37 protein-coding genes and 1 tRNA gene are annotated in these 42,573 nt (G+C 66.3%); 23 read left to right on the top strand and 15 right to left on the bottom strand.

Going from position 1 to position 42,573, the window contains the following annotated elements; translation table 11 throughout:
* The first annotated feature begins 68 nt into the window (after positions 1-68).
* From ABF821_RS05905 to ABF821_RS05880, 6 genes are all read left to right on the top strand, one after another.
* On the top strand, positions 69-761 hold the full coding sequence (locus ABF821_RS05905; RefSeq protein ID WP_415529369.1) for a YggS family pyridoxal phosphate-dependent enzyme: 693 nt from the start codon (positions 69-71) through the stop codon (positions 759-761).
* Between the two features lie 67 nt (positions 762-828).
* A complete protein-coding gene (locus ABF821_RS05900; protein ID WP_182972917.1) occupies positions 829-2,829 on the top strand; it encodes a potassium transporter Kup in 2,001 nt (666 codons plus the stop codon).
* Entirely contained in the window at positions 2,819-4,021 is a 1,203-nt protein-coding gene (gene hemW / locus ABF821_RS05895) for a radical SAM family heme chaperone HemW (RefSeq protein ID WP_183009997.1), read from the top strand. The genes ABF821_RS05900 and hemW overlap by 11 nt, the downstream gene beginning before the upstream one ends.
* Positions 4,022-4,206: 185 nt before the next feature.
* Positions 4,207-5,352, top strand: coding sequence for a nucleoside hydrolase (locus ABF821_RS05890; protein WP_183009996.1), 1,146 nt, complete (start codon positions 4,207-4,209; stop codon positions 5,350-5,352).
* Positions 5,353-5,355: 3 nt separating this feature from the next.
* Positions 5,356-5,802: a DUF1489 family protein gene (locus ABF821_RS05885; RefSeq protein ID WP_182972914.1), complete on the top strand. Its 447-nt coding sequence runs from the start codon at positions 5,356-5,358 to the stop codon at positions 5,800-5,802.
* The gene (locus tag ABF821_RS05880) at positions 5,790-7,010 is read left to right on the top strand and encodes a transglycosylase SLT domain-containing protein (protein ID WP_415529368.1); all 1,221 of its coding nucleotides are present in this window, start codon (positions 5,790-5,792) and stop codon (positions 7,008-7,010) included. Before ABF821_RS05885 ends, ABF821_RS05880 begins: the two co-directional genes overlap by 13 nt.
* 81 nt (positions 7,011-7,091) lie before the next feature.
* Here the strand turns inward: ABF821_RS05880 and ABF821_RS05875 are convergent, their stop codons facing one another.
* The 3 genes from ABF821_RS05875 to ABF821_RS05865 all read right to left on the bottom strand — a co-directional run bounded on the left by ABF821_RS05875 (position 7,092) and on the right by ABF821_RS05865 (position 9,224).
* On the bottom strand, positions 7,092-8,048 hold the full coding sequence (locus ABF821_RS05875; protein ID WP_182973081.1) for an acetyl-CoA carboxylase carboxyltransferase subunit alpha: 957 nt from the start codon (positions 8,046-8,048) through the stop codon (positions 7,092-7,094).
* 103 nt (positions 8,049-8,151) lie between these two features.
* Positions 8,152-9,084, bottom strand: coding sequence for a tyrosine recombinase (locus ABF821_RS05870; protein ID WP_182972913.1), 933 nt, complete (start codon positions 9,082-9,084; stop codon positions 8,152-8,154).
* Positions 9,081-9,224 (bottom strand): hypothetical protein, encoded by a 144-nt coding sequence (locus ABF821_RS05865; RefSeq protein ID WP_182972912.1) that lies wholly within the window; start codon positions 9,222-9,224, stop codon positions 9,081-9,083. Before ABF821_RS05865 ends, ABF821_RS05870 begins: the two co-directional genes overlap by 4 nt.
* Before the next feature lie 98 nt (positions 9,225-9,322).
* Between ABF821_RS05865 and aroB the strand changes: the two genes are divergently transcribed.
* The 3 genes from aroB to ABF821_RS05850 all read left to right on the top strand — a co-directional run bounded on the left by aroB (position 9,323) and on the right by ABF821_RS05850 (position 13,094).
* On the top strand, positions 9,323-11,083 hold the full coding sequence (gene aroB, locus ABF821_RS05860; RefSeq protein WP_415529367.1) for a 3-dehydroquinate synthase: 1,761 nt from the start codon (positions 9,323-9,325) through the stop codon (positions 11,081-11,083).
* A 301-nt stretch (positions 11,084-11,384) separates the two neighbouring features.
* On the top strand, positions 11,385-12,512 hold the full coding sequence (locus ABF821_RS05855; protein WP_182972911.1) for an OmpA family protein: 1,128 nt from the start codon (positions 11,385-11,387) through the stop codon (positions 12,510-12,512).
* A 117-nt stretch (positions 12,513-12,629) separates the two neighbouring features.
* Positions 12,630-13,094 carry a GtrA family protein gene (locus ABF821_RS05850; protein WP_415529366.1) on the top strand — a complete coding sequence of 155 codons (465 nt, stop codon included), beginning with the start codon at positions 12,630-12,632 and terminating at the stop codon, positions 13,092-13,094.
* Positions 13,095-13,104: 10 nt separating this feature from the next.
* Here the strand turns inward: ABF821_RS05850 and ABF821_RS05845 are convergent, their stop codons facing one another.
* Positions 13,105-13,809, bottom strand: coding sequence for a TenA family protein (locus tag ABF821_RS05845; RefSeq protein WP_415529365.1), 705 nt, complete (start codon positions 13,807-13,809; stop codon positions 13,105-13,107).
* 145 nt (positions 13,810-13,954) lie between these two features.
* Here ABF821_RS05845 and alaS point away from each other — a divergent pair, with 145 nt between their 5' ends.
* The 4 genes from alaS (at position 13,955) to ABF821_RS05825 (ending at position 19,420) form a co-directional block, all read left to right on the top strand.
* A complete protein-coding gene (gene alaS, locus ABF821_RS05840; protein WP_415529364.1) occupies positions 13,955-16,591 on the top strand; it encodes an alanine--tRNA ligase in 2,637 nt (878 codons plus the stop codon).
* 261 nt (positions 16,592-16,852) lie between these two features.
* On the top strand, positions 16,853-17,551 hold the full coding sequence (locus ABF821_RS05835; protein ID WP_415529363.1) for a carbonic anhydrase: 699 nt from the start codon (positions 16,853-16,855) through the stop codon (positions 17,549-17,551).
* The gene (locus ABF821_RS05830; protein ID WP_415529362.1) at positions 17,529-18,440 is read left to right on the top strand and encodes an endonuclease/exonuclease/phosphatase family protein; all 912 of its coding nucleotides are present in this window, start codon (positions 17,529-17,531) and stop codon (positions 18,438-18,440) included. Before ABF821_RS05835 ends, ABF821_RS05830 begins: the two co-directional genes overlap by 23 nt.
* A 20-nt stretch (positions 18,441-18,460) precedes the next feature.
* Positions 18,461-19,420, top strand: coding sequence for an aldo/keto reductase (locus tag ABF821_RS05825; RefSeq protein WP_415529361.1), 960 nt, complete (start codon positions 18,461-18,463; stop codon positions 19,418-19,420).
* A gap of 57 nt (positions 19,421-19,477) precedes the next feature.
* Here the strand turns inward: ABF821_RS05825 and ABF821_RS05820 are convergent, their stop codons facing one another.
* From ABF821_RS05820 to ABF821_RS05805, 4 genes are all read right to left on the bottom strand, one after another.
* The gene (locus ABF821_RS05820) at positions 19,478-19,615 is read right to left on the bottom strand and encodes a hypothetical protein (protein WP_182972905.1); all 138 of its coding nucleotides are present in this window, start codon (positions 19,613-19,615) and stop codon (positions 19,478-19,480) included.
* Positions 19,616-19,847: 232 nt separating this feature from the next.
* Positions 19,848-20,642, bottom strand: a complete 795-nt coding sequence (locus ABF821_RS05815) for an SDR family NAD(P)-dependent oxidoreductase (protein ID WP_415529360.1) — start codon at positions 20,640-20,642, stop codon at positions 19,848-19,850.
* Positions 20,643-20,689: 47 nt separating this feature from the next.
* Positions 20,690-24,172 (bottom strand): transcription-repair coupling factor, encoded by a 3,483-nt coding sequence (gene mfd / locus ABF821_RS05810; protein ID WP_415529359.1) that lies wholly within the window; start codon positions 24,170-24,172, stop codon positions 20,690-20,692.
* Positions 24,169-24,480, bottom strand: a complete 312-nt coding sequence (locus tag ABF821_RS05805; RefSeq protein WP_415529358.1) for a succinate dehydrogenase assembly factor 2 — start codon at positions 24,478-24,480, stop codon at positions 24,169-24,171. The genes mfd and ABF821_RS05805 overlap by 4 nt, the downstream gene beginning before the upstream one ends.
* Before the next feature lie 150 nt (positions 24,481-24,630).
* Here ABF821_RS05805 and recG point away from each other — a divergent pair, with 150 nt between their 5' ends.
* Positions 24,631-26,748 (top strand): ATP-dependent DNA helicase RecG, encoded by a 2,118-nt coding sequence (gene recG, locus ABF821_RS05800; protein ID WP_415529357.1) that lies wholly within the window; start codon positions 24,631-24,633, stop codon positions 26,746-26,748.
* Between the two features lie 186 nt (positions 26,749-26,934).
* On the opposite strand, the gene ABF821_RS05795 is transcribed toward recG, so the two are convergent.
* Entirely contained in the window at positions 26,935-27,936 is a 1,002-nt protein-coding gene (locus ABF821_RS05795; protein ID WP_415529356.1) for a lipid A deacylase LpxR family protein, read from the bottom strand.
* Between the two features lie 441 nt (positions 27,937-28,377).
* On the opposite strand from ABF821_RS05795, the gene ABF821_RS05790 reads away from it, so the two are divergent.
* Positions 28,378-29,073, top strand: coding sequence for a cold-shock protein (locus ABF821_RS05790; protein WP_114726870.1), 696 nt, complete (start codon positions 28,378-28,380; stop codon positions 29,071-29,073).
* 183 nt (positions 29,074-29,256) lie between these two features.
* Here the strand turns inward: ABF821_RS05790 and smpB are convergent, their stop codons facing one another.
* From smpB to ABF821_RS05770, 4 genes are all read right to left on the bottom strand, one after another.
* A complete protein-coding gene (smpB, locus tag ABF821_RS05785) occupies positions 29,257-29,745 on the bottom strand; it encodes an SsrA-binding protein SmpB (RefSeq protein ID WP_114726869.1) in 489 nt (162 codons plus the stop codon).
* Between the two features lie 2 nt (positions 29,746-29,747).
* Positions 29,748-30,629, bottom strand: a complete 882-nt coding sequence (dapA, locus tag ABF821_RS05780) for a 4-hydroxy-tetrahydrodipicolinate synthase (protein WP_415529355.1) — start codon at positions 30,627-30,629, stop codon at positions 29,748-29,750.
* A 127-nt stretch (positions 30,630-30,756) separates the two neighbouring features.
* Positions 30,757-31,653, bottom strand: coding sequence for a prephenate dehydratase (locus tag ABF821_RS05775; RefSeq protein WP_415529354.1), 897 nt, complete (start codon positions 31,651-31,653; stop codon positions 30,757-30,759).
* A complete protein-coding gene (locus tag ABF821_RS05770) occupies positions 31,650-32,393 on the bottom strand; it encodes a 3-deoxy-manno-octulosonate cytidylyltransferase (protein ID WP_182972899.1) in 744 nt (247 codons plus the stop codon). The genes ABF821_RS05775 and ABF821_RS05770 overlap by 4 nt, the downstream gene beginning before the upstream one ends.
* 147 nt (positions 32,394-32,540) lie before the next feature.
* Here ABF821_RS05770 and ABF821_RS05765 point away from each other — a divergent pair, with 147 nt between their 5' ends.
* The 7 genes from ABF821_RS05765 to ABF821_RS05735 all read left to right on the top strand — a co-directional run bounded on the left by ABF821_RS05765 (position 32,541) and on the right by ABF821_RS05735 (position 40,317).
* On the top strand, positions 32,541-33,089 hold the full coding sequence (locus tag ABF821_RS05765) for a c-type cytochrome (RefSeq protein WP_246401262.1): 549 nt from the start codon (positions 32,541-32,543) through the stop codon (positions 33,087-33,089).
* A complete protein-coding gene (locus ABF821_RS05760) occupies positions 33,086-33,916 on the top strand; it encodes an inositol monophosphatase family protein (RefSeq protein ID WP_415529353.1) in 831 nt (276 codons plus the stop codon). Before ABF821_RS05765 ends, ABF821_RS05760 begins: the two co-directional genes overlap by 4 nt.
* A gap of 112 nt (positions 33,917-34,028) precedes the next feature.
* Positions 34,029-35,294: a phosphoglycerate dehydrogenase gene (serA, locus tag ABF821_RS05755; protein WP_182972897.1), complete on the top strand. Its 1,266-nt coding sequence runs from the start codon at positions 34,029-34,031 to the stop codon at positions 35,292-35,294.
* Between the two features lie 145 nt (positions 35,295-35,439).
* Positions 35,440-35,514, top strand: a tRNA-Thr gene (locus tag ABF821_RS05750).
* A 203-nt stretch (positions 35,515-35,717) separates the two neighbouring features.
* A complete protein-coding gene (locus tag ABF821_RS05745; protein ID WP_415529352.1) occupies positions 35,718-37,601 on the top strand; it encodes a Hint domain-containing protein in 1,884 nt (627 codons plus the stop codon).
* A 117-nt stretch (positions 37,602-37,718) separates the two neighbouring features.
* A complete protein-coding gene (locus tag ABF821_RS05740) occupies positions 37,719-38,267 on the top strand; it encodes a helix-turn-helix transcriptional regulator (protein ID WP_415529351.1) in 549 nt (182 codons plus the stop codon).
* 241 nt (positions 38,268-38,508) lie between these two features.
* Positions 38,509-40,317, top strand: coding sequence for a diguanylate cyclase (locus ABF821_RS05735; RefSeq protein ID WP_415529350.1), 1,809 nt, complete (start codon positions 38,509-38,511; stop codon positions 40,315-40,317).
* A 28-nt stretch (positions 40,318-40,345) separates the two neighbouring features.
* On the opposite strand, the gene ABF821_RS05730 is transcribed toward ABF821_RS05735, so the two are convergent.
* Positions 40,346-40,975: a JAB domain-containing protein gene (locus ABF821_RS05730; RefSeq protein ID WP_415529349.1), complete on the bottom strand. Its 630-nt coding sequence runs from the start codon at positions 40,973-40,975 to the stop codon at positions 40,346-40,348.
* A gap of 104 nt (positions 40,976-41,079) precedes the next feature.
* Between ABF821_RS05730 and ABF821_RS05725 the strand changes: the two genes are divergently transcribed.
* Positions 41,080-41,787: an HAD hydrolase-like protein gene (locus ABF821_RS05725; protein ID WP_114726861.1), complete on the top strand. Its 708-nt coding sequence runs from the start codon at positions 41,080-41,082 to the stop codon at positions 41,785-41,787.
* Between the two features lie 62 nt (positions 41,788-41,849).
* On the opposite strand, the gene ABF821_RS05720 is transcribed toward ABF821_RS05725, so the two are convergent.
* Positions 41,850-42,573, bottom strand: a 724-nt coding sequence (locus ABF821_RS05720; RefSeq protein ID WP_415529348.1) for a JAB domain-containing protein, incomplete at its 5' end; no start/stop codon positions are given.

The following is a 42,573-nucleotide window of genomic DNA, read 5'->3' as shown; positions in this document are numbered from 1 at the left end:
CCCCCCCCCCCCCCCCCTCTCACATGACTTTTTTTACACAGGACTCGCCGATCGGGTTCTGACTTCGATTGGCGTGGGCGCGGATCGTGGCTTCAGCCCGCAGCGCGGGCCGCGCCCCCGATGCCGTCACACTGGTCGCGGTCTCGAAATTCCACCCGCAATCCAGCGTGGTGGAGGCCCTGCGCGCCGGCCAGACCGTATTCGGCGAAAACCGCGTGCAGGAAGCGGCCGAGAAGTTTCCCGCCCTGCGCCAGGACTGGCCCGCCATGCGCCTGCATATCATCGGCGGCCTGCAAACCAACAAGGCCCTGGAGGCGGTGCGGATCGCCGACATGATCGAAAGCCTCGACCGCCCCGCGCTGGCCGACGCGCTGGCCCGCGCCGCCGACCGCACGGGGCGGCTGCCGGATCTGCTGGTCCAGGTGAACACCGGCGACGAATCCCAGAAATCCGGCATCCCGCGCGCGCAGGCCGACAGTTTCATCACGACGTGTCGCCAGCGTTTCGGCCACGCCGTGCGCGGCCTGATGTGCATCCCCCCAGCCGACGAGGACCCGACGCCGCATTTCCGCTACCTGGCGGATCTGGCACAAACCCACGGCCTGGCCCTGCTGTCGATGGGCATGTCGGCGGATTTCGAAGCCGCGATCGCGGCTGGTGCCACCCATGTCCGCGTCGGCAGCGCGATCTTCGGTCATCGACCCGCCAGCGCACCGAATGGCGCTATCCCGCCAGCTCGCCTTGCTGCCCCCGAATCATGACGCTATGCCGGGTGATAACGCGGCCGGCGCGCCGTTGCCTGCCAACAGTCCTCGGAGCCGTCCCGACATGACGCCAGACCCGGTCGACCACACTGCCGGATCCATACCGCCCGCCCAGACAGCCGCAGCGGCTGCGGAAACGGGAGGCCATTCGGACACCTCGTCCAAGATTACTGAATTCGGTGCCGACCAGCACGAACACGCAGCCAATCCGGTCGGCTTCGCCGCCCTGCTGGCCGTCCTGGGCGTGGTCTTCGGCGACATCGGCACCAGCCCGCTCTACGCCCTGCGCTCCACCATCCTCGTCGTCTCGCAGCATCACCAGATCGATGCCTGGGAAGTCATGGGGGTCGAAAGCCTGATCCTCTGGTCGCTGATCCTGATCGTCACGGTCAAATATGTGATCCTGATCATGCGCGCCGACCATAATGGCGAAGGCGGCATCATCTCGCTGATGGCGCTGGCGCAGAAAGTATCCACCGACAGCCGACTGAAGCTGCTTCTGGGTATGGCCGGAATCGCGGGCGCCTGCCTGTTCTTCGGCGACGGACTGATCACGCCGGCGATTTCGGTCCTCTCGGCCGTCGAAGGGCTGGAGGTCAGCTTTCCCGCCGCGCGCGAACTGATCATACCGATCGCAATCGTGGTGCTGATCGGCCTGTTCAGCGTGCAGTCCTACGGCACGGGCAAGGTCGGCACCATCTTCGGTCCGGTCATGGTGGTCTGGTTCAGCATGCTCGGCGTCCTGGGCCTGCTGGCGATCATCCGCCATCCGCATATTCTCATGGCCATTTCGCCGATCTATGCGGTGAAGTTCATCATCTACCACGGCTGGCTGTCCTTCATCGCCCTGGGCTCGGTCGTCCTGTCCGTGACCGGCGCCGAGGCGCTGTATGCCGACATGGGCCATTTCGGCCGCCAACCCATCCGCTATGCGTGGCTGTTCTGCGTCCTGCCCTGCCTGGCGCTGAACTATATGGGCCAGGGCGCCCTGATCATTTCCGACCCGTCCGCGATCAGCAATCCGTTCTTCCTGCTCGGTCCGCACTGGCTGCAGATCCCGATGATCGTCCTGTCGACGATGGCGACCGTCATCGCCAGCCAGGCCGGCATCTCGGGCGGCTTTTCGCTCTGCCGCCAGCTCATCCAGCTCGGCTACCTGCCGCGCATGCGCATCACCCACACCAACAAGGATGAGGAAGGGCAGATCTTCCTGCCCGAATTCAACCGCTTCCTGATGGTCGGCGCCCTGCTCCTGGTGGTGTCCTTCCGCAGTTCCGATGCCCTGGCCTCGGCCTACGGCATCGCCGTCACCGGCACCTTCATGTGTACCTGCGTGCTGGCAATGGTGGTGTTCCGCCGCCAGTACCACTGGTCGCGGGCGGCGGCGGCGGCAACGTTCGGCGGCTTCTTCGTCATGGACAGCGTCTTCTTCGCGTCGAATGCGCTCAAGATCCCGCAGGGCGGCTGGGTGCCGGTCCTGCTGGGCACCGCGTTGACCCTGATGATGACGACCTGGAAACGCGGCCGCAGCCTGATCATGGCCCGGCAGAAACTGGACAGCCTGCCCGTCAATTCGTTCCTGGCCCGCCTGCCGCAATCGCGCACCATCCGCGTGCCCGGCATGGCCGTCTTCATGACCGCGACACCGGAATTCGTTCCGACCTGCCTGCTGCACAATCTGAAGCACAACAAGGTGCTGCACGAGCATGTGCTGTTCGTCACCGTCCAGACCCTCGACCAGCCGGAGGCCACGCGCGGCCACCGTGTCGCCCTGCAGCAGCTCGCACCGAATATCTACCGGGTCATCCTGCGTTACGGCTTCATGGAAACACCGAACCTGCCCCGCGCGCTGGAAGACCTGAAGGCCAACGGCGTGGAGTTCGACGCCATGCAGGCGTCCTATTTCACCAGCCGCGAACTGCTGGTCCGCTCCTCGGTGCCCAAGATGTCGCGCTGGCGGATGTCGCTGTTCCTGCTGATGGCGCGCAACGCCGTCCCCGCCACCGAGTTCTTCCGCATTCCGCCCGATCGTGTGGTGGAACTGGGCGTGCGGCTTGCCATCTGACGTACAGGCGCCGGCCAATGAAGGGGCGCCCCTGGCACTCTACGTCCATTGGCCGTTCTGCCTGGCCAAATGCCCGTACTGCGATTTCAACAGCCACGTCCGCGACACCATTCCCCAGGCCCGCTTCGCTGCGGCCCTGCGGCGCGAACTGGCCCATGAAGCCGCCCGCCTGACCGAAGACGGCCCACGCCGGCTAGGGTCGATCTTCTTCGGCGGCGGCACGCCGTCGCTGATGGCGCCCGAAACGGTCGCGTCCCTGATCGCCGACGCCCGGTCCCTGTTCGCCACGGCCCCCGATCTGGAAATCACGCTGGAGGCCAACCCCACCAGCGTCGAAATCGGTCGGCTGCGCGCTTTTCACGATGCCGGAATCAATAGGGTGTCGCTGGGCATCCAGAGCCTCGACGACGACGCGCTGCACCTGCTGGGGCGCCAGCATTCCGCCGGCCAGGCCATCGCGGCACTGGAGACGGCGCGCGACCTGTTCGGGCGGATCTCCTTCGACCTCATCTATGCCCGGCCGAACCAGTCGCCGGCCGCCTGGCGAGCCGAACTGAACCAGGCCCTCGCCCTGGTGTCGGACCATCTGTCGCTCTACCAACTGACCATCGAGCCCGGCACCCGCTTCGAAGGGCTGCATCGCCAGGGGCTGCTGACCCTGCCCGACGAGGATTCGGGGGCCTTGATGTACGAGGAAACCGCCACCGTCGCCGCCGGCCACGGACTGGCCGCCTACGAAGTCTCGAACTACGCCCGGCCGGGCGCGGAAAGCCGTCACAACCTGACCTACTGGCGCTATGACGATTATCTGGGGATCGGCCCCGGCGCCCACGGACGAACGACCCTGGCGGACGGCCTGCACGCCACCCGCCGCCACCGCGCCCCGGAACCCTGGGCCGAACGGGTGGAACGAACGAGCAGCGGCCTGATGCAGGATGACATCCTGACATCGCGCGACCGCGCCCGCGAAATGCTGCTGATGGGCCTGCGCCTCACCGAAGGTGTGCCGGAGGCACGATTCGCACAGCGCACGGGCATGGCGATGAACGATGCGCTCGATCCGGTGATTCTGGCGGCAGCGCTGGAAGAAGGCTACCTCGTGCGTGACGAAACCATCCAGGGGGCCGTCCTGCGTGCCACGAATGCGGGCCGTCTCCGCCTGGAGGCCCTGCTCGGCGCCATGGTTCTTTAAAACACTGTTCCAAATTGATAAATACTGAGCCAGAAACGCCCAAGGATCGCGTTTTCGCCCAGCACCGCAACATCATCGCCGATCACGACGCGGCGGAGGAAACACGCGCCGGATTGCCAGATGCAGCCTTTTTAAAACAGTCTCAGGACAACCGGACAGCCGGGCTCTCGTACACAGGACGCAGCATGCCATTTTCCCCTTCCCGGTGCCGGACGCACACTGCCTCCCGCCGCCTCCTGCCCACCGCATTGCGTGCGCTCGTCCTGGGCGCGGGCCTCCTGGCCGCCACCCAGCCGACCGCTCATGCGGCCGAGCCGCGACTGGTGATCGAGGACAATGATTTTCTCGGCCCCGGCGGTTCCGACCAGCAATCGATCATCCCCCTGCTGTTCAACCCCGCCGTCAAAGTGCTGGGCTTTACAGTCGCCACCGGCGATGGCTGGGAGAATCAGGAATCCGCCCATCTCCGGCGCTTTCTGGAGATCATCGGCAGGACCGAGGTGCCGGTCGCCGACGGCGCGGTCTATCCGCTGATCAACAGCGTGCCCCGGATGCGCCTGCGCGAGAAGCAGTTCGGCACCATTCCCTGGAAGGGTGCGTGGGGCGGACTGGGTTCGATGGATAAGGTCCCCTCCGAACAGCCGCCATTGCCGGCGATGAAGGACGGTGCCCCGAGCCTGAAACCCACGGCGGAAAGCGCCGCCCTGTTCCTGATCCGGCAGGTCCACGCGCACCCGCATCAGGTCACCATCGTCGAAGCCGGACCAATGACCAATCTGGCACTGGCGATCCGCATCGACCCGACCTTCGCCGCCACGGCGAAGGAACTGATCTTCATGGGCGGCCTGCTGGACACCAGCATGCGCTCCCTGACCGGCAACGTCGATTTCGCTTCGGACTTCAACATGATCTTCGATCCCGAGGCGGCGCACATCACCCTCACCGCCCCATGGCCGTCGATCACCGTCGTCGGCAACGTGTCCAACGACCTGATGATGACGCGCGACTATCTCAAGCGCATCCAGCAGAAACGCACACCGATGACCGACTATATCGGCACCTATTACGACCCGCTGCCGATGTGGGATGAAATGGCGACGGCCATCGCGGCCGACCCCACGCTGATCAGCACGTCGCTCGACGCCTATATGGACATCGACCTCGCCAACGGGCCTCATTACGGCCATGTCGTCGTCTGGCCCGACGCGACGGCACCGACGGAAACAGGCATCCGCAAGGTACGAATTGTGCAGTCGATCGACGCCCAGCGCTTCCTGGATACGTTCCTGCGCGAGGCGCAGAGCGACGTGCATCCAGCCGCCCATCCCTGATCCATGCTGCACCTGGTCAAGCTCGCGGTCGGCATCGCCTCGGTTGAGGAATTGGCGCACCGGCAGCGTACCATGGCCGAAGGGGCCGGAGACGGGCTGGACGGCACCCGGCCGTCCGGCCACCCGTGGCTGCGCACCCGCATGTTTCCCCGCCGGGCATCGGAAATCCTCGATGGCGGCTCGCTCTACCGGGTCATCGGCGGCCTGATCCTGTGCCGCCAGCGCGTCGTCGAGATCCGCCCCGATACGCGCGAGGACGGCGTGGCCTGCGCGCTGGTGGTGCTGGCACCGGAGATCGTCCCGGTCGCGCCACGCCCGATGCGCCCGTTCCAGGGTTGGCGCTACCTCTCCCCCGCCGACGCGCCACCCGACCTGACCGCCAGCGGCGGCACTGGCGACATGCTTCCAGAATCATTACGGCGGGACCTCGCCGGACTATGCCTGATCTAGCCCCCCTCCCTGCGGCCGGCTCCCGCCGGAGGCGTGGCCGCCAAGCCGCCATGATCGGGCTGGCCCTGATCGTCCCCGCCATGCTGGCGGCGTGCAGCAGCACGCCCGGTTCGCGTTATTCCCGCTATTACGCCCGCAATGGTGCCTATCGGGCTCCCGGCTCGCCCCAGGACCCATGGGGACCCTATATTTCCGACGCCTCGACCCGCTTCTCGGTCCCCCAGGAATGGGTACGCGCCGTGATGCAGCAGGAATCGGGCGGCCATGAATATCTGCACGGGCAGCCGATCACCTCATCCGCCGGCGCCATGGGCCTGATGCAGCTCATGCCCCAGACCTACGCCGACATGCAGGCGCAGAACGGGCTGGGACCGGACCCTTACGAACCACACGACAATATCCTCGCCGGCACCGCCTATATCCGGCAGATGTACGACCGTTACGGCGCACCGGGCTTTCTCGCCGCCTACAATGCCGGTCCGCAACGCCTGGACGACTATCTCCAGACCGGACGGCAATTACCGAACGAGACAGTCAACTACCTCGCCTCGGTCACACCAAACCTGGGCACGAAGGTGGCACTCAGCGGCCCGCTGGCCGCCTATGGCAGCGGCACCCAGATGGTATCGGCCACGCCGACCAGGCTACCCGTCGCCATGGCGGCGGCATCCCGCGCCACAGCGCCCATCGTCGTCACCCCCACCATCGCCAACCCCACCGGCGGCCAGCCCGTCCAGTACGCGGCCTACGTGCCGCGCTCCACGCGCGCCCGGCAATGTGCCCGAGATCCTGACGCAGCCTACGACCCCGATGCCCCCTGCCAACCCCTGGCGCCGCCCATGCCATCGGCACTCCCGCCACCCACGCCGACCGTCGCCCAGCCCATGGCCGCCGCGCCATTCGTCGCAACACCGGTCGCCGCCCGCGCGCCCGTGGCCCCGATCGGCGTGAATTACGGCCAGTGGTCGATTCAGGTCGGCGCGTTCGCCTCGGAAGGGCAGGCCCGATTCGCCGCCACCATGGCCCGCCAGGCAGCGTTCAACGCCCTGAACGGCGCACGCAGCGTCGTGCAGCCCGTCCCCTCGTTCAACGGGCACCCGCTCTATCGCGCGCGGCTGGCCGGACTGGCCCGCGGCAGCGCCGCCACCGCATGCTCGTCCCTGCACCAGCAGGGGCTGGACTGCATGATCGTGCGCCCCGACCAATAGATTCGGGGCCGTCACCACACGCGGTGACGGCCCCGGAGCCGTACGTCCGATTTGGCCGCAGTCACACAACCATTCAGGTGGTCAGGTCAGGCCGTCGCGTCCCATGGCGAGGAATTTCTCGCGGCGCTGGGCCACGAGCATCGCTCCGCTGAGCGACATCAGGTCCGGCAGTTCGGCAGCGATGGCATCGCCTACCGCGCGAATCGCAATCCCCGGATCGCGCTGCGCGCCCCCCAGCGGCTCGGGAATGATGCGGTCGATCAGATGCAGTTGCAGCAGATCCTGGGCCGTCAGCTTCAACGCCTCGGCCGCGCTGGTCGCCAGCTTGGGGTCACGCCACAGAATCGACGCACAGGCTTCAGGCGAAATAACCGAATAGATCGCATGCTCCAGCATCATCACCCGGTCGCCCGCGCCCAGCGCGATGGCCCCGCCCGATCCGCCTTCGCCGATCACGGTGGCGATCACCGGCACCGGGGCCGAGAGGCAGGTGTCGATGGATCGCGCGATCGCCTCCGCCTGGCCGCGCGCCTCGGCGTCGATGCCGGGCCACGCGCCCGCCGTGTCGATAAAGGTCAGGATCGGCATGCCGAAACGGCCGGCAAGTTTCATCAGGCGCTGCGCCTTGCGATAGCCCTCCGGGCGCGCCATGCCGAAATTATGCTCCAGCCGGCTCTCCAGCTCCGACCCGCGCTCGGTCCCGATCACCACCACCGGAATATCCTGGAAACGGCCGATTCCACCGATGACGGCCTTGTCCTCGCCGAACAGGCGGTCGCCGGCCAGCGGCGTGAAATCCTGGATCAGGGTGCCGATATATTCGGCCGTGTGCGGTCGCTGCGCGTGGCGGGCGACCTGGACCTTCTGCCCCGGTGTCAGCTTGGCATAGGCGGCCCGAAGCTGCTTGTCCGACTTTTCGGTCAGACGGGCGATCTCCTCGGCGATATTGATGCCGTCGGGGCCGGACATGTGACGGAGTTCGTCGATCTTGTTCTCAAGCTCGGCGACCGACTTTTCAAAATCTAGAAACTGGCGCATCCCGTGCGGATAGCACAGCCACGAATCCTGCCAAGTCCCCCCGCCCGGTCCGCCACCAAATCCATCGGGTGGCACGCCCCCCGATCACCACCCGCCGCGCGCCTCATGACGGCGTATTCCCCAGCCCGCCCGCGCCCTTTCGGCCGCCGGCGAGCGGATGATGCGCCTCGACCACCGCGCGCAGCCGTTCGGCCAGCACATGGGTATAGATCTGCGTCGTAGCGATGTCGGCATGGCCCAGAAGCATCTGAAGAGCACGCAAATCGGCCCCGCGCGCCAGCATGTGCGTGGCAAAGGAATGGCGCAGCACATGCGGCGACAGGCGCGCGGGGTCCAGCCCCGCCCGAAGCGCCACATCATGCAGGATGCGATCGAATCCCTGCCGTGTCAGCGGCCGCTGCCCATCCCGGCCGGGAAACAGGTAGGGGCTGCGCAGTGCCTGATCCCGCGCCGCCAGCGCCTCGGCCGCCGCGCGCGCCTGGACGGATAACGGCACCAGACGCTCCCGCCCCCCCTTGCCGCGCACCAGCAGCATCCGCGCGTCGCCCGCCAGGGCACGGCGCGGCAACGCCAGCAGTTCCGAAATCCGCAACCCGGACGCGTACAGAATTTCCAGCGCCGCCCGCGCGGCCAGCCAGCGCCGCCCGTCATCGGGCGGCGTGCCGCACGCGCCCAGCAGCGCATCGACTTCCTCTTCGGTCAGGAAGCGCGGCAGGGTCGCCGGCAGACGGGGCGCGTCGAGCAATGCAGCCGGATTGTCGGTCCGCACCCCTTCACGGCTCAGGAACAGATAGAACTGCTTCAGGCAGGACAGCCGCCGCGCCTGCGTCCGGGGCGACAGGCCGGCCTGGGCGAGTCCCGCCATGTAGTCACGCAACACACCCGCGTCGGCATCCGCCATCGCGCACCCGGCCCCCGCCACGAACGATTCGAGGTCGCGCAGGTCCCGGGCATAGGCCCTCAGCGTATTCGCGGCCGCCCCACGCTCGGCCGCCAGCATTTCCAGGAACGATTCGGCCTGGACGGCCACGCTCATGAATGGACGAATCGATCCGGCGGCAGGTCCTTGTGTACCGGCACGGTCGGCGCCGGCGGCGGAAACGCACCCAGCGACATGAACCCACCGATTCCGACCAGAACCCCAATGCCCGCAAGAGCCAGCAGGATGCGCAGCATGACCGAACCCCAACGCAATGATGCCCGCCGCCTGGCCGGAAGATCCGGCCATGATGCGACATGGCGAGTTGTCTTTGCTCTATGGTAGGTTGGCCTTCATGTCACGCCAGAACGCCTCCGATCCGTCCGAGTCCATGCCTCAACCTTCCGCCGGGGACCAGGCGATGTCATCCGCCTCTACCGCTCACGGCACCGCGACGACCACCCCCCTGTTCCCAGGCCCCGGCCCGCGCGAAGACAGCGTGGTTCTGGTCGGCCTGATGGGGGCCGGAAAGACGACGATCGGCCGACGGATCGCAACGCGCCTGGGCATGCCGTTCATCGACGCCGACCTGGAAATCGAGCGCGCGGCGGGCTGCTCGATCGCCGACCTGTTCACCCAGTATGGCGAAGCCGAGTTCCGCAAGGGCGAACACAGGGTGATCCGCCGCATCCTGGACGGTCCCCCCGTGGTGCTGGCGACGGGCGGCGGCGCCTTCATGGACGCGATGACTCGGGCGATCGTCCGCGAGCGCGCGACGTCGGTATGGCTGCGCTGCCCGCTGCCCGTCCTGGTGCGCCGGGTCCAGGGGCGCGGCCACCGGCCGCTGCTGAACGCCGGCAACCCGCGCGACGTCCTGGCGCAACTGATGGACATCCGTTACCCGACCTATGCCGAGGCAGACATTACCGTGGATTGTGGAGAAGAAAGCGTGGAACAGAGCGCCGCGACCGTCATCAATGCCCTGGCACTGGGCCGGCAACCGCGCGTCGTTCCCGTCATACTGGATCGCTGGCGGTATGACGTGACGATCGGCGAAAACCTCCTGCGCCACGCAGGCATGCTGCTCTCGCCGGTCCTGCCCCAGAAGCGCGTCGTGGTCGTGACCGACTCGACCGTCGCATCCCTGCATCTTCCGCAATTGCTCCAGGGGCTGGCCCAGGACGGAATCCGGGCCGAAACCATCGTCGTGCCGCCGGGCGAAGGTTCCAAGACGCTGGCGGAATATGAGCGCGTCACCGGCATCCTGCTGGAGATGGGGGTTGAACGCGGCACTACCGTCATTGCGCTGGGCGGCGGCGTCGTCGGCGACCTGGCGGGCTTCGCGGCGGCGACCACGATGCGCGGCCTGCCCTTCGTGCAGATTCCCACCACCCTGCTGGCGCAGGTCGATTCCTCCGTCGGCGGCAAGACGGGCATCAACACCCCCTTCGGCAAGAACCTTCTCGGCGCGTTCCACCAGCCGCTGGCGGTGCTGGCCGATACCACGACCCTGGCCACGCTGCCGCCACGCGAGATCCGCGCCGGCTACGCCGAAATCGTCAAGGCCGGCCTGATCGGCGATGCCTCCCTCTTCGCATGGTGCGAGGCCAACGGCCAGGCGGTGCTGGATGGCGATGCCGACAGCCAGGCCGAGGCCGTGCGCCGCGCCTGCGCGTTCAAGGCCGCCGTCGTGGGCGACGACGAGCGGGAGGAACGGAAATCGGACGGAAGGGCCCTGCTCAATCTAGGGCACACGTTCGGCCACGCACTGGAGGCCGAACTGGGATATGACGGTCGCCTGCTACATGGCGAAGCCGTGTCGCTCGGCCTGCGCCTGGCCTTCGTCACCTCCGAACGGATGGGCCTGTGCGGCAGCGCGGATGTCGAGCGCGTGACGACCCACCTGGAACGGCTGGACATGCCGGCCCGGCTGCGCGACCTGGAGCAGACATTTTCGGCCGAAAGGCTGCTTGCCCACATGCAGCGCGACAAGAAGATGCGCGACGGGCGCCTGTCCTTCGTCCTCGTGCGCGGCATCGGGCAGGCTTTCACCTGCCGCGACGTTCCCGACAGCCTGGTGCGGGAAATTCTGCTGGCGGAAGGATGCTCCGCATGACGCTTCCGTCATGCGTTGCGCTATCGCAACACAGATGCGCGGATAGCACATAATCCCGCCATAGCCCCGCTCGGTGGGGCCGCTGAATCCCCCTCGTCCGGAAATAGTTGCAATCCGCACGTAATCCTATCGAAACAAACTGTTGCTTTTTCAACACGGTGCTCAGTTGTAATAGCAGCTTTGTCCACGATGCGGGTTCCTAATCCGGAACCGGAAGTTCTATAGGGGGTTAAGCATCACGCTGAGGTTGGCCGTCTGTGGTTTGACGGTTACTCGAACGGATGATCAAGAGGACGAAAAAATGCGTCTCCGCACGGCATTACTCGCCACCACGCTGATGGCAGCTGCACCTGTTGCAGCCAACGCGACAATCATTACCGGTCCGTATGTCGATCTGGGCGGTGGTTATAACCTGGTCCAGAACCAGCATGGCCATTTCGCCAACAATCCGACGGCTGGCATGTCCAGTTCGTCGCAGTACCGTCATCATGACGGCTTCACGGGCTTCGGCGCCTTCGGCTGGGGCCTTGGCAACGGCCTGCGCGTCGAGGTTGAAGGTCTCTATAACTATTCTGAGATCAATCACCGCAGCGGCACCGCTCCGGCCAGGACCAGCGGCAGCGACCAGTCCTATGGCGGCCTCGTGAACGTGCTGTATGATATCGACCTGAAGCAGTTCGGGATCGATGTTCCGGTGACGCCGTTCGTCGGTGTCGGTGCCGGCTATCTGTGGCAGCACTACAACCCGACCACGACCAGCTACGCCAGCTCGGCCAATCGCGTTGACCGCCTGGGCGGCACGACGGGTGGTTTCGCCTATCAGGGCATCGCCGGTGCGGCTTTCGACGTTCCGAACGTTCCGGGCCTGCAGATCACCGCGCAGTACCGCATGGTCGGCCAGACCTTCAACAACGGCTCGTTCACGATGTCCTCGTACAGCCCGTCGGGCCTGAGCCGTGGTCACGCGAACTTCGACCATCGCTTCAACCACCAGTTCATCCTGGGTCTGCGCTATGCGTTCGACACCGCGCCGCCGCCGCCGCCGCCGGCTCCGGTCGTTGTGCCGCCCGCCCCGACCCCGGCGCGCACCTATCTGGTGTTCTTCGACTGGGATCGTTCGGACCTGACGGGCCGCGCGCGTGAGATCGTGGCCGAAGCCGCCCAGGCTTCGACCCACATCCAGACGACGCGGATCGAAGTCAACGGCTACACCGACAACTCGGCGGCCCATCCGGGTCCGCGCGGCGAGAAGTACAATCTCGGCCTGTCCAACCGTCGCGCGCAGAGCGTGAAGGCTGAACTGATCCGTGACGGCGTGCCCGCGAACGCGATCGACATCCATGGTTACGGCGAGGCGCATCCGCTGGTTCCGACGGGTCCGAACACCCGCGAGCCGCAGAACCGTCGCGTGGAAATCATCCTGCACTGATCCTGGCGGTTTCCGTCTGGTTCGACAGGGTAAAGAGGGATGCCTTCGGGCATCCCTTTTTTATTGCGCGCCCTTCCTATCCATAGCCCCTGTCCATAGCCGACGAGACCGCGCAACGTGCCGGATTCCCGCCCCTCTCCCGCCGATACCCCGCGTCCCGGTGCGAAAGACGACCTGCGCGCCCGGATCTGGCCATTCCTGAAATTCGGGATCGTCGGCACAACGGGGCTGCTCTGGGATACGCTGGCGGTCTACGGCTTCCGGCCCCTGCTAGGTCTGACGGGCGCCACCGTGCTGGCCTATTTCATCGCGGCGAGCATGAACTGGCTGATGAACCGGCTCTGGACGTTCCGTCACGTCGTGCATGCCGATCGCCCCCTGATTCAGTGGGCCCGTTTCCTCCTGGCCAGTTCAGTGGGTTTCATCATGAATCGCGGCGTGGTCTTCACGCTGTTCCTGCTGTTTCCCCTCTGCCGGGCCGTTCCCGTTCTGGCTCTGGCCGCCGGGGCGCTTGCCGGCCTGGGCGCCAATTTCACGCTCAGCCACCGGATGGTCTTCCGCCACCGGCAGCGGAGCCTCTAAATCCGGCGGTTCAGAGCATACCGGACCGGCCGGCATGCCAGAACGCGGCCTCCAGCTTCACGGCGGTCCGGAATTCCGCAAGCAGCGCGGGATAGCGCCCCTCCGCGCCATAGCGCCCGGCCAGCCGTTCCAGCGTCATGAGTCCGGCATCCACCAACCCGATGAACTTCTCGCCTCCATAGAGGGCAATCCAGTCCCAATAGGGATTCCCCTCCCGCCGGGTCGCCGGGTCCGCCATCAATCGGGCACCGATTTCGCCGTAACCGATCAGGCACGGCGCCAACGTCACGATCAGGTCCAGCAGATCGCCCGCCTGCCCCCGGTCGAGAATGAAGCGGGTATAGGCCAGCAGTTCCAGCGATTCGGGCTGGCCGTGCAGATCCTCCACGCACAGTCCCCATCCGGCGCAATAGGCAATATGCAGCGCCAGTTCGGTATCCAGCAGGCCGGACACGATGCCGGAGGCCGAGCGCATGTCCTCCATCGTATCGGCCTTGTAGATCGCCAGCGCATAAGCCCGCGCATATTGAATCAGGTACAGATAGTCCTGGATCAGGAAGCGCCTGAAATCGGCCTCGGGCAGCGTCCCGTCCGCCATGCCGCGGACGAAGGGATGGTCGATGAACCGCTCCCAGTCCGCGCCGCAATCGCGCCGCAGCCTGCCGGCCAGGCCCTGTTCCAGGCGGGGCCAGTCCCGTTCCGCGATCCAGTTCATGCGTTCATCCTTCCGTCGGTGTTCTTATGGGGCGCCGATTCGCCTCACCGCGCGCCCTTGCTCTTCCTGCCGGGCACGCCGTGCGCTAGGTGATGGTATCCGAGCTTTCCAGCCTTCGCCATTTCAGGATCGTCAGCCCTCCGCCATGACCTCCACAAACGATATCCGCGCGACCTTCCTCGACTATTTCGCGGCCAACGGTCATCAGATCGTGCCGTCCTCGTCGCTGGTGCCGCGCAACGACCCGACCCTGCTGTTCACGAATGCCGGCATGGTCCAGTTCAAGAACGTCTTCACCGGGCAGGAAACCCGCCCCTACGCGCGCGCCACCACGGCGCAGAAGGTGGTCCGCGCCGGCGGCAAGCATAACGACCTGGACAATGTCGGTTACACCGCCCGCCATCACACCTTCTTCGAGATGATGGGGAATTTCTCCTTCGGCGACTATTTCAAGCCCGAAGCGATCGAATTCGCCTGGAACCTGATCACCCGCAATTTCGGGCTGTCCGCCGAAAAACTGCTGGTCACCGTCTACGCCGACGACGAAGACGCAGCCGCCCTGTGGCGCAAGATCGCGGGCCTGCCCGACCAGCGGATCATCCGCATCGGCACCTCCGACAATTTCTGGCGCATGGGCGACACCGGCCCCTGCGGCCCATGCTCGGAAATCTTCTACGACCACGGTCCCGGCGTTCCCGGCGGCCCCCCCGGCTCGCCCGACGAGGACGGCGACCGGTTCGTCGAGATCTGGAACCTCGTGTTCATGCAGTTCTTCGAGGACCCGCCGGGCACCCGCTCGCCGCTGCCGCGTCCCTCGATCGACACCGGCATGGGGCTGGAACGTTTCGCCGCCATCATGCAGGGCAAGCGCGACAATTACGACACGGACACGATGCGCGCGCTGATCCTGGCCTCGGCCGAGGCCACGGGCCAGGACCCGGACGGCCCGTTCCGCGCCAGCCACCGCGTGGTGGCCGATCACCTGCGCTCCACCTCGTTCCTGATCGCGGACGGCGTGCTGCCGTCCAAGGACGGTCGCGGCTACGTCCTGCGCCGCATCATGCGCCGCGCGATGCGCCACCTGCACATGATGGGCACCAAGGAGACGGTGTTCCACCGCCTCGTTCCCGCCCTGGTGCGCCAGATGGGCGCCGCCTACCCCGAACTGGTCCAGGCCGAAGCCCTGATCCGCGAGACCATGCGCGGCGAGGAGGAACGCTTCAAGGCGATGCTGGAGCGCGGCCTGGCGCTGCTGTCCGACGAGACGGCGAAGCTGGGTGACGGCCAGAAACTGCCCGGCGACGTGGCGTTCAAACTCTACGACACGTTCGGCTTCCCGCTGGACCTGACGCAGGACGCCCTGCGCGGCGGCAGCCACGAGGTCGATGTCGCGGGCTTCGACGCCGCGATGCAGGTGCAGCGCGAGCGCGCCCGCGCCGCATGGAGCGGCTCGGGCGACAGCGCGACCGAAACCGTGTGGTTCGAGGCCCGCGACACGTTCGGCGCCACCGAGTTCCTGGGCTACGCGACCGAACAGGCCGATGCCGAAATCCAGGCCATCGTCAGCAACGGCCAGTCCGTGACCGACGCCCCGGCCGGAACCGAAGTCGCCCTGCTTCTCAACCAGACCCCGTTCTACGGCGAAAGCGGCGGCCAGGTCGGCGACACCGGCCTGATCACCGCCCCCGGCCTGCGTATCGCCGTCACCGACACCCAGAAGCGGCTGGGCGACCTGCTGGTGCATTCCGGCACGGTGATCGAGGGCACGGCCCGCGTCGGCCAGGCGGTCACCGCCACCGTCGATCACGAGCGACGCAGCGCGATCCGCGCGCATCATTCCGCCACCCACCTGCTGCACGAGGCCCTGCGCCGGCGCCTGGGCGCGCATGTCACGCAGAAAGGCAGCCTGAACGCACCCGACCGCCTGCGCTTCGACATCAGCCAGCCCCGCCCGCTGACGCCGGAGGAAATCGCCGAGGTCGAAGCCGAGGTCAATGCCCGCATCCGCGAGAACAGCGCGGTCACCACCCGCCCGATGTCGCAGGAGGAAGCGGTGGCACAGGGTGCGATGGCCCTGTTCGGCGAGAAATACGGCGATGAGGTCCGGGTCGTGTTCATGGGCCCGGCCGAGGAAAACCGCCCGGCCTGGTCGATCGAGCTGTGCGGCGGCACACACGTCAACCGCACCGGCGATATCGGCCTGTTCCGCATCACGTCGGAAAGCGGCGTCTCGGCCGGCATCCGGCGCATCGAGGCGGTCACGGGCAAGGCCGCCGAAACGGCCTCGATCGCCACCGAGCAGCGGCTGGCGCAGGTCGCGGCGATGCTGCGCGTCTCGGCCGCCGAAGCTCCCGAGCGCCTCGCGGTGATCCTCGAAGAACGCAAGGTCATGGAACGCCAGATCTCCGACCTGCAACGCAAGCTGGCCAGCGGCGGCGACGGCGGCGCCACCACCGAGACGATCAACGGCATCGGCTTCATCGCCCGCAATGTGGGCGATCTGCCGGCGCGCGAACTCAAGCCGCTGGCCGACTCCCTGCGCCAGCAGGTCGGCTCGGGCGTGGTGGCCCTGGTCTCCACCGCCGACGGCAAGGGCAGCGTGGTCGTCAGCGTCACCGCCGATCTCACCGAACGTTTCGACGCGGTTGAACTCGTGCGGGCCGCCAGTGCCGCCATGGGCGGCAAGGGCGGCGGCGGACGGCGCGACATGGCCCAGGCCGGCGGCCCGGACGTGGCGCAGGCCGACGCGGCGCTCGACGCGGTACGCAAGTCCCTGACCTGACCTTAATAGCCTCCCCATCGCCGTGTCCCGACGACACGGCGATGTGTCCGGTGCCTGACATAGTATGTCCCGAGCCGTCGCAGGCGAAACCGGACCTGTGCCGTCCTCGTTTCCATGCTATCTTCGATGGGCCCGGCCATGCCGGCGCCCCGGCGCCCCCATGCCAAGACGGCACGCCTCCTTCAGGACGGCCGTTGTCAGGGTGACCGTTCGAACGCCACCGTGAAGTTCCAGGCGGACTTCAGAACATAGGGACCTTCGATGGCCGACACCGACGCCAAGAAAACATTGATCTCGCTCCTGCATGGGGTCGAGAAATTCAATGCCGAGATCTTCCCGCAGAATCGCGAACTGTTCGCGGAACTGGCGGGCCAGCAATCTCCGGACACGCTGTTCATCGCCTGCGCCGACAGCCGGGTGAATCCCAGCATGATCACGCAGACCCAGCCGGGCGACCTGTTCGTTCTGCGCAATATCGGCAACATCGTCCCCGCCTACGGCGAAATGCTGGGCGGCGTGTCGTCGGCCATCGAATATGCGGTCCTGGCACTGGGCGTATCGCATATCATCGTCTGCGGTCACTCCGATTGCGGGGCGATGAAAGCCCTGCTGGACCCCGATCCGTCGAAACTGGCCCACATGCCCACCGTCGCTTCCTGGCTGCGCAATGCCGAAGCCGCGCGGGCCGTCGCGGGCGCGCTGAAGGCGACCGACGCGGGTCCGGAATCCGTCCGCAGCCTGGCGGAACAGAACGTGCTGCTGCAAATCGCCCATCTGCGCACCCATCCGGCCGTCGCCGCCGGCCTGGCTCGCAACACGCTGATCCTGCAAGGCTGGTTCTACGACATCGCCAGCGGCGAGGTCGTGATCCTGGACGAGTCCACACGCTCCAGCATCCATGTCGATGAAGCCATCTCCCGCCTGACCCGCGAGGTGGATGCGAAGCCTGTACAGGTCTGATCCACGATCGACGGCCATCCGCCTCCTGGCCTGCGCCGGGTGGCTGGTGGCCGTCCTCGCCGCACCGCCACGCCAAGGTGCCGCCGCCCGCACGATCAAGATCTCGACCTGGAACCTGGACTGGCTGACGGCTCGGCCGCAGGGCGACCCCGCCCTTCCCCCCGACCTTCATCATCGCAGCGACGCCGGCCTGCGCCAGTTGGCGCTCTACGCCGCACGGCTCAACGCCGACATCATCGGGTTTCAGGAAGTCGATTCCCCAGCCCTGGCCGCCCGCCTGTTCCCGCCCAACCGTTACCATATCGTCATGAGCGACGATCATGTGGTCCAGCGCGTCGGACTGGCGGTCGCCGCCGGGCTGACCGTCACCCGCCATCCGGACCTGTCGGCACTCGACGTCTATCCGCCCGACGCCCCCCACCATCTGCGGACGGGGTTGGATGTCACGATCGACGACGGCACCGCCAGCCTGCGCATCCTCATCGTGCATCTCAAGGCCGGCTGCCGCAACGCGGCCCTGGCCGACCGGCGGCCGGCCTGCCGCACGCTCGCCCGGCAACTGACGGTGCTGGACGACTGGATTGCCCAACGACAGGATGAAGGCGTAGCCTTCCTGGTCATGGGGGACTTCAACCGCAACCTCACCCCGTCCGACCCGTTCTTCCAGCAACTGGAAGCCGACGGCCCGCTGACATTGACCACGGCCGGACGCGCCAGCCCATGCTGGGGCGGCACCTATTTCATCGACCACATCCTGCTGGGCAACCAGGCCCGCGCGTGGCTCCACCCCGACAGCCTCCGGGTCCTGACATACGATGCACGGGACCCCGCCCAGGCGCCGGACCTGTCCGATCATTGCCCGGTCTCGGTCGGGCTGGAAATGCCCTGACCGGGCAGGAAGGTTTCCCCATGGAATATCGCCATCTCGGCCGTTCCGGCCTGCGCGTCTCCGCCGTCGGGCTGGGCTGCAACAATCTGGGCGGCCGCATCGGGCTGGAGGACTCCCGGGCGGTGGTTCATCAGGCCCTGGACAGCGGCATCACCCTGTTCGATGTCGCGGATGTCTATGGCCGGCGCGAGGCCCATTACGGCGCCTCGGAGGAAACGCTGGGCGCCATTCTCGGGCCGCACCGCAACGCGATCGTGCTGGCCACCAAATTCGGCATGCCCATGGATGCCGAAGGTCATCTTCAGGGCGCGTCGCGCCGCTATATCCGCCAGGCCGTCGAAGCCAGCCTGACCCGCCTGCGCACGGACCGGATCGACCTGTACCAGGTCCACACCCCCGACCCGGCCACCCCGATCGAGGAAACCCTGCGCGCCTTGGACGACCTGACCCGCGAGGGAAAGATCCTTTACGCCGGCTGCTCCAATTTTCCCGCCTGGCAGGTCGCCGACGCCTGCCACATCGCCCGCGCGACCGGACAGGCCGGCTTCATCTCATGCCAGGACGAACTGTCACTGCTGGCGCGCGACGCATTGCGCGACCTGGTGCCGGCGATCCGTCATTACGGCCTGGGGTTGCTCCCTTACTTCCCATTGGCCAGCGGCATCCTGACCGGGAAATACCATCGCGACACCCCGCCACCCCCCGGCAGCCGGCTGAGTGCGTGGATCCATCTGGCCGACCGCTACCTGACGGATGCCAACTGGACCCTTCTCGACCGGCTGAATACCGTAGCGCGCACGCACGGGCGCAGCCTGACCGAACTGGCCTTCGGCTGGCTCCTGTCGCACGATGTCGTAGGATCGGTCATTGCCGGCGCCACCCGCCCCGCTCAGATCGAGGCCAACGTCGCCGCCGCCGCGCACCCGCTGACGGCGGAAGAACGCACGGCGCTCGCAACCGCGCTCTCCGGCGACGACTGACCATCCATCAGACCCAACCGCCCTCGCCATGAAAAGCGAGGCGGACCCGAAGACGGGTCAGGCGGGCCACACTCCCGAGAAAAAAGCCGCCCGCCAACCGATCAGGATCATGCCGATGACAAACAGGATCGCACCCATCAACTGAAAGACATCGCGCAGCGGGGTCTGGGGCGCGCGATCCTCGATTTCAGGCATGCACTGCTCCCTTCCTGTATTATTATTACTGTTTTTAACACCCGTGATGACAGCACGAAAAGGGGCGACACGCCCGGTGACTTGTTTTGTGAAGAAAACACCATCGTGCAGGACACAAAAGCGCGTCACATTCCCGTCAGGAACGATCTGAAAACAACGCGCCTCGCATGACCGGCAGGCTGAGGGACCGGCAGACTGAGGCGCCAGCCGACTGTGGGAACGGAGCAGCCTGTCACCCGGGATGGCGCAGCAGGCCCCCTTCCACCCGCAAGGTCGCCCCGGTCGTGGCGGATGCCTGCGGCGAGCAGACATAGGCAACCATGCTGGCGATCTCCTCGGGCTCCGCCAGACGGCGGATCAACGAGGCCGGGCGGTGCTGCGGCACGAACTCGGCCATGATCTCCTCGATCGGCCGACCGCTCTCCCGCGCCGCCTTCGCGAACATCTCCATCACGCCTTCGGTCCGCGTCGGCCCCGGCAGCACCGAATTGACGGTCACGCCCGTTCCGGGAACCCCCTCGGCGATCCCACGGGCAATGGCGACCTGCGCGGCCTTGGAGAACCCGTAGGCAACCATGTCCGCCGGAATATTCAGCGCCGATTCGCTGGAGACGAACACCACCCGCCCCCATGCCCGCTCCACCATGCCCGGCAGATAATGGCGGGTCAGGCGCACGCCGCTCAGTACATTGATGTCGAAGAAACGCTGCCAATCCTCGTCCGGCGTCTCAAGAAACGGTTTCTGCTCGAAAATGCCCAGATTATTGACGAGAATATCGGCCTGCGGAACGAGGCGGACAAAGCCGTCGATCCCCTCTTTCGTGCCCAGATCGCCCGGCACGCCGCGCAGCCGCGCGGTGGGCATGCGGGTCCGGATAGAGGCCATGGCCTCATCCACACGGGCCTGACTGCGGCCGTTGACGATCACATCCGCCCCGGTTTCGGCCAGCGCCAGCGCGACAGCCAGCCCGATCCCGGCGGTCGAGCCGCTGACGATCGCCGTTTTTCCTGCCAGATCGATTTTCATTCCGCTTCCTCCTTCCGCATGTCCGTCACCACAAGCGGGGTGTGTCGTCAGGCCGCCTTCTCCTGTTCCGCCAGGCGACCCAGGGCCTGAACCGTGTCCTTCGCCAGACGGATGCGCTGCGCATTCGTCATTTCACGCACCAGCGCCAGCTTGTGGTCTGGACGTAGGCGGACATTGCCCTCTTTCTGCTTCGCCATCCATGCCACCAACCCGGCGGGATTGGCGAAATGATTGCCCCGGAACTGGATCACCATCCCTTTCGGCCCAGCCTCCAGCCGCTCGACACCCGCCTCACGGCACAGGCGCTTGATCGCGACGACATCCAGCAGGTTGCGCACCGGATCGGGCAACGAGCCGAACCGATCCACCAGTTCGGCCTCCATCGCCTCGATCTCGGCATCGTTCGCCAGCCCGGCGATGCGGCGATACAGCCCCAGCCGCACCGGCAGGTCCGGCACATACTCTTCCGGAATCAGCACCGGCAGGCCGAGGATGATATTCGGCGTCCAGTCCCGGTCCGCGGCCTTGCGCCGGCCCTTCTCGGCCCGCAGTTCCGCCACCGCGTCTTCCAGCATCTGCTGGTAGAGTTCGATTCCGACCTCGCGGATATGGCCCGACTGCTCGTCACCCAGCAGGTTGCCCGCGCCGCGCAGATCCAGATCATGCGAGGCCAGGGTAAAGCCCGCCCCCAGCGTATCAAGCGTCTGCATGACCTCCAGCCGCTTCTCGGCGGCGGCGGAGAGCACATGCGTCTGCGGCCAGGTCAGGTAGGCATAGCCGCGCTGCTTGCCGCGTCCCACGCGCCCGCGAAGCTGGTAAAGCTGCCCCAGGCCGAACATGTCGGCCCGATGGATGATCAGCGTATTCACCGCCGGCATGTCCAGCCCGCTTTCCACGATATTGGTGGAGAGCAGGATGTCGTATTTGCCGTCGCTGAATTCGGTCATCACCCGTTCCAGCTCGGTGGGCGTCAGGCGCCCATGGGCCTGCACCAGCCGCGCGTCGGGCACGATCTCCTGCAAGCGCGCGCCCATCCGGTCCAGATCCTCGATCCGCGGCACCACGCAGAAGATCTGCCCGCCCCGGAACCGCTCGCGCTGGATCGCCTCGCGGATCACCACGCTGTCGAAGGGCATGATGAAAGTACGCACCGCCAGCCGGTCGGTCGGCGGCGTGGCAATCAGGCTCATCTCCCGCACGCCGGTCAGCGCCAGTTGCAGCGTGCGCGGCAGCGGCGTGGCCGACAGGGTCAGGACATGCACATCCTCGCGCAGCGCCTTCAGCTTCTCCTTGTGGGAGACCCCGAAATGCTGCTCCTCGTCGATGATCAGCAATCCCAGATCGGCAAACTGCACGCCCTTGGCCAGCAGGGCATGGGTGCCGATGATGATGTTGACCGTGCCGTCGGCCAGCCCCTTGCGCACGGCAGCCGCTTCCTTGGCCGTCACCATGCGCGACAATTGCGCCACCGTCACGGGCAGCCCGGCGAACCGGGCGGAGAAGGTGCGGAAATGCTGCCGCGCCAGCAGCGTGGTCGGCACCACCACCGCCACCTGCGCGCCCGACATCGCGGCCACGAAGGCCGCACGCAACGCCACCTCGGTCTTGCCGAACCCGACATCGCCGCACACCAGACGATCCATCGGCCGGCCGGAACCCATATCCTCCAGCACATCGACAATGGCGCGCGACTGGTCCTCGGTCTCCGCAAAGGGGAAGCGACTGCAGAATTCGTCCCACAGCCCTTCCGCCGGGGTCAGGCTGGGCGCCTCGCGCAGGGCGCGCATCGCGGCGGTACGGATCAGTTCGCCCGCCATGTCGCGAATGCGCTGCTTCATCCGCGCCTTGCGGTTCTGCCACGACGCCCCGCCCAGCTTGTCCAGCGCCACCCCGGCCTGATCGGACCCGAAGCGACTGAGCAGCTCGATATTCTCGACCGGCAGAAACAGCTTCTCGCTGCCGTCATAGACCAGACGCAGGCAGTCATGCGGCGCGCTGCCGACCGCCACCGTCTCCAGCCCGTCATAGCGGCCGATGCCGTAATCCTGATGCACCACCAGGTCGCCTTCCGCGATCTCCGACGCTTCGGCGATAAACTGGTCGGCCCGCTTGCGGCGGCGCGGCGGTCGCGCAATCCGCTCGCCCAGCAGATCCTGTTCCGACACGAAGGCCAGATTGTCGGCAATGAAGCCGCGCTCCAGCCCCAGCGTCAGCAACCCGACGGTGCCGGCCGGCAGATCCTGCGCCTGGGTCCAGGTCTCGAAACTCTCGGCCCGCATGCCATGCTCGCGCAGCAGCGTCGCGATCCGCTCGCGCGATCCACGGGTCCAGGCCGACAGATAGACCCGGCGCCCGGTCTCGCCCCATTGCCGGACCTGCGCATCGAGCATGGCGAACACGTTCTCACGCGATCCATCCACCACCGAGCGGGCAAACAGGATTCCCGGCCGCCCAAGCGCGTCGATCCCCTCCGCCCCATCCGGGCGGGAAAAGGGGTTGAACACCACCACCGGGCGGCCGGCCAGCATGCCGTCCCACCCCTTGCGGTCCAGATACATCAGATGCGGCGGCAGAGGACGATACGGAACCTCGCCCTCGCGCACCGGCTGGCGCCGCGCCTCGAAATGGTCGGCGATCATCTCCAGCCGCGACGACAGAACCTCGTCCGCCTGATGCGCCATGATCACCGCCACGCCCGGCAGATAATCGACCAGCGTTTCCAGATGTTCGTAGAACAGCGGCAACCAGTGCTCCAGCCCGGCATGGCGCCGCCCGTCGGAGACATGCTGGTAGAGCGGGTCGCCGCCGGCGGCCGGCCCGAACAGATCGCGCCAACCGGTACGAAAGCGCGAGATACTGGCCTGATCGAGGCTGAAATCGGCCACCGGACGCATCACGAACCGGTCCAGCCGCTCGGAGGACCGCTGGGTGGCCGGGTCGAACCGACGGATATTCTCGACCTCGTCGCCGAACAGGTCCAGCCGCACCGGCTCCGCCTCGCCGGAGGGGAATATGTCGAAAATGCCGCCACGGGTCGCGAATTCGCCCGGCTCCATCACCGTATCGGTGCGGTTGTAGCCGTTGGTCACCAGCAGTTCGATCAGGAATTCCTGGTCCAGATTGTCGCCGGCCGCGACCGTCAGCGACTGGCCGCGAAAGGCCGCGCGCGGCGTCACCCGCTGCACCAGCCCACCCACCGTGGTCAGCACGATGCGCGGCCCCGTCGCGGGCTCCAGCAGGCGCGTCAGGGTCGCGACCCGTTCGGCGACGATCGCCGGATTGGGCGACACCCGATCGTAGGGAAGGCAATCCCACGCCGGAAAACGCAGGATCTCCGCATGCGGCGCGATGAACGAGAGCAGGTCGCCGATCCGCGCCATGCCCGCGTCGTCGCGCGCCACATGCAGCACCGGCCCGTCATGCTCGCGCGCGCGCCGGGCGACGAGAAAGGCGTCGTACCCATCCGGCACGCCCCAGACATTCATCCAGCCGGAAGGCCCGGCGGGCTGGTCCCTTCCCTCTGCTGTCATCGTTCTCCCCGGATCGCGGCCTGCCGGGCGGGATCGTTGGCGTCGGCGATGATCGCGCGCATCATCGGGCAGTCAACCTCCGCCGGCACCGGCTTGCGGCCACTCAGCCAGTCCGCCAGATCGGCGTCAGGCAGGTCCATCACCGTTTCCAGCGCATCCATGTCCGCATCCGACATCCCCGCCAGACGCGGCGCCACGAAGCCGCCGATCAGGATGTCGGCCTCATGCGTGCCGCGATGCGTGGCGCGGAAATAGATCCGGCGACGGCGCGGATCGAGGGTCGAAAAGTCCGGTATGTCGAGGGACATGGTGCCTGCCCTGATATGGTTTCGTTTTGTTCCTTCGCGTTGCTGTCCTATAGCCCTCCGTCAGGGTCCTGTCAGCCCGGCAGTCGCACCGCCCCCCAGAAACGGCCCCCGCGGAAAGAAACCGGGGAATTGAGGACGATCGAGCCCAGCGTGTCCGATACCACCCCCCAGGACGATTCACCGGGCCTTCTCGGCCCGCTTCTGGCCCCGCTTCTGGCCCCGCTCGCCACGCTGCCAGGGGTCGGCGCCGCCACCGCGAAGCTGCTGGCGCGCGCGACCGGCGGCACGCGCGTGGCGGACCTGCTGTTCCACCTTCCCGAATCCGTGATCGACCGACGCTATCGCCCCCCGATGCGCGATGCCGTTCCGGGCCGGATCTGCACCCTGTCGGGCACCGTGCAGCGGATCGACGCCCCCGCGCGCGGCTCGCGCCAACCCTGGCGGGTCCGCCTGTCGGACGGCAGCGGCGCGATCGACCTGGCGTTCTTCTCCCCCTACCAGGCACGACAGATGGTCACCGGCAGCGCGGTCGCGATCTCGGGCATGCTGGATTCGTTCGGCGACCGACTCTCGATCGCCAACCCCGACCACATCGTGCCGGGCGGCGACATCGGGCGCATCCCGATGCTGGACCCGGTCTGGCCGCTGACGGCGGGCCTCTTCCCCCGCCATGTCCGCAACGCGCTGCAACAGGTCTTCCAGCACTTCCCCGCCCTGCCGGAATGGCTGGACCCCACGCTCGTCGCACGACGGCACTGGCCGGATTTCGAAACCGCGCTCCGCCAGTTGCACTGCCCCGATGAATTTCCCGACCTGCTGAAGGACGATGCCTACGCCGCCGCGTCCGAACGGGCGCGCCTGCGCCTGGCCTGCGACGAACTGCTGGCCGAACAGGTGGCGATGGCCGAAGCCCGGCGGCGCAACCGCAACCGTCCCGGCCGGTCGATCGTGCCCACAGGCACGCTGCGCACCACATCGCTGGAGCGTTTCGGCCACCTTCCGACCGGCGCCCAGACCCGCGCCCTGCGTGAGATCGACGCCGACCTCGCATCCCCCAGCCCGATGCTGCGCCTGGTGCAGGGCGATGTCGGCGCGGGCAAGACGCTGGTTGCCCTGCAAGCGATGCTGGGCGTGGTGGAGGCCGGCCACCAGGCGGTGCTCATGGCCCCGACCGAAATCCTGGCCCGCCAGCACCTGGCCACCTTCACCCGGCTGGCCCCCGTCCCGGTCGCCTTCCTCAGCGGCAGCATCAAGGGCCGCGCCCGACGCGCGGTGCTGGACGAGATTTCCACCGGCCGCGCCCCCCTTGTCGTCGGCACGCACGCCCTGTTTCAGGACAAGGTGGTCTTCGCCGACCTCGCGCTGGCGGTGATCGACGAACAGCACCGTTTCGGCGTCGAACAGCGGCTCCTGCTGGGCGAAAAAGGCCACCTCACCGACATCCTGGTCATGACCGCCACGCCGATTCCCCGCACCCTGCTCCTGACCCAGTGGGGCGAGATGCAGGTCAGCCGCCTGGACGAAAAGCCGGCGGGCCGTCTGCCCATCCGCACCTCGCTGCACGCCATGGCGTCACTGGGCGACCTGCTGGATGGCATCGGCCGCGCCATCGCCGGCGGCGCGCGCGTCTTCTGGGTCTGCCCGCTGGTCAGCGAGAGCGAGGCCCTGGACATCGCGGCGGCGGAAGCCCGCTTCGCGGTGCTGGCCGAACGGTTCGGCCCGATCGTGGGCCTCGCCCACGGCCAGCAGGACATCGCGGTGCGCGAGGCCGCGATCGCCGATTTCGCCGCCGGCCGCACCCGCATCCTGGTCGCGACGACGGTGATCGAGGTCGGGGTCGACATCCCCGCCGCGACGGTCATGGTCATCGAGCACGCCGAACGGTTCGGCCTGGCGCAGTTGCACCAGTTGCGCGGCCGCGTCGGTCGCGGCGGCGACGAATCCTTCTGCCTGCTGCTGCATGACGACGCCCTGGGCAAGACGGCGCGGCGCAGACTGTCCCTGCTGCGCGACACCGAGGACGGCTTCCTGATCGCCGACGAGGATTTCCGCCTGCGCGGCGGCGGCGACCTGACGGGCCGCCGCCAGTCCGGCCTGCCGGACCTGCGACTGGCCACCGGCGCCCGGCTGGACCTGCTGGTCGCGATCGCAGCACAGGACGCGCAACGGATCGTCGAAGGCAACGCCGAGACAAGGCGCGGCGCGGTCGCCCTGGCCGTGGAACTGTTCGACCGTCACGACGCCGCCCGAACCCTACGCTCCGGCTAGAGCAGACCCTCGGCGCCGCGAAGAACACGCCCGCCTTGACGGGCGGATTCCCAGAGCCTGACCGAACATGCGCGCTGGCGGCGAATGGCCATCAAGGCCACTCCGCTCCGATGCGCGGAAACACACGCCGGGCGCGGCCCGAAGCGGGCCGCTCCCGCTCGCCAGCCCGCATGTTCGGTCAGGCGTTCAGAATTTGGCCGACAGGGCCAGCGACCCGTAATTGAACAGCCCGCTGCGCGCGCCCTTGAATTCCTGGGTCTGCCACACCTGGCTGTAGGACAGGCGCATCCCGTGCCACATGATCGCGAGGCCGGCATGGATCTCGCCCACATCCCAGTTCACCGGCACATGCGGCGAATTGCTGCGGATCGTATTGCCTTGCAGGGTGGCGTCATAACCGACGGCGTAGCCGGTCACGTTGCCGAAGACATACCACGACACCGGGCGCGTCAGCCGGTAGGCATCGGTACCATCGGTGCCCGGCCCGATCGTGGGCGTGCCGAAATCGCTGTTCAGCCCCTGGCCGATCCGGAACGTATCGGCCACCGAGCCATAGATCCGGTAATCGCCGATCGCGGCCGAGGTCGCGGGCAGCATATCCATCGAAATACCGAAGACATCGGCCAGCGGAAACCGCCAGGTCCGCCCCGCCTGCACCTGAAAGATCGGCTGGTTCTGCAACTGGTGGTGCCACCCCAGGTTCCGGGTGTCGCCGATCGCGCCGTGGAAACCGTTCTGCAATTTCTCGCCCAGCCCGGCCGGCCCCATGACACCGACCTGGATACCGAACACCGACCGGGAAAGATCGGTATCGTTGATCAGGTTGATGGTGCCGAGCAAAAGGCTGGCATAAGGCCGGTCACGCGGCGACGGCGTGCTGATCTGCGTATTTTCCGGGGTAAAGATAAGCTGCTGCAAGCCCATGCTGATGCGGGTGACGCCTGCCCCCATGATGGCATGATTGATGGTCTCGATCGGGGCCGGCTGGTTGTCGGTGCCCGAGGTCCAGTTCAGGCGCAGCCCACTGGTATAATACTGGTCCGACGTTCCCTTCAGGGTACTGACCGCGTCGTTTTCCCCCTGGATCGTCCAGGTTCCGTACGGGTCCTGCAACGGCGTGGCGTGGGCCGGGGCACAAACGGCTGCCGCGAGGCACCCCATCCCGGCGAGCGTACCGACACGCGCCATCCAAAGGGCTTTTCTTTCCGTCTTTGTCTGGCCCATCAGCTTCCCTTTTCACCTGCGCGACGCCGCATCCGAACCGCGCCCACCGACTGTCTAAAACGTCCCGGCGTTTCGAGAAAGCCCATGGGTGACTTTCGTGATCGGACGACCCACGCCAGCCCGCCGTCATGCACGGCTATCCGGCCCCCCACCGCCGACGGCGCCAACATTAATGCTTGGTCATATTAAAGATGACGGCATGATGGAACCACGGGCCGAAGTTATGCTTATCTGTATCGGACACCGACGCATTCGTGCTAGGGTCCGCGCGGGGAAAGGATGCTGTCCGCCACGGCCGCTCAGGCGGTTCGGAGAACGGTTGTGTAATGCCTTGATCCAGCAAAATTTCTTCATCCGGTGGCTCCTGGGACAGGACCCGCCAACTAGACCTCGGGATTACGACCGTTGAGAAGTAACAGGACCGACCGCAGCCCCCGTTCCCCGCGCCGCGGCGGATTTGACGACGATTTCATGTCGCCGCCGACGTTCGGTGATCGTGGCAGCAGCGGAGCTCCCCGTCGCCCCATGGGCGGTGGTGGTGGCGCCCCCTCCCAGGTGATCGCCTCGGGACCGGAGATCAGTGCCTCCGTAAAATGGTTCAACAGCGAGAAGGGTTTCGGCTTCGTCGAACTGGCCGACGGTTCGGGCGATGTCTTCCTTCACGCCAACGCGCTGGCAACGACCGGCCACAGCTCCGTCTCCCCCGGCACGACGCTGGTGGTCCGCATCGGCCAGGGGCCGAAGGGTCGCCAGGTCGCCGGAGTGGTCTCGGTCGACGAGAGCACGGCCCAGCCGGAGCGTCCGCGCGGTTTCGGTGCCGGCCCCGGCGCCCCGCGTGCCCCCGGCGGCTTCGGTGCCCGTCCGGCCCGTCCGGCCCCCGATCTGTCGCATGCGCAGGACATGCGCGGCATCGTGAAGTGGTACAACGCCACGAAGGGCTTCGGCTTCATCACCCCGGAAAGCGGCGGCAAGGACATTTTCGTCCACGCTTCGGCTCTGGAGCGTTCGGGCCTGACCGGCCTGACCGAAGGCCAGACGGCGAACGTGCAGGTCGTCCAGGGCCAGAAAGGCCCCGAGGCCGCGTCGATCAGCGTCGACTGATCCGGCATCAAGCCTGATCAACAAGCAGGGTCGCCCTCGGGCGGCCCTGTTTTTGTTTGGGCGGCACGCTTCCCCGCGCGCCGCGCCGCCAAAGCGGATCGCGGCCAGGGGCACACGCGCCCAGCCACGCTCAAAGAGCCGTTAAAACAATAAAATAGCGTAATGCAAGGCGGCCGAGCCGGCCTATTCCTTGCCCTTGTTGCGCATCAGCCGCGCCTTGTCGCGCTGCCAGTCGCGCTCGGCGATCGCATGGCGCTTGTCGGCCTTCTTGCGCCCCTCGCCGATCCCCAGCGTCACCTTGGCCAGGCCACGGGCATTGAAATGGATATCCAGCGGCACCAGCGTCACGCCCTCGCGCGCCACGGCGCCCAGCAGCTTGTTCACCTGCTTGCCGTGCAGCAGCAGCTTGCGCGGCGCGCGGGGTTCGAAGCGCGATAGCACGCCGCCCTGATATTCGGGGATATAGCTGTTAAACAGCCAGATCTCGCCATTCCGGTCGCCGGCATAGGCTTCGTTGATCGTGGCCCGCCCCATGCGCAGGCTCTTGACCTCCGGCCCCTTCAGCACCAGCCCGGCCTCGACCGTCTCCAGGATCTTGTAGTCGAACCGCCCCTTGCGATTCTGCGCCGCGATCCCGTGCGAGATCATGCCACTCTTGTTTTTCTCGGCCATCGTCAGTTCAACAGGCCCACGGCGGCCAGCGCCTCGCGGACAAGGACGCGGGACGCTTCGGTCAGCGGCGCCAGCGGCAACCGGCAGGTCTCGCCCCCCAGCCCCAGCAGGCTGGCGGCATATTTCACCGGCGCCGGATTGCTCTCGCAGAACAGCGCATCGTGCAGCGGCGAAAGCCGGTCCTGCAACGCCATCGCATCCGCCACGCGCCCATCCTGCCAGGCCCGGTGCAGTTCGGCGCACAGGCGCGGCGCCACATTCGAGGTCACGCTGATGCAGCCATCCCCTCCGGCGGCCAGAAACGAGACCACGGTACCATCCTCGCCCGAAAGCTGATTGAAGGGCTTGTGATCGATCGCCCGACGCACCTGGATCGGCCGCAGCAGGTTGGCGGTGGCATCCTTCACCCCGACGATCCGGGCATGCCGCGCCAGCCGCGCCATGGTCTCGACCGAAATATCGACCACCGAGCGGCCGGGAATATTATAGACGACCAGCGGCAGGTCGGTCGCATCGGCAACCGCCATGAAGTGACGATACAGCCCTTCCTGCGTCGGCTTGTTGTAATAGGGCGCAACGACCAGAATGGCATCCGCCCCCGCCGCCTTGGCATGGCGGGCCATATTGACGGCCTCGGCGGTGCTGTTGGAGCCCGCGCCGGCAATGACCGGCACCCGTCCCGCCACGACCTGAACCGTGTATTCGACCACGCGCGCATGTTCGTCATGCGTCAGGGTCGGGCTTTCTCCCGTCGTGCCCACCGGCACGACACCCGACGACCCTTCGGTCACCTGCCAGTCGAGGAATCGGCCCAGCGCCGGAAAATCCAGCGACCCGTCATCGTTCATCGGCGTAATCAGGGCTGTGATCGAACCCTTGAACATAGTCGTTTCCACTCGAATCTCGCAGGCTGTGACACGGGCCGCCCCTCGGGCCACCCCGGCAGGATCGTGATCCCGCCTGTTCTGTTAATCCACGGTGTTAATGCCGGGCATGGTGGCTAGGCAACCTTCATCGGTCCGCCATCCCGTTTCCCCGGAACGGCGACCCCGGATAAACACCCAGAATCGCGGAGGTTTCCGAAAAGAAGGCCAGTTCCGCCAAAGCCTGCGCCAGCGCCGCATCCTCGGGGTGCCCTTCGACATCGAGCAGAAACTGCGTCGCGGCGAACGACCCGTCCAGCATGTAGCTCTCCAGCCGCGTCATGTTCACGCCGTTGGTCGCAAACCCGCCCAGCACCTTGTAGAGCGCCCCGGCCGTATTGCGCACCCGGAACAGCACGGTGGTCAGCGTGCCCGCCTGCCCCGGTGGCGGCCGCACCGCCTCGCGCGACGTGATGTAGAAGCGGGTCGTATTATGCGCCGCGTCCTCCACATTATGCCGCAGCACCACGAGACCGTTCAGTTCCGCCGCCAGCGCCGACGCCACGGCCACATCCTCGGGGTTGTTCCACCGCGCCACCAGTTCGGCCGCGCCCGCCGTATCGAATTCCACCACCGGCGTCAGACCCAGCGCCTCGACGATCCCCCGGATCTGCCCCATGGCGACCGGATGGGTATGGACCCGCCGCGCCTGCGCGATCGTGCTGCCGGGCACGCCCAGAAGACAATGCTCGACCCGCTGGAAATGCTCGCCGACGATGTTCAGCCCCGCCTGCGGCAGCAGGGCATGAATATCCGGCACCCGCCCCGCCAGGCTGTTCTCGCAGGCCAGCATGCCCAGGTCTGCGCGCCCGTCATGCACCGCCGCGATCGCATCGGCGAAGGTTTCGCAGGGCAGCGTGCTCCAGCCGGGAAAGGCCTGCCGGCACGCCAGGTCGGAATAGGCGCCCGGCCGCCCCTGAAAGGCGATGATCCCCATATGGGGAATCGACGGTGCGCCGGGAGATATCGACGGCGCGCCGCTCATGCCACGTCCGCCATCATGCGGCGCGCGCGTTCCAGGTCCGCCGGCGTATCCACGCCGAACGGCGCCGCCCCGATCCGGGCACATCCGATGATCATTCCGGCCTCCAGGGCTCTAAGCTGTTCCAGTTTTTCACGCCTTTCCAAAGCCGCTTCGGGCAGGGCCACGAACCGCGCCAGCGCCGCCCGGCGATAGGCATAGATCCCGACATGATGCCACAACGCCCCCTCGCCCCACGGAACCGCCGCCCGCGAAAAATACAGCGCCCGCGCCACGGCGCGCGGGGCACCCTCGGGAAACGCGCATGCGACCTTCACCACCGAGTCCGCCTGCGCCTCGCCGGGTTCCGTGACCGGGGCGACCAGCGTACCGATATCGACGGCCCGGTCGGCCAGCGGCAGCAGGGCGGCGGCCAGGGTCTCCGGCGCCAGCCCCGGCAGGTCGCCCTGAAGGTTGAGCACCACGTCATGCCGGCCGTCCGGATCGACGGTCGCAAGCGCGTGCCACACCCGGTCGGAGCCCGAAGGCAACGCCGGGTCGGTCAGGACGGCGGTACCACCCGCCGCCTCCACCACCCGCGCCAGTTCGGGGTCGGCCACAGCGACCACGACCGGCCCGATATCGGCCGCGCGCGCGCGCTCCAGCACATGCACGATCATGGGCCGGTCGCCGATCATGGCCAGCGGCTTGCCCGGCAGGCGCGTCGAGGCCATGCGGGCAGGAATGATGACGATTGGATTCATGCGAACACGCAGCAGGCCCTGACACTCGAAAGCGGCGGAAACGTCCGGCCGGGGAAACGCCGCTGCGGACACGCGCTCCGGCCCATCGGCACGATCCCACGCAGCTTCACACAAGGCGGGCGGCAGTCTAGGTAAGGACCGGCCAGCATGCAACCGAAACACCGATGGAGCATCGTAACCCGGATGGACAGCCACGACGCCAACCGCATCGGCGCAGCTTTCCTGCTGACCGCGCTGGCAATGGCCGGCAGCGTCTGGGCCGGACACCGGGCCATACCCGAGGCCATTCCGCTCCATCCGGCCTTCGCCCTGCCCGAACCGCCCGACGGATCGGCCGGCCTCTCGGTCGCCGAAGCCCTCGCGCATGCCGATCCCAAAGCCGGACAGGCCCTCGCGGCACGATCCTGCGCGATGTGCCACAGCTTCACGCAGGGCGCCCCCCCGGCGGTCGGCCCCAATCTGTTCGGCGTCGCCGGCACCCCGATCGCCGACCTCCCCGGCTACAGCCTCTCCCCCGCGCTCCTGGCACACCGGTCGGAACTCTGGACCGACGAAACCCTGTCGGCGTGGCTGGAAAGCCCGGCCCGCTTCGCGCCGGGCACCCGCATGGCCTTCCCCGGCCTGTCCGACATCCGCGACCGCGCGGCGATCATCGCCTACCTGCACACCCTGTCCGACGGAGGACACCAGCCATGACCCACACCGGCACGCCTCTCGCCGCCGCCCTCCCCGATGCCGACCGCCTGCTGGACGCCGCGACCGCCGCCGCCGATGCCGCCGCCTGCGTGATCCGTCCATTCTTCCGCTCCGGGGTCACGGTCGACGACAAGAGCGACCAGAGTCCGGTCACCGTCGCCGACCGCACCGCCGAGCGCACCATCCGGGCGATCCTGGCCGAACGCCTGCCCGACCATGCCGTACTGGGCGAGGAATTCGGGCTGGAGCGCGCGGGCTCCCGCCACTGCTGGGTGATCGACCCGATCGACGGCACACGAGCCTTCGTCACCGGCCGCCCCACCTTCGGCACCCTGATCGCCCTGCTGGAAGACGGCGTACCGGTGCTGGGCATCATCGACCAGCCGATCACCGGCGAACGCTGGATCGGCATGCGCGGCCGGCCGACGCGCTACGAATCCCGCCTGCCCGGCACCATCGGCACCCGCCGTTGCGCCGCGCTGAAACTGGCGGAACTCTCCTGCACCGCGCCCGAGATGATCGCGGACGCACCGACGCCATATTGGGACGCGCTCCGCCGCGCCGCCCGCCGCGTCACCTGGGGCGGTGACTGCTATGCCTACGGCCTGCTGGCATTGGGACAGGTCGATGTGATCGCGGAATGCACGATGAAGATCTGGGACTGGGCCGCCCTCGTGCCCATTATCGAAGGCGCCGGCGGCCGGGTGACGGACTGGCACGGCCGCACGCTGCATGCGCAGAGCGACGGCACGGTGTTGGCGGTCGGCGACCCGGCCATGCTGGCCGACGCCGTCTCCCTGCTGAATACGGGCCTGCCGGCGCGGTGACACCCTTCACCCGGCGGGCCAGCACATGGCACCGATGCCGTCCTCTCCCTATCCATTTATCCGTCGATCGGATAGGAGAACCATCTTCCCCGAATAAGCGCGAGTATTCGAGATGAGCAGCGAAGCCACCTCCCACCTGTCCCTCCCCAAGGACAAGATCCGCATCCTGCTTCTCGAAGGCGTCCACGACAGCGCCGTGTCGCTGTTGAAGGCCAACGGGTATGAGAACGTCACGCGACTCAAGACCGCTCTGGAAGGGGCGGCCCTGCGCGAGGCTCTGGAAGGCGTGCATATCGTGGGTATCCGCTCCCGCACCCAGTTGACCGACGAGGTCATCGCCGCCGCCGACCGGCTGATCGCCGTGGGCTGCTTCTGCATCGGCACCAACCAGGTCAACCTGACTGCGGCCCGTGCCCACGGCATCCCGGTCTTCAACGCCCCGTTCAGCAACACCCGCTCGGTCGCCGAACTGGTCATGGGCGAGGTCGTGATGCTGATGCGGCGGATCTTCCCCCGCTCGGTGGAGTGCCATGCCGGCGGCTGGAACAAATCCGCCGCCAATAGCTGGGAAGTCCGGGGCAAGACGCTGGGCATCGTCGGCTACGGCTCGATCGGCTCGCAGCTTTCGGTCCTGGCCGAGGCGTTCGGCATGCGCGTGATCTATTACGACGTGATCGACAAGCTGGTGCATGGCAACGCCACGCCGGTCGAGACATTGAACGACCTTCTGGCGCAGAGCGAGGTGGTCAGCCTGCATGTGCCGCAGCTCCCCAGCACCGCCAACCTGATCGGCGCCGAACAGATCCGCGCGATGAAGCCCGGCTCGTTCCTGATCAACAACGCCCGCGGCAACGTGGTGGACCTGGAGGCGCTGGCCGACGCCCTGCGTGACGGCCACCTGCTGGGGGCCGCGATCGACGTGTTCCCGACCGAACCCAAGGGCGCGGGCGATTCCTTCACCTCGCCGCTCCAGGGGCTGGAAAACGTCATCCTCACCCCGCATATCGGCGGCTCGACCGCCGAGGCGCAGGAGCGGATCGGCGTCGAAGTCGCGCGCAAGCTGGTCGAATATTCCGACGTGGGCTCGACTCTGGGCGCCGTCAATTTCCCGACCGTGCAGTTGCCGGAAAGCCCGCGCGGCACCCGCTTCATGCACGTCCACAGCAACGTTCCCGGCATCATGCTCCAGATCAACGAGATCTTCATGGCCGAGAACAGCAACATCACGGCCCAGTATCTCCAGACCGACGGTGAACTGGGCTACGTGGTGGTCGAGGCGGATACGGGGCGCGACACCGACAAGGACAACCGCATCCTCCGCCGCCTGCGCGACCTCAAAGGCACAATCCGCGCCCGCCTGCTCTATCAGCAGGCCTGATCAGAAGGGTGGCGGAATCTTCCCGCCACCCTGCCCTCTTGACCCGTCGGGAAGACAGAGGCAAAAGCACACAGTCCCGGCCCTGGTCCTCAAAACGAACCACGATGCCACGGATAGTCTAACGATGGTGCAACGTCCCATCGCCGCCGGGTTAGCACAGCGGTAGTGCAGCGGTTTTGTAAACCGAAGGTCGGGGGTTCAAATCCCTCACCCGGCACCAATCTCCTTTTAAAAATGACCGACGCAATCGTCGGCTGTCCTTTTTCGTCCCCACAGGCCCGGCCACTCCCTGCGACAGGGCGCATGGCGCTTATCGCCACCATGCCTGTAGGCTCGGTGACATGGGGCATTTGTTAACTTTCATATGACAATCTGAGATCCCGATCTTCGCAGGGGCACATCCAGCTTTGGGGGGATATCAGTATGTCGAGCGCTGGCACGTATTATACATATGACGCACAAGGTCATATTGAAACAACATGGACAATTACCGATGGAACGCTTTTCAATGGCGGCATCGGAAATTCCAACATCACAATTACGGATTCCAACGGAAATACAATAAAAACGCTAACCGGCGTTCCTGACGGTCTTCTGTCCCATATCCAGACGGGAACCGATGCGACCAATGGTAGTCTGCTTTCTATAATCGGTGGTCAATGGGTCTCTGTACCAGGTTCCAGCGGTACCATTGATATTGTTCTGTCTGCCCTGTCGGCACCCGTTTTTACAATCGGCGGAACGACAGATATTGATTTCGTTGTAAACGCCGCAACAGCCATTACCATGAATATATATGGCGGAACGGCGACGTTTTCGGGTGGCCTCATCGCTGGTGCGTTGAGTGGCTCAACCATCAACATAGGGTATGGCGGCACATATAACGGCAACACACAACTGATCAGCCTGCTCCAGGGAACGACCATCAATTTCACAACTGGCGGCGGCACGCTTGTTCTGAATGGTGGTGGTGTATTCCTGAATCTGTCGGGAACATCGATTACCGGCTACGATCCGCAATACGATACCATAGAAATCAAGAATACAGTCGCCACTGTTTCCGGTTATACCATAGCCACATCAGGCACAAACAAAACGATTACGCTTTTTGGAAGCGATGGCACACAGATTGCGACCTACACTGTAACACCCGCAGCAAATGCCAACCTCCCCGTCGGAACCTATAACAACCTGGCGACGGAAGACGTAAACACAAACCCCCTGCAAATCACCTACAAGGACCACAACACCTATATCGGTGCCTGCTTCCTCGCCGGCTCGATGATCCGGACGCCGGATGGTGATTGCGCCGTCGAAGATATCCGGATCGGCGATGAAATCAGCGTCTACGACTGGCGCAACAACATTGAAGCAACACGCGATGTCGTCTGGGTCGGCAGCAGAAAAGTCGTGGTCCGTCCAGATTACCCGGACGACGAGGCAGGCTATCCCGTTCGCATCCTCAAGGACGCCGTCGCCGATGGCGTTCCCTACAAGGACATGCTGATCACCGCCGAGCACTGCCTGTTCTTCGCGAACAGCTTCATCCCCGCCCGCATGCTCGTCAACGGCACATCCATCTTCTACGACAAATCCATTACCAGCTACACGTATTACCATATCGAAACAGACCCGCACGCGGTGATCCGCGCCGACGGCATGTTGACCGAGAGCTATCTCGACACCGGCAACCGCCGCGCCTTCCAGCAGGACGGCAAGGTCGCCACGTTGCGCGGCGTTGTCCGTACCTGGGAAGAAGATGCCGGCGCCCCCCTGAATGTCGCCCGCGCATTCGCCGAGCCCCTGTTCCGCCAGCTCGCATCCCGTGCCGAAGCGGCGCATCTCGAAAGCCAGGCACCCGCGCCCGTCCTGACCGATGAGCCCGACCTCCACCTCACCACAGACAAGGGACAGATCCTCCGCAAGATCCGTGAGGCCGACGGCTGCACCCTGTTCATGGTCCCGACCGGCGTTCGGACCGTCCGGCTTGTCTCCAGGGCAAGCCGCCCCAGCGACACGATCGGCCCCTTCGTCGACGACCGCCGCCCTTTCGGCATCGAAGTCGGCGAGATCAGGCTCTTTGAAGGCAACCACGCCCGAACCATCACGGACCACCTGACAGACGGCGACCTGCCCGGCTGGCACGCCGTGGAAGGAGAATACAGCCGCTGGACCAGCGGTAACGCCTCCCTTCCCCTCGGCGAGCGTCATCCCAACAGCATCGCCATGCTCGCCATCACCGTCAGGTCCGCCGGCCCATATATCGCCTCCGACGAAACGACCCGAGCCCTCACCTCGTCACTCTGAGCATCACGGCTCCGATCCGTTCATCTCCACAGACCCCGCTCTCCTTGCAAGAGCGGGGTCCTCCTTTCGTAAAGCATCATGGCCCGAAGAACTCTTCTCCAGCCGGGACAGATATGGATGCCGGGCAATCCCGCCATCCCACCGCGCAGGATCATCGACCTGCCCGGAGGCATGATTTCCTATCAGGCAAAGAGTTCTCCAAAACCGACCGGCACCAATCCCGACGGTATCATCCCGCAGTCCCTGTTTCGAAAGTGGATCCGGGATACCGATGCCACGCTGGCCGGGAATGATACGACAAAGGCATCTCCCGCGGCTGAACTCGCCAAGAAGATCGTAACCCTGCGCAAGGCCGGAGGCATGAGCCAGAACGACCTCGCCCGTGCCCTCCATGTCAGTCGCTCCGCCATCGCGGCGCTGGAGACCGGCCGCAGCAGCGCACGCGGGCACATCCCGCGATTGGCGGAACTGTTTCAGGTGCCGGAAGAACTTTTCCTCAGCGGGATGGTGGAACAGGCATTCCCCATGACGCTTTCGACAGACGAGCACGACCTGATCGAACTCTACCGCCGCCTGCCCACCGAACTGAAGATCACCGTCCAGAAATATGTCGAACGCCAGACCAGAGCATTGCCACCGAAAGCCGGTTCGGTGGAAATACTCTAGTTTATTGTTTTTAGGAGAATCTTCACCTGTTCGAATGCACGCATTCAAACAGGACCTACTCCAGGACGGGCGCATGCGGCGGCTGATCGATGCAGCGCCCATCGGGCCGCGAGAACCGGAACACACACAGCAATGGACTCATGCAGACCGCATTCTGTCGCAATTGATATAACAGGCCCGCTGTCCCGAAGTCGGCAATTGATGATAATTGGCATCGGGTAATGAGGACGAGCCACGCAGCATGACAGCAATCCTGGCGGGTCGGAACAGTCTGTCGACGATATTGACCTGCGTGGTATGGTGCCTCGTCGCCATTGCCAGCGTGGGATGGACCCGCCATGGCGGCAGTTCCGCCATGATCTGGCCGGCCAACGCGGTCCTGGTGGCATCGGCCCTGTGCATGCGCAATTTCGACTGGCGGCTGTTTCCGCCGCTGCTGCTGGTCCTGTCCACGCTGGTCAATTTGGGTGACCATCGCCCCTGGGTCACCAGCGTCGGCTTTGCAGGCGCCAATCTGGTCGAAATCCTGCTCGCCGTTTTTCTGGCCCGCCGTTTCAGCCCGATCTCCGATTTTTTCGAACATCCCGGATGGGCATTCCGCTTCGCCCTTGTGACGGCAATGGCCGTCATATGCTCGGCGGCCGTCGCGGCAGAAGCCCTGTATTTCAGCGAAGGGCGCGGCTGGCTGGGTGGTGCGACGACCTGGACGATGGCCCACCTGCCCGGCGTACTGATCACGGTTCCGGTTCTGCTGGCCCTGAACCCCTATGATACCAAGGGCAACCCGGACCACGATTCCCCGTCATCGCTTGTGGCCGGCGGCCTGATGGCGCTGGTCGCGGGGGCAGCGATCGTGGTCTATGGCCAGGCCCACTATCCGTTCCAGTTCCTGCTTCTGCCGCCGCTGCTCCTGGCCACCTACCACCTGTATGCCAAGGGCGCCGCGCTGGCCGTCGCAATCATCGCCATGATCGGCAGCTATTTCATCTTCACCGATGTCGGCCCCGCCATGCCCTTTCATGGGCCGGACTCGCTGAGGATCTATATTTTCCAGCTCGACCTGGCGACAATCTTCTTCTGCGCCCTGCCGCTGGGCGCCGTACTGACCCAGCGCGACCAGAAAGCCGCACTGGCCGAACGGCGACTGCGCGATTTCCGTCACCTGGCAGACCGCGTGGGCGACGTGCTGTTCCGGGTGGATGCCTTCGGCCGCTGGAGCTACCTCAATCCGGCATCCGAGCAGTTGTTCGGCGTGCCGGTCGAATACCGGCTGGGCCAGCACATGCTGGAGAGCGTCATCCCCGAGGACCGCCCTCCCCTCAGCCGGGCACTGTCCGAACTGGTATCGGGCAGCCGGGAAGATCTGCGGCAGGTCGTCAGCATCTGCCGCCGCGACGGCACGATCCGGCATGTCGAGATCCTGGCCCATCGCCTGGATGAAGATCTGGGCTATGGCGGGCTGATCCGCGACATCACCGAACAGTTCACACAGGACGAACAGAACCGCCGGATCGCCGAAGCCAACGAGCACGCGGCCAATACGGACGAACTGACCGGCCTGCCCAACCGGCGCGCCTTCTTCCAGGCTCTCCATGCCTGCATGGCGCAGGACGATGCGAAGATCGCGGTCGCGATTTTCGACCTGGATCATTTCAAGCTGGTCAATGACCGCTACGGTCACCCGATCGGCGACATCGTGCTCCAGCGGGTCGCCTCCACGGTCCTGGCCGCCGTGCGCGACGGCGACATGGTCGCCCGGATCGGCGGCGAGGAATTCGCGGTCCTGATCACGGACCAGAACCCCGAACAGGCCATCAGCCTCGCGCGCCGGCTGGTCCGCGCCGTCTCGTCGGATTCCATCGTGGTCCCATCCGGTCCGACCCTGCACGTCACCATCAGCATGGGGATCGCCTGCCACCGGCCCGACGAGGACCATGCGGCCCTGATCGAACGCGCCGACCAGGCGCTCTATGTCGCCAAAAGGGGCGGCCGCAACCGGCTGATGATCGCCGAAGATACGCTCACCGAGCAAACCGCCAACGGCACCTGAAGCAAGCACCCGGCCGGCAGGCTGCCTCTCACAGCAGGCCCGCCTGCCGGAAACTGGTCGCTCCCCCATTGCCCACGATCACATGGTCGCGCACCGTCAGCCCCAGCACGGTGGCGATCTGCTCCAGCCGCCGGGTCATCGCGATGTCCTCGCGCGACGGCATCGGGTTCCAGCCGGGATGGTTATGAACCAGGATCAGTTCGCTCGCCTTCAGGCGGATGGCGCGGCGCATGACCTCGCGCGGATAGACGGGCGTCTGGTCGATCGTGCCCTGCGCCAGGACTTCATCGGCGATCAGCCGGGCATTGCGGTCCAGAAACAGCACGCGAAACTGCTCCAGCGTGTCGCGCGCCAGAACGGCCTGAAGATAAGCCATCAGCGCGTCATGCGACGCCAGCAGATTGCCCTGCCGGATTCGCGTCCGCATCAACCGGATCGCCGCCTCACGCAGCAGCGGAAGCGTGACGACCACCTGAATCCGCCCCTCGACCGCAGCCGACAATTCGTCGGCTTCGGCGGCGAAGACTGCGCCGGCAGTGCCGAATCGCGCCAGCATGGCGCGGGCCAGCCCGGCAGGGTCGCCTCCCGAAGGCAGGATCAGCGTCAGGATCGCGGACAGCAGCCCAACGTCATCGGCATCGGCGGAAGGCGCGGTCATGCCATCCCACGGCCCCGGCCGCCCGGACGGGAAGCCGCCAATGGCCGCGAAGCGGCAGCTTGGGTATAAGGGAGCTTCATGGAGCCAAAAGGACCATCGCCGGTATGAATGTTCTGTCGTCCCTCAATCATCGCGACGCGGTTCTTCTCGATCTCGACGGTACCATCATCGATTCCCGCGCCGGCATTATCAGTTCCCTGCATGACGCGATACGCGATCTTGGCCATGAACCCGATCCGGCGGAAGACCTGACCTGGGTTGTCGGTCCCCCCCTGCACGATCTGGTCGCCCGCGTCCTCACGCATTACGGCGACGACAGGGCCGAGGAAGCCGTAAGGCGCTACCGCTATCATTACGAGCGGCGCGGCATGCATCGCAGCCCGGTCTTCCCAGGCATGCGCGAGGTGATCGAAGCCGTAACGGCCTCCGGCGCCCGGCTGTTCCTGGCAACCTCCAAGCCGGTTCACCTGGCCCGCGCCATCCTGGAATTGCGGGAGCTGACCCCCTATTTCACGGCGCTCTACGGTGCCCGGCCCGACGATACCGGCGCGGAGAAACCCGAACTCATCGCCCAATTGCTGGAAGAGCACGACATCGCCAGAAACCGCGCCATCATGGTCGGCGATCGTCGGTTCGATATCAGCGGCGCCCACGCCAACCATATCAGGGGACTTGGCGTACTGTGGGGCTATGGCGGCGAAGAAGAACTGACCGAAGCCGGTGCCGACGCACTGGTCACCGATCCCGGCGAACTGATGGCGGCGATCCGGGGCCAACTGGCGGCCGCGCATATCCACCCCGCGGCGAAGTAACCTTCCGACGCCTGGCGGCCGATGCGCCCCCGATCGCCGCACGCGCATCGGCCGCCGGACTCCTACAGGCGTCGCTGCTGGCGCAGACTGAGCCACTGGCCGCGCCGCAGGAACACATGGTCCTGAACCGTCAGGGATAGGTTCTGCGCGTGGTAGGAAATCGCCTGCATCAGCACCGCATCCCCCTCGATCATCGCGACCGGCGGCGGCCAGTTGGGCGCCATCCGGATTCCGACCAGCGCCGTGGCGTGCAGGTCGAGCGCCCGCAGCAGAATATGGCGCTGGGTCAGTTCCGGCGCACCGCCTCCGCCGTCATCCACCGCCTCATCGGCAATGATGTGATTGATGCTGTCGAGGAAGAGCACCCGCAACTGGCCGGGCGGCGCATCGGCCAACCGGGTGTCGCAATACGCCAGCACCGCATCCCAGTCTCGCATCGGAGTGCGCGTCAGCGGATCGGGCCGCGACAGACACTCGGCCACGGCGGCCGGCAGCCCCAGCGCCGCCGCCGCCCGCTCCGACAGTCCGGCTTCCCGCAGCCCGTCCGGCGAGGCCGACAGCAGCGCGCCCAGACTGCCGAATCGGTTCAGCAGGGCCTTGGCCAGCGGCTTGGTATCCCGCCGGGGCACGCCGATGAACAGCAGCATCTCCACGATCTCGTAATCCGCCAGCGACGCGGCACCCGATGTCAGAACCCGGGCACGCATCCGCCCCCGATGCCCGGCCGGCCCGGTTTCCTTGAAAGGGGCCGCCTGCCCCGCGCCCTTTCCGCCCCTTCCGCCCGCC

The organism is Gluconacetobacter sp., assembly GCF_047721585.1.
Lineage (GTDB): Bacteria > Pseudomonadota > Alphaproteobacteria > Acetobacterales > Acetobacteraceae > Gluconacetobacter > Gluconacetobacter dulcium.
The sequence above is the reverse complement of the archived record's forward strand: the minus strand, read 5'-3'. Positions and strand labels throughout refer to the sequence as shown.

Coding starts and splice junctions, on each gene's coding strand:
- ABF821_RS05900 (WP_182972917.1), top strand. CDS start 829: ATGACGCCAGACCCGGTCGACCACACTGCCGGATCCATACCGCCCGCC.
- ABF821_RS05890 (WP_183009996.1), top strand. CDS start 4,207: ATGCCATTTTCCCCTTCCCGGTGCCGGACGCACACTGCCTCCCGCCGC.
- ABF821_RS05885 (WP_182972914.1), top strand. CDS start 5,356: ATGCTGCACCTGGTCAAGCTCGCGGTCGGCATCGCCTCGGTTGAGGAA.
- ABF821_RS05880 (WP_415529368.1), top strand. CDS start 5,790: ATGCCTGATCTAGCCCCCCTCCCTGCGGCCGGCTCCCGCCGGAGGCGT.
- ABF821_RS05875 (WP_182973081.1), bottom strand. CDS start 8,048: ATGCGCCAGTTTCTAGATTTTGAAAAGTCGGTCGCCGAGCTTGAGAAC.
- ABF821_RS05870 (WP_182972913.1), bottom strand. CDS start 9,084: ATGAGCGTGGCCGTCCAGGCCGAATCGTTCCTGGAAATGCTGGCGGCC.
- ABF821_RS05865 (WP_182972912.1), bottom strand. CDS start 9,224: ATGCTGCGCATCCTGCTGGCTCTTGCGGGCATTGGGGTTCTGGTCGGA.
- aroB (WP_415529367.1), top strand. CDS start 9,323: ATGTCACGCCAGAACGCCTCCGATCCGTCCGAGTCCATGCCTCAACCT.
- ABF821_RS05855 (WP_182972911.1), top strand. CDS start 11,385: ATGCGTCTCCGCACGGCATTACTCGCCACCACGCTGATGGCAGCTGCA.
- ABF821_RS05845 (WP_415529365.1), bottom strand. CDS start 13,809: ATGAACTGGATCGCGGAACGGGACTGGCCCCGCCTGGAACAGGGCCTG.
- alaS (WP_415529364.1), top strand. CDS start 13,955: ATGACCTCCACAAACGATATCCGCGCGACCTTCCTCGACTATTTCGCG.
- ABF821_RS05835 (WP_415529363.1), top strand. CDS start 16,853: ATGGCCGACACCGACGCCAAGAAAACATTGATCTCGCTCCTGCATGGG.
- ABF821_RS05830 (WP_415529362.1), top strand. CDS start 17,529: ATGCGAAGCCTGTACAGGTCTGATCCACGATCGACGGCCATCCGCCTC.
- ABF821_RS05825 (WP_415529361.1), top strand. CDS start 18,461: ATGGAATATCGCCATCTCGGCCGTTCCGGCCTGCGCGTCTCCGCCGTC.
- ABF821_RS05820 (WP_182972905.1), bottom strand. CDS start 19,615: ATGCCTGAAATCGAGGATCGCGCGCCCCAGACCCCGCTGCGCGATGTC.
- ABF821_RS05815 (WP_415529360.1), bottom strand. CDS start 20,642: ATGAAAATCGATCTGGCAGGAAAAACGGCGATCGTCAGCGGCTCGACC.
- mfd (WP_415529359.1), bottom strand. CDS start 24,172: ATGACAGCAGAGGGAAGGGACCAGCCCGCCGGGCCTTCCGGCTGGATG.
- ABF821_RS05805 (WP_415529358.1), bottom strand. CDS start 24,480: ATGTCCCTCGACATACCGGACTTTTCGACCCTCGATCCGCGCCGTCGC.
- ABF821_RS05795 (WP_415529356.1), bottom strand. CDS start 27,936: ATGGCGCGTGTCGGTACGCTCGCCGGGATGGGGTGCCTCGCGGCAGCC.
- smpB (WP_114726869.1), bottom strand. CDS start 29,745: ATGGCCGAGAAAAACAAGAGTGGCATGATCTCGCACGGGATCGCGGCG.
- dapA (WP_415529355.1), bottom strand. CDS start 30,629: ATGTTCAAGGGTTCGATCACAGCCCTGATTACGCCGATGAACGATGAC.
- ABF821_RS05775 (WP_415529354.1), bottom strand. CDS start 31,653: ATGAGCGGCGCGCCGTCGATATCTCCCGGCGCACCGTCGATTCCCCAT.
- ABF821_RS05770 (WP_182972899.1), bottom strand. CDS start 32,393: ATGAATCCAATCGTCATCATTCCTGCCCGCATGGCCTCGACGCGCCTG.
- ABF821_RS05765 (WP_246401262.1), top strand. CDS start 32,541: ATGCAACCGAAACACCGATGGAGCATCGTAACCCGGATGGACAGCCAC.
- ABF821_RS05760 (WP_415529353.1), top strand. CDS start 33,086: ATGACCCACACCGGCACGCCTCTCGCCGCCGCCCTCCCCGATGCCGAC.
- serA (WP_182972897.1), top strand. CDS start 34,029: ATGAGCAGCGAAGCCACCTCCCACCTGTCCCTCCCCAAGGACAAGATC.
- ABF821_RS05745 (WP_415529352.1), top strand. CDS start 35,718: ATGTCGAGCGCTGGCACGTATTATACATATGACGCACAAGGTCATATT.
- ABF821_RS05740 (WP_415529351.1), top strand. CDS start 37,719: ATGCCGGGCAATCCCGCCATCCCACCGCGCAGGATCATCGACCTGCCC.
- ABF821_RS05735 (WP_415529350.1), top strand. CDS start 38,509: ATGACAGCAATCCTGGCGGGTCGGAACAGTCTGTCGACGATATTGACC.
- ABF821_RS05730 (WP_415529349.1), bottom strand. CDS start 40,975: ATGACCGCGCCTTCCGCCGATGCCGATGACGTTGGGCTGCTGTCCGCG.
- ABF821_RS05725 (WP_114726861.1), top strand. CDS start 41,080: ATGAATGTTCTGTCGTCCCTCAATCATCGCGACGCGGTTCTTCTCGAT.